Origin of the sequence: Pseudoalteromonas neustonica (assembly GCF_001653135.1) — a bacterium.
Taxonomy (GTDB): domain Bacteria; phylum Pseudomonadota; class Gammaproteobacteria; order Enterobacterales; family Alteromonadaceae; genus Pseudoalteromonas; species Pseudoalteromonas neustonica.
On record NZ_BDDS01000007.1, the window covers coordinates 115,343 to 173,013 of the forward strand.

General features: G+C 40.3%; 47 protein-coding genes, 1 tRNA gene and 1 pseudogene (2 of these 49 running past the window's edge). 41 read left to right on the forward strand and 8 right to left on the reverse strand.

The features are described from left to right. The 4 genes from A7967_RS12190 to A7967_RS12205 form a co-directional block, all read left to right on the forward strand. On the forward strand, positions 1–910 hold the 3' portion of the coding sequence (locus A7967_RS12190) for a TolC family protein (RefSeq protein WP_054204492.1). Its footprint begins 416 nt before the window's first position; only the last 910 of its 1,326 coding nucleotides appear in the window; the start codon falls outside the window, past its left edge; it ends in the stop codon at positions 908–910. Then, positions 900–2,645, forward strand: a complete 1,746-nt coding sequence (locus A7967_RS12195) for an efflux RND transporter periplasmic adaptor subunit (protein ID WP_054452836.1) — start codon at positions 900–902, stop codon at positions 2,643–2,645. Before A7967_RS12190 ends, A7967_RS12195 begins: the two co-directional genes overlap by 11 nt. Before the next feature lie 8 nt (positions 2,646–2,653). Then, complete coding sequence (locus tag A7967_RS12200; RefSeq protein ID WP_064435720.1) at positions 2,654–5,770, forward strand: efflux RND transporter permease subunit; 3,117 nt, start codon at positions 2,654–2,656, stop codon at positions 5,768–5,770. Positions 5,771–5,912: 142 nt separating this feature from the next. Next, positions 5,913–6,368 (forward strand): hypothetical protein, encoded by a 456-nt coding sequence (locus tag A7967_RS12205; RefSeq protein WP_054204489.1) that lies wholly within the window; start codon positions 5,913–5,915, stop codon positions 6,366–6,368. A gap of 66 nt (positions 6,369–6,434) precedes the next feature. Here the strand turns inward: A7967_RS12205 and A7967_RS12210 are convergent, their stop codons facing one another. The 3 genes from A7967_RS12210 to A7967_RS12220 all read right to left on the reverse strand — a co-directional run bounded on the left by A7967_RS12210 (position 6,435) and on the right by A7967_RS12220 (position 10,628). Beyond that, a complete protein-coding gene (locus A7967_RS12210; protein WP_054204488.1) occupies positions 6,435–7,922 on the reverse strand; it encodes a Ppx/GppA phosphatase family protein in 1,488 nt (495 codons plus the stop codon). Next, the gene (gene ppk1 / locus A7967_RS12215) at positions 7,915–10,002 is read right to left on the reverse strand and encodes a polyphosphate kinase 1 (protein WP_054204487.1); all 2,088 of its coding nucleotides are present in this window, start codon (positions 10,000–10,002) and stop codon (positions 7,915–7,917) included. Before ppk1 ends, A7967_RS12210 begins: the two co-directional genes overlap by 8 nt. Positions 10,003–10,121: 119 nt before the next feature. Further along, entirely contained in the window at positions 10,122–10,628 is a 507-nt protein-coding gene (locus tag A7967_RS12220) for a glycine cleavage system transcriptional repressor (RefSeq protein WP_054204486.1), read from the reverse strand. A 341-nt stretch (positions 10,629–10,969) separates the two neighbouring features. Here A7967_RS12220 and A7967_RS12225 point away from each other — a divergent pair, with 341 nt between their 5' ends. The 10 genes from A7967_RS12225 to A7967_RS12270 all read left to right on the forward strand — a co-directional run bounded on the left by A7967_RS12225 (position 10,970) and on the right by A7967_RS12270 (position 21,870). Further along, positions 10,970–13,204, forward strand: coding sequence for an ABC transporter permease subunit (locus A7967_RS12225; RefSeq protein WP_054204485.1), 2,235 nt, complete (start codon positions 10,970–10,972; stop codon positions 13,202–13,204). Between the two features lie 15 nt (positions 13,205–13,219). Then, entirely contained in the window at positions 13,220–14,869 is a 1,650-nt protein-coding gene (pstA, locus tag A7967_RS12230) for a phosphate ABC transporter permease PstA (RefSeq protein WP_054204484.1), read from the forward strand. A 26-nt stretch (positions 14,870–14,895) separates the two neighbouring features. Further along, complete coding sequence (gene pstB, locus A7967_RS12235; RefSeq protein ID WP_054204483.1) at positions 14,896–15,723, forward strand: phosphate ABC transporter ATP-binding protein PstB; 828 nt, start codon at positions 14,896–14,898, stop codon at positions 15,721–15,723. A 54-nt stretch (positions 15,724–15,777) separates the two neighbouring features. Beyond that, on the forward strand, positions 15,778–16,479 hold the full coding sequence (gene phoU / locus A7967_RS12240) for a phosphate signaling complex protein PhoU (RefSeq protein WP_054204482.1): 702 nt from the start codon (positions 15,778–15,780) through the stop codon (positions 16,477–16,479). A 171-nt stretch (positions 16,480–16,650) separates the two neighbouring features. Then, entirely contained in the window at positions 16,651–17,328 is a 678-nt protein-coding gene (locus tag A7967_RS12245; RefSeq protein ID WP_054204481.1) for a TIGR00153 family protein, read from the forward strand. A gap of 39 nt (positions 17,329–17,367) precedes the next feature. Then, positions 17,368–18,636, forward strand: a complete 1,269-nt coding sequence (locus A7967_RS12250) for an inorganic phosphate transporter (RefSeq protein WP_054204480.1) — start codon at positions 17,368–17,370, stop codon at positions 18,634–18,636. A gap of 91 nt (positions 18,637–18,727) precedes the next feature. Then, positions 18,728–19,657, forward strand: coding sequence for a hydrogen peroxide-inducible genes activator (locus A7967_RS12255; protein ID WP_054204479.1), 930 nt, complete (start codon positions 18,728–18,730; stop codon positions 19,655–19,657). 163 nt (positions 19,658–19,820) lie between these two features. After that, positions 19,821–20,363, forward strand: a complete 543-nt coding sequence (locus A7967_RS12260; RefSeq protein WP_054204478.1) for an RNA polymerase sigma factor — start codon at positions 19,821–19,823, stop codon at positions 20,361–20,363. Then, a complete protein-coding gene (locus tag A7967_RS12265) occupies positions 20,356–20,946 on the forward strand; it encodes a hypothetical protein (RefSeq protein WP_054204477.1) in 591 nt (196 codons plus the stop codon). The genes A7967_RS12260 and A7967_RS12265 overlap by 8 nt, the downstream gene beginning before the upstream one ends. A 12-nt stretch (positions 20,947–20,958) precedes the next feature. Continuing rightward, positions 20,959–21,870 carry a hypothetical protein gene (locus A7967_RS12270; RefSeq protein WP_054204476.1) on the forward strand — a complete coding sequence of 304 codons (912 nt, stop codon included), beginning with the start codon at positions 20,959–20,961 and terminating at the stop codon, positions 21,868–21,870. A gap of 40 nt (positions 21,871–21,910) precedes the next feature. Here A7967_RS12270 and A7967_RS12275 read toward each other — a convergent pair whose 3' ends face one another. Both A7967_RS12275 and A7967_RS12280 read right to left on the reverse strand, forming a co-directional pair. Further along, positions 21,911–22,135 (reverse strand): hypothetical protein, encoded by a 225-nt coding sequence (locus tag A7967_RS12275; RefSeq protein ID WP_054204475.1) that lies wholly within the window; start codon positions 22,133–22,135, stop codon positions 21,911–21,913. A gap of 204 nt (positions 22,136–22,339) precedes the next feature. Beyond that, positions 22,340–24,865, reverse strand: coding sequence for an EAL domain-containing protein (locus tag A7967_RS12280; protein WP_054204474.1), 2,526 nt, complete (start codon positions 24,863–24,865; stop codon positions 22,340–22,342). 170 nt (positions 24,866–25,035) lie between these two features. Between A7967_RS12280 and queA the strand changes: the two genes are divergently transcribed. The 8 genes from queA (at position 25,036) to A7967_RS12320 (ending at position 34,173) form a co-directional block, all read left to right on the forward strand. Further along, complete coding sequence (gene queA, locus A7967_RS12285; protein WP_064435721.1) at positions 25,036–26,067, forward strand: tRNA preQ1(34) S-adenosylmethionine ribosyltransferase-isomerase QueA; 1,032 nt, start codon at positions 25,036–25,038, stop codon at positions 26,065–26,067. 199 nt (positions 26,068–26,266) lie between these two features. Next, a complete protein-coding gene (gene tgt / locus A7967_RS12290; protein WP_054204472.1) occupies positions 26,267–27,394 on the forward strand; it encodes a tRNA guanosine(34) transglycosylase Tgt in 1,128 nt (375 codons plus the stop codon). A gap of 36 nt (positions 27,395–27,430) precedes the next feature. Further along, entirely contained in the window at positions 27,431–27,769 is a 339-nt protein-coding gene (yajC, locus tag A7967_RS12295; protein WP_054204471.1) for a preprotein translocase subunit YajC, read from the forward strand. A gap of 22 nt (positions 27,770–27,791) precedes the next feature. Then, positions 27,792–29,651: a protein translocase subunit SecD gene (gene secD, locus A7967_RS12300; RefSeq protein WP_054204470.1), complete on the forward strand. Its 1,860-nt coding sequence runs from the start codon at positions 27,792–27,794 to the stop codon at positions 29,649–29,651. Positions 29,652–29,660: 9 nt separating this feature from the next. Then, the gene (secF, locus tag A7967_RS12305; protein ID WP_054204469.1) at positions 29,661–30,608 is read left to right on the forward strand and encodes a protein translocase subunit SecF; all 948 of its coding nucleotides are present in this window, start codon (positions 29,661–29,663) and stop codon (positions 30,606–30,608) included. A 261-nt stretch (positions 30,609–30,869) separates the two neighbouring features. Continuing rightward, the gene (locus A7967_RS12310) at positions 30,870–31,394 is read left to right on the forward strand and encodes a hypothetical protein (protein WP_054204468.1); all 525 of its coding nucleotides are present in this window, start codon (positions 30,870–30,872) and stop codon (positions 31,392–31,394) included. Between the two features lie 30 nt (positions 31,395–31,424). Beyond that, positions 31,425–33,275, forward strand: a complete 1,851-nt coding sequence (locus A7967_RS12315) for a GGDEF domain-containing protein (RefSeq protein ID WP_082916330.1) — start codon at positions 31,425–31,427, stop codon at positions 33,273–33,275. Positions 33,276–33,357: 82 nt separating this feature from the next. Further along, entirely contained in the window at positions 33,358–34,173 is an 816-nt protein-coding gene (locus A7967_RS12320; protein ID WP_064435722.1) for a substrate-binding periplasmic protein, read from the forward strand. A 50-nt stretch (positions 34,174–34,223) separates the two neighbouring features. Here the strand turns inward: A7967_RS12320 and suhB are convergent, their stop codons facing one another. Next, positions 34,224–35,027 carry an inositol-1-monophosphatase gene (gene suhB / locus A7967_RS12325; protein ID WP_054452814.1) on the reverse strand — a complete coding sequence of 268 codons (804 nt, stop codon included), beginning with the start codon at positions 35,025–35,027 and terminating at the stop codon, positions 34,224–34,226. A 280-nt stretch (positions 35,028–35,307) separates the two neighbouring features. Between suhB and A7967_RS22380 the strand changes: the two are divergent. From A7967_RS22380 to nagP, 12 genes and pseudogenes are all read left to right on the forward strand, one after another. Further along, a pseudogene (locus A7967_RS22380) lies at positions 35,308–35,728 on the forward strand (four helix bundle protein). 120 nt (positions 35,729–35,848) lie between these two features. After that, complete coding sequence (gene trmJ / locus A7967_RS12340; RefSeq protein ID WP_054204461.1) at positions 35,849–36,571, forward strand: tRNA (cytosine(32)/uridine(32)-2'-O)-methyltransferase TrmJ; 723 nt, start codon at positions 35,849–35,851, stop codon at positions 36,569–36,571. Positions 36,572–36,775: 204 nt separating this feature from the next. Next, positions 36,776–37,267: a Fe-S cluster assembly transcriptional regulator IscR gene (gene iscR, locus A7967_RS12345; RefSeq protein ID WP_054204460.1), complete on the forward strand. Its 492-nt coding sequence runs from the start codon at positions 36,776–36,778 to the stop codon at positions 37,265–37,267. Between the two features lie 23 nt (positions 37,268–37,290). After that, positions 37,291–38,508 (forward strand): IscS subfamily cysteine desulfurase, encoded by a 1,218-nt coding sequence (locus A7967_RS12350; protein ID WP_054204459.1) that lies wholly within the window; start codon positions 37,291–37,293, stop codon positions 38,506–38,508. 40 nt (positions 38,509–38,548) lie between these two features. Beyond that, positions 38,549–38,932 (forward strand): Fe-S cluster assembly scaffold IscU, encoded by a 384-nt coding sequence (gene iscU, locus A7967_RS12355; protein WP_054204458.1) that lies wholly within the window; start codon positions 38,549–38,551, stop codon positions 38,930–38,932. A gap of 10 nt (positions 38,933–38,942) precedes the next feature. Next, the gene (gene iscA, locus A7967_RS12360) at positions 38,943–39,266 is read left to right on the forward strand and encodes an iron-sulfur cluster assembly protein IscA (RefSeq protein ID WP_054204457.1); all 324 of its coding nucleotides are present in this window, start codon (positions 38,943–38,945) and stop codon (positions 39,264–39,266) included. A gap of 94 nt (positions 39,267–39,360) precedes the next feature. After that, positions 39,361–39,888 carry a co-chaperone HscB gene (hscB, locus tag A7967_RS12365; RefSeq protein ID WP_054452812.1) on the forward strand — a complete coding sequence of 176 codons (528 nt, stop codon included), beginning with the start codon at positions 39,361–39,363 and terminating at the stop codon, positions 39,886–39,888. Between the two features lie 51 nt (positions 39,889–39,939). After that, positions 39,940–41,802 (forward strand): Fe-S protein assembly chaperone HscA, encoded by a 1,863-nt coding sequence (gene hscA / locus A7967_RS12370; protein WP_064435724.1) that lies wholly within the window; start codon positions 39,940–39,942, stop codon positions 41,800–41,802. Between the two features lie 11 nt (positions 41,803–41,813). Continuing rightward, the gene (gene fdx / locus A7967_RS12375) at positions 41,814–42,152 is read left to right on the forward strand and encodes an ISC system 2Fe-2S type ferredoxin (RefSeq protein ID WP_054204454.1); all 339 of its coding nucleotides are present in this window, start codon (positions 41,814–41,816) and stop codon (positions 42,150–42,152) included. Positions 42,153–42,356: 204 nt separating this feature from the next. Continuing rightward, positions 42,357–43,784, forward strand: coding sequence for an NAD-dependent succinate-semialdehyde dehydrogenase (locus A7967_RS12380; protein ID WP_064435725.1), 1,428 nt, complete (start codon positions 42,357–42,359; stop codon positions 43,782–43,784). 160 nt (positions 43,785–43,944) lie between these two features. After that, entirely contained in the window at positions 43,945–46,593 is a 2,649-nt protein-coding gene (locus A7967_RS12385; protein WP_064435726.1) for a family 20 glycosylhydrolase, read from the forward strand. A 234-nt stretch (positions 46,594–46,827) separates the two neighbouring features. Further along, positions 46,828–48,123: an N-acetylglucosamine MFS transporter NagP gene (gene nagP, locus A7967_RS12390; RefSeq protein ID WP_064435747.1), complete on the forward strand. Its 1,296-nt coding sequence runs from the start codon at positions 46,828–46,830 to the stop codon at positions 48,121–48,123. Between the two features lie 339 nt (positions 48,124–48,462). Here nagP and A7967_RS12395 read toward each other — a convergent pair whose 3' ends face one another. Together A7967_RS12395 and A7967_RS12400 are read right to left on the reverse strand one after the other, a co-directional pair. Next, positions 48,463–48,927 carry an REP-associated tyrosine transposase gene (locus A7967_RS12395; RefSeq protein WP_064435727.1) on the reverse strand — a complete coding sequence of 155 codons (465 nt, stop codon included), beginning with the start codon at positions 48,925–48,927 and terminating at the stop codon, positions 48,463–48,465. A 613-nt stretch (positions 48,928–49,540) separates the two neighbouring features. Continuing rightward, a tRNA-His gene (locus tag A7967_RS12400) sits at positions 49,541–49,616 on the reverse strand. Positions 49,617–49,899: 283 nt separating this feature from the next. On the opposite strand from A7967_RS12400, the gene A7967_RS12405 reads away from it, so the two are divergent. From A7967_RS12405 to A7967_RS12435, 7 genes are all read left to right on the forward strand, one after another. Next, on the forward strand, positions 49,900–50,718 hold the full coding sequence (locus tag A7967_RS12405; protein WP_054204450.1) for a mechanosensitive ion channel family protein: 819 nt from the start codon (positions 49,900–49,902) through the stop codon (positions 50,716–50,718). A 32-nt stretch (positions 50,719–50,750) separates the two neighbouring features. Further along, the gene (locus A7967_RS12410) at positions 50,751–51,527 is read left to right on the forward strand and encodes a DUF481 domain-containing protein (protein WP_054204449.1); all 777 of its coding nucleotides are present in this window, start codon (positions 50,751–50,753) and stop codon (positions 51,525–51,527) included. 260 nt (positions 51,528–51,787) lie between these two features. After that, a complete protein-coding gene (gene rfaH / locus A7967_RS12415; protein WP_054452800.1) occupies positions 51,788–52,276 on the forward strand; it encodes a transcription/translation regulatory transformer protein RfaH in 489 nt (162 codons plus the stop codon). A gap of 973 nt (positions 52,277–53,249) precedes the next feature. Continuing rightward, a complete protein-coding gene (locus tag A7967_RS12420; protein WP_054204447.1) occupies positions 53,250–54,368 on the forward strand; it encodes a polysaccharide export protein in 1,119 nt (372 codons plus the stop codon). Between the two features lie 10 nt (positions 54,369–54,378). Continuing rightward, positions 54,379–54,813, forward strand: coding sequence for a low molecular weight protein-tyrosine-phosphatase (locus A7967_RS12425; RefSeq protein WP_064435728.1), 435 nt, complete (start codon positions 54,379–54,381; stop codon positions 54,811–54,813). Between the two features lie 14 nt (positions 54,814–54,827). Next, positions 54,828–57,065, forward strand: a complete 2,238-nt coding sequence (locus A7967_RS12430) for a polysaccharide biosynthesis tyrosine autokinase (RefSeq protein ID WP_064435729.1) — start codon at positions 54,828–54,830, stop codon at positions 57,063–57,065. Positions 57,066–57,103: 38 nt separating this feature from the next. Then, a protein-coding gene (locus A7967_RS12435; RefSeq protein WP_064435730.1) for a lipopolysaccharide biosynthesis protein crosses the window boundary here: on the forward strand, positions 57,104–57,671 show its start. It continues 668 nt past the right edge of the window; only the first 568 of its 1,236 coding nucleotides appear in the window; it begins with the start codon at positions 57,104–57,106; its stop codon lies off the right edge, out of view.

Consider the following 57,671-nt stretch of genomic DNA (forward strand, 5'->3'; position numbering starts at 1 on the left):
TGCGTATCGTGCGCAGCAAAGCATTGCTTTAATTGAGCAAGATAAAGCATTATTCTCGCAGCTGATTGATATTACAGAATCAAGTTATGCCAGCTCGATAGGTAACACTCGCCAACAAGATATTATCCGCGCACAGTTAGAGTTAACCCGTCTTGAAGATAAATTAATGATGCTTGAACAGCAGTTTGAAAGTGCTAAAAAGCGTTTATCACAATGGTTGCCAATCAATATGTTAACTCAGCCTGTGAGTGCTAAGCGCAGTGACATAATACCACTAGTCGATTTTGCACAACTTGAGTTTACACAGTTAATGCAGCTGCTGATGGCGCATCCTGCAATTGTCGCAATTGACCAAACGGCAGCCGCTAAAAAAACTGAAATTGATATTGCCAAACAAGGTTATAAACCACAGTTTGGGGTAAACATGGGCTATGGGTATCGCGATGGTACGCCAATGGGAGACTCGCGGGCGGATCTGTTTTCGGTAGGATTGAGTGTTGATTTACCGCTATTTACTGATAACCGTCAAGATCAACAAGTAAATGCGGCTATCGCCATAGCGGAAGCCGTAAAAACACAAAAGCTGATCGCACTACAAAAGCTTAAAGGCATGTACTTTAAAGAGTTTAGCCAGTTAGCACGGTTAGCTAAGCGCGGTGGGCTTTATCAAACTAAACTGCTGCCACAAATGGCAGAACAAGCGCAAGCCACATTAAACGCCTACACCCGCGATGATGGTGACTTTTCAGAAGTAATGCGCGCGCGTATTAGTGAGCTCAATGCCAAAATAGATGCGTTAAATATCCAAATCGATCAACAAATTATTATTGCTCGCCTGAATTATTACGCCAGTAGCCAAGATGCTGCTGTGATGGCTGAGCAGTTCGCAGGAGATCAAAGTGAATACTAATATAAAGCTTCTTATCGCAGCACTATTAGGTGCGGGAGTCTCCGTTGGTGCATTGTCTTTGCTGGGGAGCAGTAATGAGCATGTTGCTAACAGTACAGAGAAAAAGCCACTATATTGGGTGGCCCCGATGGATAGCAACTATCGCCGTGATGAACCTGGACTCTCACCGATGGGGATGGATTTAGTGCCTGTTTATGATGAGGGCAGCAGTAATAACCAAGATGGTCCTGGCGCAGTGACGATATCTCCTGCGGTGATTAATAACTTGGGGGTTAGAACCGAGAAAGTACAGTTTAAGGCACTGCAAAGTGAAGTAAACACGGTGGGCTATGTGCAGTATAACCAAGACCAACAGGTGCATATTCACCCGCGGGTTGAAGGTTGGTTAGAAACGCTTTACGTTAAAGCGGCCGGTGCTCAAGTAAAGCAAGGCGAACCACTGTATACTTTATATTCACCACAGTTAGTTAATGCTCAAGAAGAATTTGTACTGGCAGTTAATCGTAAAAATACGGTGCTTATTCGCGCGGCCAAAGCGCGCTTAAAAGCATTGAATGTGTCGGACGGCTTTGTTGAGCGCTTACAAGCTAATAAAAAAGTGATGCAAAACATTACCTTTTACGCACGTCAAAGTGGGGTGGTTGATGAGCTCAATGTACGCGAAGGTTTTTATGTTAAGCCGGGTACTTCAATGATGAGCATAGCTCAGTTGGATGAAGTATGGGTTGAAGCCGAAGTATTTGAGCGCCAAGCACAGCTAATAGAAATAGGTTTACCCGTTACCATGACCTTAGATTACATTGCAGGACAAAGCTGGCGCGGTAACGTTGATTATATCTACCCAACACTGGATGCTAAAAATCGCACACTGCGGGTACGTTTACGCTTTAATAACCAAAATCACCAGTTAAAACCAAATATGTTTGCGCAGGTGAGTATTCACGCTAAAGCAAGTGACAAGCAGCTTATTGTGCCAAAAGAAGCGGTGATCCGTACCGGCAACCAAGACCGTGTTGTGCTGGCATTAGGTGAAGGGCGCTTTAAATCTGTGGCGGTAGAGCTTGGTCGTAGTGATAACAATGACGCAGTGATTTTATCGGGTCTCAAAGCCGATGATCACGTGGTGACTTCAGCCCAATTTTTATTGGATTCTGAATCAAGTAAAAGCTCCGACTTTAAACGTATGCAAGCGCTAGACACTATCACTCACGTGTGGGGTAAAGGCGTTATTAACAGCGTTATGGCGGATCACCGTATGGTGAATATTAGCCATGAACCAATGGACGAACTCGATTGGCCAAGCATGACTATGGATTTTATAGTTACAGAAGATGTTGATTTCAGTGCGTTACAAGTCGGGCAAACACTGCATTTTGAGCTAACTAAGCAAGTTGATGATAGCTACTTACTGAGCGGTATTCATATTATGGACTCAACACATGTGATGGTCGAGCCTGCGAATACGGCAACCGTAATCGGTACTATCAACCATATTGATAAAACAACGCGTACCGCCAATATTAGCCGTGGTGAGATTGTAAAATGGAACCGCGAAGCTGCCACATTAGATTTTATGTTAGCAGCAGATGTAGACCTCACTGACTTATCTGCACAGCAGCAAGTGGAGTTTACCTTTAGTTTGCAAGACGGTGAGTTTGTGATCAGTCGTATCAAGACTGCAGCAATCATGCAACCAAATAGCGATAGCACCCTGTCATCGCATAACGGACATTAGGAGGCCTTATGATAGCAGCCGTTATTCGTTGGTCTGTGACTAATCGCTTTTTTGTATTGTTACTAACTGCAATACTAATTGGTGGCGGTTTATTTGCCGTTAAAAATACCCCTATAGATGCCTTGCCGGACTTATCTGATGTGCAGGTGATAGTTAAAACGTCATATCCTGGGCAAGCGCCGCAAGTGGTGCAAGATCAAGTTACTTTTCCGCTTACCACCGCGATGCTCTCAGTGCCCGGGGCACAAACGGTCCGTGGTTTTTCATTTTTTGGTGACTCCTACGTGTATGTCATCTTTGATGAAAAAACGGATCTTTATTGGGCGCGTAGTCGAGTACAAGAGTATTTAAGCCAAGTCGCTAGCCGTTTGCCCGACACTGCAACCGCGGAGCTTGGCCCAGATGCCACCGGTGTAGGTTGGATCTATTTATATGCGCTGGTGGATAAAACCAATCAGCACGATATTAGCCAATTACGTAGCTTACAAGATTGGTTTTTAAAGTTTGAATTACAAACTGTGCCAGGAGTGTCAGAAGTCGCCTCCGTTGGCGGCATGGTGAAACAATATCAAGTCAATGTAGAGCCAGATAAACTGCGTGCTTACGGTATTCCACTGAGCTTAATTCAAACGGCCATTAAGCAAGGTAACCAAGAAATGGGCGCTTCGGTAGTGGAAATGGCCGAAGCCGAATACATGGTAACCAGCACCGGTTATATAAAAAGTGTGGCTGATTTAGAGGCCATTCCGCTGGGGGTGAACGCCAACGGCACACCGCTGCAATTACGCGATGTAGCCGATATTCGCCTTGGCCCACAAATGCGCCGCGGCATTGCTGAACTAAACGGAGAAGGTGAAGTTGCAGGTGGTGTCGTGGTGATGCGCTATGGCGAAAACGCACAAAAAACCATAGAGCTGGTTAAAGAAAAGCTCGAATCACTCAAAAAAGGTCTACCTGAAGGCGTTGAAATAGTGCCTGTGTATGACCGCTCTAATTTAATTAAAAGCGCAGTGGATAACCTAACCAGCAAACTACTTGAAGAGTTAGTGGTGGTCGCACTGATCTGCATCGTGTTTTTGTTTCATGTGCGCTCATCCTTGGTGGCTATTATTACTTTACCGCTGGGAATTTTAACGGCATTTATCATCATGTATTGGCAAGGCATTAACGCTAATATTATGTCGCTCGGCGGTATTGCCATTGCCATTGGCGCGATGACCGATGGTGCGATTGTCATGATCGAAAACATGCATAAACACATGGAAAAAACACCGCTGACTGATGAAAATCGCTGGCAAGTTGTCACCGATGCCGCCAGCGAAGTCGGCCCAGCGCTATTTTTTAGTTTAATGATTATTACTGTGAGCTTTATGCCAGTATTTATTTTAGAGGCGCAAGAAGGGCGTATGTTTGCCCCGCTTGCGTACACTAAAACGTATGCCATGGCGGCATCTGCAGGTTTAGCAATTACCTTAGTGCCAGTATTAATGGGCTATTTTATACGTGGCAAAGTGATTTCAGAGCAGAAAAACCCTGTTAATCGCTTATTAGTTAACGGATATAAGCCATTACTGAATCTCGTTTTACGTTTTCCTAAAATGACCTTGGTGTTGGCTGTAGTGGTCGCTATTGTTGGCTTTTATCCAGTGAACAAAATTGGCAGTGAGTTTATTCCGCCACTGGATGAAGGCGATCTAATGTATATGCCAACTACTTACCCTGGTTTGTCGATTGGTAAAGCGCGAGAGATTTTACAGCAAACAGATAAGCTCATAGCCACAGTGCCCGAGGTGTTAACCGTGTTTGGTAAAGTAGGACGCGCAGAAACCGCTACCGATCCTGCGCCACTGACTATGATTGAAACTTTTATTCAGCTCAAGCCAAAGGATCAATGGCGCGAAGGCATGACCTTAGAAAAATTGAAAAAAGAGCTTGATGGTTTAGTGAAATTTCCAGGTCTTACCAACGCATGGGTGATGCCGATAAAAACCCGTATTGATATGCTAGCAACAGGCATAAAAACCCCTGTAGGTATTAAAGTGGCGGGGCCTAATTTGAGTGAAATTCAAAAAATTGGCCAACAGATTGAGGTCTTGCTTAAAGATGTACCCGGCACTGCTTCCGTTTACTCTGAGCGTGTTGCTGGTGGGCGTTATATCAAGGTTGATATCAACCGTGAAAAAGCCGCTCGTTATAGCTTAAACATTGCCGATGTGCAGCAAGTGGTCGCGACCGCAATTGGTGGTATGAATGTCACCGAAACGGTTGAAGGGCAAGAGCGTTACCCAGTTAACCTACGCTACCCGCAAGATTACCGTGATTCACCCGAAGAGTTGATGCTATTGCCAATAGTTACCCCTACAGGGCAGCGTATTGCGCTTGCCGATGTGGCTGATGTATTTATTGAAGATGGCCCACCGGGTATTAAAAGTGAAAATGCCCGCTTAAATGGCTGGAGCTTTATTGATATTGATGGCATTGATATTGGCAGTTATGTCGATAATGCGCGCCAAGTGCTTGACGAAAAGCTAGTGCTACCTGCAGGTTATTCAATAACGTGGGCAGGGCAATATGAATACATGGAGCGTGCCAAAGAAAAGCTCGCCTATGTATTACCACTAACCTTAGCGATTATAATTGTGTTGTTGTATCTCAATTTTAGAAGCTTTGTTGAAGTGGCAATTATAATGGCCACGTTACCGCTGGTGATGATAGGCGGGATCTGGCTCATGTACTTAGAGGGGTTTAACTTCTCGGTCGCCGTGGGGGTTGGTTTTATTGCCCTTGCCGGTGTCGCGGTGGAAATAGGCGTCATTATGCTGGTGTACTTAAACCAAGCCTACAATGAAAAGTGCGCCCAAGCACAACAAGCAGGTACTACGCTTAATTTTGTAGAGCTTAAACAAGCCATTGTCGAAGGCGCTGGCCTGCGAGTACGCCCAGTGATGATGACAGTCGCGACTATTATAATTGGTTTACTGCCCGTGCTTTATGGCACCGGCACTGGTAGTGAAGTAATGAGCCGCATTGCAGCACCCATGGTCGGCGGCATGTTCAGCGCGATAGTTCTGACCTTATTAGTGTTACCCGCCGTGTATTTATTGTGGAGAAAGCGAGGCCTATAAACTTTACATTTTTTGTGTAACTTATACTAAAAAGAAAAGTATAAGTTGCACCATAATTACCTTTACTGTTGATCTTAATCACTTTTTTATGTGGCACGTTTTACGCATTCGTTAACTTAAATTAAATGAGTAAGGAATGCACATGCAAGTTAAAACAATACACGAAGTGTACGATTGGACTGTACTCTTTCACACGCAAATGGCTGCCAATTTTTTTAGTTTAAAAGATGATTTAGCAGAGCATAACCGTATGCTCGCAGACTATTTTGTAGAGTACGAAAAAAAGCTAGCTGAAGATTTAGTGGGTTTTAAGGCCATCACTGAAATCAATACACTAGACACGTATTGCTATGAGTACTTTGTTGAGAATCCTGAGCTGATTAATTTTACTGATTTAAACCGTAATACGCGTGTTGATGAGCAAGTGATGCAAGGTTATTTATCAGATCAACACCAAAAGGTAATTAACCTTTATGAGTACTTACTTAGTCGTGCAGAAACACCAGCTGGCAAAGAGAAGCTAGCACAATTGCTAGAGCTTGAGCAGCAAAGTTTAAAGCAGATGATACAAAGTTCTAATCGCCATATGGATATGTAACCATGTGACGAATTGTCGTTTAAATTTAGATAGCTAAGGCTATCCAAATTTAGCTACGTCTGTAAATCATACAAAGTCGATTAAAAAACCCACCTTTTTCAAGTACCTTTGCTCTTGTTGTAAATCGGCATGCAGCAGGGTTTGTTCATTGAGCCAACCTAGTGGAAACTGCAAAAGCATGCTGTTGCCTTTTACTGAAACCGCTAGGTCTTGATATTGATCATTAAGGCGCTTTTGGTTCAATAATATGGCCAATCTCAGTAATACAATTAATTGTAATATTTGAAAGTGCGGCACCGAAAGTAAAGTAGGAAATTCTTCTAAGCGAATTTTTTTACGGTAAAAACGTATCATGCAGCTTAATAGCGTTTGTTGCTGTTGAGTAAACCCCGGTAGTTGGCTGTTTTCAACTACATATGCGCTGTGTTTATGTAAACCTGATGAGTTAATACCTAAACCTATCTCATGTAATTGCGCTGCCCACAGGAGCAATTGATGATTATCTAATGAATCTAATTGCCACTCTTTTTGCACTTGCAAGAATAACCAATCAGCGGTATTAGCTACACGTTGTGCGTGTACTTTATCTATTGTATTTCTTTCGCTTAAATTAGTAATGGTATTGGTGCGTATATCTTTGAGTGCCAGCTTTTGTTGCATCTCATGAAGTAGGCCTTCGCGTAGCGAAAAGTCACTGTAGTTCATCTCAGTAATATTAAACAGCTCAAAGATTGCGATTAAAATGGCTAAACCACCACAGATACTCACTTGGCGCTCTGGGCTTAAACCTTCAATCAGTAGGTTATCAACAGTCTTTGCCGCAATGAACTGGGTTTTAAGTTCGAGCAACCGCTCTAAAGTGATATGTTTTTGCTCGGGATCATTTGTGCTGATCATCGCTAAAATTGACTTTATTGTGCCTGACGTGCCAACTACTGATTGCCAGCCAGCGCTAATATAAGTGGCAAAAATAACTTCAAGTTCTTGCTCTGCTTTTATTTGTGCTTTGCTAAAGCGTTTATCGTTAATAATACCATCGGCAAAAAATTGTTTTGTATAACTTACGCAGCCCATATTACGACTTGTTAGCAGCTTATGTTTAAAGTGTTTGCCAATAATGAGCTCTGTACTACCGCCACCAATATCAATCACTAAGCGGTTTTCATCGTGATGAATGTAATGGGCAACGCCTTGATAGATTAAACGTGCTTCTTCTTGCCCTGATATCACATCAATATGATAGGGAAAAACAGTACTTGCTTGAGTTAAAAACGAGTTAATGTTTTTAGCGCGTCTTAATGTGTAGGTTGCAGCAATTTTTACATTGCTGGCAGGGAAGTCTTGTAGCGTTGTTGCAAACTGCTTCAGTATCGCCAGTGCTCTATCAATCGCAGTTTGGCTTAATTGATTTTTGTCGTCTAAGCCATCAGCTAAATATACGCGTTGTTTTTCTTTATGCAAAATTTGTAGATTGCCATCCACTTCTCTTGCTACGACTAAATGAAAGCTGTTTGATCCTAAGTCAACCGCAGCAATTGAGGGATAATTATTCATTATTGTAATTGCCTTCCCATTTTTTTAAGTGATCATAAATAGCAATTTGTGAGCGTATTTTTTTACGATTGCCACGCCTCACATAATTATTTTTTTGCTCACTATCGATAATGCGCGCTTTGGTGCGATCTTTAAATTGTAGCTCAATAATATCTACAATAAGTCGTTTTAGTTGCTCATCGTAAATGGGAACGCCCACTTCAACACGATGGTCAAGGTTACGGGTCATCCAATCAGCAGATGAAATATAGACTTTTTCATCACCATTGTTACCAAAAATCATAACGCGTGGATGCTCTAAAAAGCGATCAACAATACTAATAATACGGATGTTATCGCTAAAGTTATTGAGCCCAGGAACTAATGAGCACATACCGCGGACAATAATACGGATTTTAACGCCTTTTCTGGCTGCTAAATAAAGGCTATCAACTAGCGCTTTATCCACTAGGTTGTTTATTTTTACTGTGATTTTACCACTGTGGCCATTTTCAACATGCGTGATCTCTTGCTGAATTAAATTTAAAAGTACGTCACGGGCGTTAACGGGTGAAATCATTAAGTGTTCAAAGGTGAACGGCTTGTAGCTGCTTTCTATAAATTTAAATACGCTATCACTTTCATCACAGATGCCTGTATGTTTAGTGAATAGGCTAAAGTCGGTATATATTTTTGCTGTTTTTTCGTGAAAATTACCAGTGCCTATATGTGCATACTTTACTATTTGGCCTTTCTCACGACGATGAATGATACACAGCTTACTGTGAACTTTGAGTGCAGGGATCCCAAATATAACTTTAATGCCTGCACTACTGAGTATTTTTGCCCACTCGATGTTGTTTTGCTCATCAAAGCGGGCTTTTAGCTCCACCATTACAGTGACTTTTTTACCATTTTTAGCGGCATTGATCAGTGATGAAATAAGCCGAGATTTACTCGCAACACGATAAATATTTACCTTAATTTGCGTTACTTTTGGATCAAAAGCAGCTTGGCGAACATATTCAAGTAAATGGTTAAAAGTATGATATGGATAATAAAGTAAAATATCTTGTTGGCTAATTGCATCAAATACACTGGCATGATTATTAAAAGCTGTGCATTGCAGCGCGGGGAGTGATTTGTTCTCTAAGTATTGACGACCAATATTAGGAAAGCCGATAAAATCTCTAAAGTTACGATAACGTCCGCCTGGGATAAGTGCATCATGGTGGGTGACCCCTAAGCGTTTTTTCATTACTTTTAGCATAGGTTCAGGCATCGCTTGATCGTAAACTAAGCGCACAGGTTCAGCGTAAATACGCTGTTTTAAACCTTTAGACATTTTATCTAAAATGCCTTCTTCAAGCTCATCATCTAAGTTGTATTCTGCGTCTCGTGTGAGCTTTATTGAGTGACCATGGATTTGAGTAAAGCTAAAGAAACTGCTAAATACATCACTTAAAAAAAACAAAATAATGTCATCTAGCATCACGATAGTCTTGTGACGACGGGTTTTTTCAGAAGGTAAAATAACGAAACGTGGCACTCTATCAGTAGGCACTTCGAGCATCGCGTAGTGGCGTTTGTCGTTAAGCATCTCTACAAATAAGTAAGTCATAGTATCGTTTATATGATCAGAGTAATCTTTGTTTTCATCCAACATAATGGGCGATATGTGCTGCAAAACATTGTCATTAAAAAAATTTTTAAGCCAATCAATGTGAAAATCACTAAGTTTTTCAGGACGCTGAACATGAATGTTATGGCTGTTTAAATCATGAAGAATTTGCTGGTGAATAAGATTAAATTTTTGACCTAACTGCAGTACTTTTTGTTGTATTTGGGTGAGTAGGATCTCATCTTCATCAAAATTTGTATCAGGTAGTTTATTTAGTAAAATACGACGCTTTACATCTGCAACTCTTACCCTGAAAAACTCATCAAGGTTATTCGAAAAAATACCTAAAAAACGCATCCGTTCAATAATTGGATTGCTTTTGTCTTTGGCTTCTTGCAATACACGTTCATTAAATGACAACCAACTTAATTCTGGAGCAAAATAACTAATTGTTTGAGGCAACTCAGTGCAGGCGTTCATGTTCTATTCCTTTGATAGCAGCAGAATAAAATATAGAACATAAAGATGACAGTATAATGACAAACATGTCATTTTTGTGACATGTTTGTCTGTGTTAATTACTGATTTTTAAAAATTATTTATACATCTTCAATATCAACAATTAAATCGGCGGTTATCGCTTCAAGCGCAGCTACAACTTCATCTTTGTTCATACCAGCAGGTAAAGAGACTGTTGCGACGGCACTAAAAATAGGCACTCCCCAGTTTGGGGCGCTTTGTTGTTTAGAGTTTAAGTGAGTGATGTTTGCGCCCTTGTGGCGAATAACACTAGCAAGCTCTTGCACAATACCAGGGCGATCATTACCAGTGATAACGAAATTAAGCTTGGCGGCACTGTTATCTGTTGTGTCATCATTCCCCGTTTCAATGCGTACTTCTAATTTAGGAAGTGCATGTAATGAATCTTGTAATTCTTGTAAATGTTCTTCAGGTACTGTCACTTCTAAAATGCCGGCAAAATGCCCTGCTAAATGACTTAAATTACTGCTTAACCAGTTACCGTGGTGGTTTAAAACAGTGGATGATATGTCTTCGACAAGTCCGGGACGATCTTGCCCTAAAATAGTTATAACTAATTGCTTCATAAAGTAAATCCCTTAAAATGCCGTAATTAAGTGATAAATGCTCAGGCATGAGAATAGTTGAATGATTATTATATTTAAAAATGAACCGAATTGAGTATTGACTCGGACCTAGAGTTTGTCCAATTTTTTTGCGCTTTCATTAATTAAAAAACAGTAATATAGTACTAGCGTTATTACCTTTATTGGGTAAATTGCTGTTTCTTAATGATAATTTATTAAGTTGAATTTTTTTCATACAGATAGCTTCCTTAAAACAAAATAACGCTATTATGACGTTTGTAACATTACTGTCATCTTGGTGAAATACACTATTCGCAACGTTAAGATTTAAAGGTGTTTTGATGACTTCCAATCCGAATAAACCGTCTTTTAATACGGATAGAAGCCGTCTATTTAAAGATCGGTTTGCCCAATTTAGTATTACAGCCGGTGGAATAATGGTGTTAATAGCGTTGCTATTGATCTTTTTCTATCTACTTTATGTAGTACAGCCTATTTTTGAATCTGCAAAAGTAGAAACGCGTAACAGCTTTACTTTAAGTAATGCTGAGCAAATTGTTGGCTTAGGTGTTGAAGAGCAAACCGAAGTTGCTTTTTTGCTTGGTAAGCAGGGCAATGTCGATTTTCATAGTGTAGAAAAAGCGACCTTTGGTAAAAAGTTGGCAAGCTTGCCCGTTACACTTGACGGTGGAGTAAGCAGTTTTGCAAAAAGCGCCCCTTTTCAAGGGCTTTATGCTTATGGACTAAAAAACGGTGCGGTGATGATCGTGGCACCAAAGTTTTTAGTTACTTTTCCAAATAATACTCGCAAGCTAACACCTCGCTTGGATTATCCTCTTGGTGAAACACCTTTAGTTGTAGATGATGAAGGCGCTGCATTAACGCAGTTTGCATTTAGCCATTACGAAGAAAAAACGGCAGTAGTTGCGCAAACAGCCGATAAGCGTGTTGTATTTAGTAGTTTTTTGGCTGAAGAAAACATGTTCAGCGGTGAAGTTGAGTGGGTCGTTGAGCGCACCGAACTCGATGTCGATGGTCGTGTTGATCAACTGCTTATGTCGCCTGACACTACGCGTACATTTGTACGTTCAGCTAATCAAATTTATGTTTATGATACGCGTGACCCCAGTGAAGTCGAACTGATTCAAATGCTGGCAGCCAATGAAGAAAATGCCAATCTTGTTTCAGCTCAGTTGCTCGCAGGTGCTAACTCGTTGATGCTAGCAAATGATAATGGTGAAGTATCTCAGTGGTTTGAAATTAATACAGATGAAGGTCGTGAATATCAAAAAATTCGTGCCTTTGAAACATCAAAACAAAGCAAGCTGGATATTTTTACTGAATTTTATCGTCGTACATTTTTTACTACCAGTTCAAATGGTGAGTTAGGTGTGTATTACACCACCAGTGAAGCAAAGTTATGGCAAGGTAAAGTAAGTGAAGGGCCGATTGAAAACTTTGCAATAGCGCCACGTTCAAATGCGGCACTTATTTTGGCAGATAACAAGCTAACCGTTGTTGAAATTCATAATGAGCATCCTGAAGTTACCTGGTCTGCATTATGGCAAGAAGTGTGGTATGAAGGTTACCCTGAGCCAGGTTATATTTGGCAATCAACATCTGCCAGTGATGACTTTGAATCTAAATTCTCGTTAGTACCAATTTCATTCGGAACATTAAAAGCAGCCATGTATGCAATGTTATTTGCTGTGCCGATTGCTTTATCAGCCGCAATCTACACAGCCTACTTTATGTCAGGTTCATTGCGTAAAGTGGTAAAGCCAACGGTAGAAATAATGGAAGCATTACCTACCGTAATCCTAGGTTTCTTAGCTGGTTTATGGCTTGCGCCATTAATTGAAGAGCACCTTCCTGCGATAGTCGGATTATTGATCATGTTACCACTGGGGATTTTGGCCACTGCATTTGGTTGGACGAAATTACCGACCAGTATACGTCATCGCATACCAGAAGGGTCGCATTCAATTTTACTTATCCCAGTTGTGTTATGCATTGGTTGGTTGGCATTTGCCATGAGTGGTGTGATTGAGCAGTGGATGTTTGATGGTAATGTACGCCAATATTTAACCAATGAATTAGGTATGACATTTGACCAACGTAACTCGCTTGTTGTGGGTATTGCAATGGGTTTTGCGGTTATTCCAACTATTTTCTCGATTGCTGAAGATGCGGTATTTAGTGTGCCAAAACACTTATCTAATGGTTCCTTGGCATTAGGTGCAACACAATGGCAAACATTGGTCAGCGTGGTATTGCTAACAGCAAGCCCAGGTATTTTCTCTGCAGTAATGATGGGGTTAGGGCGTGCGGTAGGTGAGACAATGATTGTACTTATGGCGACGGGTAATACACCAATAATGGATTGGAGCATTTTCCAAGGTATGCGTACGCTTGCGGCTAATATTGCAGTAGAAATGCCAGAATCTGAAGTGGGCAGTTCACACTATCGAATTCTTTTCTTAGCAGCCTTTGTATTGTTCATATTCACTTTTATTTTCAACACAATTGCTGAGTTTGTTCGTCAGCAGTTGCGTGATAAATACAGCTCGATGTAAGCGGAGAGACACGACATGGTAAAGCAGTGGTTTAAGTCTGGTTCTCCTTGGATATGGATGACAGGTGGTGCAGTTAGTATCAGCTTGATTTCCGTCTTAGGGTTATTAGCAATGATTGCCTGGAAAGGGTTAAGCTTTTTCTGGCCTTCACAAGTAGTGCAACTTGAGTTGCAAGGTTCAGTGGTAAAGCAAACCGTTATTGGTGAGATTTATGACCGAGAAATGGTACCAAAATCACGCCTAGAGGCAATGGGTGTAGATTTATCTGATTACGATAAAGAAGAGCTTGAGCGCTTATTAATTAAAACCGGTAACCGTGAATATGTTGATTTGGACTTTCGTTGGGTTTTAGAAACAGATATTAACTCTCATACCGCACCTGCAACATTGGCGGTGTTTGAACGAAGTAAAAACGGTAACTTTTACGGTTATGTTGACCAAGTGATTAAAGATGGGCAAGTCATCACTGACAACAAAGTAGAGGTGCTAGATGAGCTCGTTGAACGCGCGGTAGACTTAAATGATCAAGCGCTTGATTTACAAAATGGCGATATTGGGCATATTAACTTTGAGTTAGAGCGCTTACGTTTAAAAGAAAAATCTTATTTACTTGATGATGCATTAACGGATGAACGCGTTGCAGAGCTTGCGCAACAGCGTGCACAATTAAGGTCAGAATATGGCGTGCTTGAAAAACAATTGTTTGCACTTCGTAAAGAGGCCAAGCGTGACCAAGTAACGGTAAAAGATATGCGCGGCGAAATAGTCACATTGCCTTTGTATCAAGTTTTGGATTTTTGGTTTCCAAATGACATGGGATTCTTTACTAAGCTTGGCCATTATTTTGTGCAGCTTGGTAAGTTTGTTTCAGATGACCCGCGTGAAGCAAATACCGAAGGCGGTGTATTCCCGGCTATATTTGGTACTGTGTTTATGGTCATGCTAATGGCTGTAATTGTGACTCCTTTTGGCGTTATTGCTGCAATATATTTACATGAGTATGCAGCTAAAAATGCAGTGACAAAGATGATCCGTATCGCGGTAATTAATTTGGCTGGTGTTCCTTCGATTGTTTATGGGGTATTTGGCTTAGGTTTCTTTGTTTATGTGCTCGGGGGGAGTCTGGATCAATTATTTTATCCTGAAGCATCACCAAGCCCTGTATTTGGTACGCCAGGGGTTATGTGGTCAGCACTAACGCTTGCTATCTTAACCTTACCTGTTGTTATTGTATCAACTGAAGAAGGTTTATCTCGTATTCCTAGTACGGTACGTCATGGTTCACTTGCACTTGGTGCAACAAAAGCAGAAACTCTATGGCGTATAATAGTGCCAATGGCAAGTCCGGCAATTATGACAGGCCTAATACTGGCTGTTGCACGTGCTGCTGGTGAAGTTGCACCACTAATGTTAGTGGGTGTTGTAAAAATGGCACCGACTTTACCGCTTGATGGTAACTTTCCGTACTTTCACTTAGATAGAAAGTTCATGCATTTAGGTTTTCACATATATGATGTTGGCTTCCAAAGCCCGAATGTTGAAGCAGCACGACCGTTAGTCTATGCCACTGCATTTTTATTGGTATCAGTGATTATCGCACTGAATATCACTGCAATCGGTATACGTAACCACTTACGTGAAAAATTTAGATCGCTTGATCAATAATTAGTAAAGATTTTAAGGTAATAAACATGATTACAGTCGCTCCACAGGTAACCCAGTCAAACACGAGTTTGAAGTTGGACTTAGAAAATTTAAGCACTGAGCAAACGGCGCTTCAGATCAAAAACTTAGATCTTTACTATGGTGAAAAACAAGCGCTTAGTTCAGTAAGTATGAATATACCAAAAGGGCAAGTAACGGCTTTCATCGGGCCATCGGGCTGTGGTAAGTCAACGCTATTACGCTGTATTAATCGTATGAATGATTTAGTAGATAGTTGCCGTATTGAAGGTGAAATTTTACTTCATGGGCAAAACATCTACGATAAAAAAGTAGATGTTGCGGCGCTTCGTCGCAATGTAGGAATGGTATTCCAACGTCCAAATCCATTTCCAAAATCTATCTACGAAAACGTAGTTTATGGCCTACGCTTACAAGGTATTAAAGAAAAGCGTAAGTTAGATGAAGTAGTTGAACAGTCACTGCGAGGGGCTGCGTTGTGGGATGAAGTAAAAGACAGACTCCACGACAGTGCATTTGGTTTATCAGGTGGTCAGCAACAACGTTTAGTTATTGCTCGTTCAATTGCGATTGAACCAGAAGTATTATTGCTGGATGAGCCAACATCAGCACTTGATCCAATTTCTACATTGGTTATTGAAGAGCTAATCAATGATTTAAAAAATCAGTTTACCGTTGTTATTGTAACGCACAACATGCAACAAGCGGCGCGCGTTTCTGATCAAACCGCATTTATGTACATGGGTGAGTTAATCGAGTACTCAGATACAAATACGTTATTTACTACGCCGAACAAAAAGAAAACAGAAGACTACATTACCGGCCGATATGGTTAGTATAGTGGGCGTACTGTTTAGGTGATGTTAGCGATTCTGATAAGAAGGTAGACAATGGAACACAATATTAATAAGCATATCTCTGGCCGTTTTAATCAAGAGTTAGAGAACGTGCGTAATCATGTTTTAAGTATGGGCGGATTAGTTGAGCAGCAACTTAATAGCGCACTTGATGCTGTGAGTAATGGTGATGCTGAATTAGCGCGAAAAGTGCGTGAAAATGATTATAAAGTAAATGCCATGGAAGTGAATATTGACGAAGAATGCACTCGTATTATTGCTCGCCGTCAACCTGCAGCCAGCGATTTACGTTTAGTGGTTGCGATTGCTAAAACCATTGCTGATTTAGAGCGTATTGGTGATGAAGCTGAACGAATAGCTAAAGTTGCCCTCGATTCATTTACTAAAGATCAGCAAGATTTATTGGTAAACATTGAAAACATGGGGCGTCAAGTATCTAAGATGTTGCATGATGTTTTAGATGCTTTCGCACGTATGGATGTACAAAAAGCCTTTGAGGTACATAAGGAAGATGCCAAGGTCGATCGTGAATACGAAGCCATTACACGTCAAATAATGACCTATATGATGGAAGATCCACGTTCAATCCCAAAAATTATGGATTTAGTTTGGTCAGTGCGTTCTTTAGAACGAATCGGTGATCGCTGTCAAAATATTGCTGAATATATAATCTATTTCGTAAATGGCAAAGATATTCGTCATACATCTCAAGAAGATATAGAAAAATCATTGTGATTTTTTTTGGTAATTTTTTTTTTATTAAAGCGACCAATGGTCGCTTTTCATGTTCTCGTTATAATTAATATTATGTTCAGGCACCAGTGAAGTAATAAAAGCATTCACAATCGTGGTGAATGCTGTAAAATTCACGCCGCAAAGCATACTAATTTGATTTAAGGGTCAGCTATGCCTACAAACGCATTTTTAGGAGTATTCGCAAAATCTCCTATAAAGCCAATGGAAGATCACATCAAGAAGGTACATCAAGCTAGTAAAGCTTTGATCCCTTTTTTCAATCACGTATTTAAAGAAGAGTGGGTACAAGCAGAAGTGATTCGCTTGGAAATTCGTACTTTAGAGCGTGAAGCCGACGACATGAAAAGAGATATACGTTTACAACTGCCGCGTGGATTGTTCATGCCGGTAGAGCGTACAGATCTGCTCGAACTCGTCACCCAGCAAGACAAAATTGCTAATAAAGCAAAAGACATTGCTGGTCGTGTAATTGGTCGTGAGATGACCATTCCAAAAGAGATTCAAGTCAATTTCTTAGCCTATGTAACACGGTGTGTTGATGCGACTAAACAAGCGTCAAATGCAATTAACGAGTTAGATGAGTTATTAGAAACTGGTTTTAAAGGTCGCGAAGTGACCTTGGTAGAAAAAATGCTCGTTGAATTGGATGCAATTGAACAAGACACGGATGATATGCAAATCATTATACGCCGCCAATTGCGCGCCGTTGAGGATGGGCTTAACCCAGTTGATGTTATGTTTTTATATAAAATAATTGAATGGGTTGGCGAGCTTGCGGATATCGCAGAGCGCGTAGGTTCACGTCTTGAGCTGATGTTAGCTCGTTAATTTACACTCAGTTCAATAACGAAAGATTAAGGTTACACAATGGATATCATTGCATCTTATGGCACGGTATTAATTTTAATTGCCGCAGCAGTCGGTTTTTTTATGGCTTATGGTATTGGCGCAAATGACGTTGCCAATGCTATGGGTACTTCAGTAGGGTCTAAAGCGCTTACAATTAAACAAGCAATTTTTATTGCGATGATTTTTGAGTTTGCAGGTGCTTATTTAGCCGGTGGTGAAGTAACATCGACGATACGCAAAGGCATTATTGACTCTGCCCCATTTATGGATATACCTGAATTAATGGTGTTGGGTATGATCTCAGCGTTATTTGCAGCAGGTAGCTGGCTATTAATTGCTTCTTTTCTTGGTTGGCCAGTATCAACTACTCACTCAATTATTGGTGCTATCATCGGATTCGCGTTAGTTGCAGTTGGCAGCGAAGCAATCCAATGGAATAAAGTGGCTGGAATTGTTGGTAGCTGGATAGTAACACCATTAATTTCAGGTTTTATTGCGTACTTAATATTTATGAGTGCACAAAAACTTATATTTGATACCGAGTCACCACTTAAAAATGCTAAACGTTATGTACCTATATACATGGGTCTTGCGGGTTTTATCATGTCTTTGGTTACGATCAAAAAAGGCCTAAAGCACATTGGTATTGATTTAGGTGCAGTGGAAGGCTATGCATTAGCAATTGGTATTGCTGTTGTAGTTGGTATTATTGGTAAAATAGTTATTTCCCGCTTGAAGATAGATCCAAAAGCTGACAAGAACATGCAATTTAATAATGTTGAGAAAGTATTTGCTATCTTAATGGTATTAACAGCATGTTGTATGGCATTTGCACATGGTTCTAATGACGTAGCTAACGCGATTGGTCCTCTTGCTGCTGTTGTTAACATTGTAGAGAATAATGGTGAAATTGCTAAACAAGCTGCTATTGCATGGTGGATTTTACCGCTGGGTGGTTTTGGTATTGTTGCAGGTTTAGCTATTTTAGGTAAAAAAGTAATAAAAACCATTGGTGAAGGTATTACACATTTAACACCTAGCCGTGGTTTTGCTGCTGAATTAGCCGCTGCTTCTACTGTTGTTATCGCATCAGGAACTGGTTTACCTATCTCAACGACACAAACGTTAGTGGGCGCGGTTTTAGGTGTAGGTATGGCGCGTGGTATTGCTGCACTTAACATGGGCGTGATCAGAAACATTGCTGTTTCTTGGGTAATAACATTGCCAGTTGGCGCTGCCCTTGCTATTGTTATTTTCTACATACTAAGATTTGCCTTTGGAGTTTAATTCCTACGGCTTAAGTATTACAGACTTTTAGCTTGAAAAGATCTCAATGCCCATGGTGTTGGGGTCTTTTTATTTGTGGGTAAGAAAAGTTATGACTAATTTACCAAGTATAAAACAACTGCAATACTTATTAGCGGTTCATCAATATCAGCATTTTGGTCGAGCAGCAAGTGCCTGCTTTATTGGTCAATCCACATTAAGTAGTGCAATTCAAACGCTTGAAGAAACTTTGGGATGTCAGCTTATTGAGCGTGAAAATCGTAGCCTCATGTTTACCGCCATTGGTGAAGATGTCGTAGAGCGAGCGCGCAAAATTATAGATGATACTCTCAGTGTTAAAGAGCTTACAAAAAGCCATTTAAGCCCACTTAGCGGCAAGTTAACGCTTGGTGTAATTCCTACTATTGCTAGTTTCATAGCTGCGCCTTTATACGCACTATGCCAACAACAATATGTGGATTTAGAATTAGTACTGGTTGAGGATACAAGTGACAGCTTATTAAATAAGTTAGAGCACGGCCATATAGATATGGCATTACTCGCTTTACCCTATGAGACCGACAAGTTTCATACACAAGTACTTGCACAAGATCATTTTAGCTTAGTGCATCACAAAGATTATTTGCCAGCAACAGGGGTAGAAGACTTTAATCTGTTACCGGATGCAAGCGTATTCCTACTTGAACGAGAGCACTGCATGACAGGTCATGCATTGAGTGCTTGTCACTTAAACCGTTCAAGTTGTATTAACCCGTTTGAAGCGGCAAGCTTACACACACTATTGAGTATGGTTGAACATCAGCTCGGGGTGACCTTTTTGCCACAAATGGCAATTAATGCGGGGATTTTAGATAACAAAAACATGTTAGCCACGGCCTCTCAAGGTGATGCTTATCGTGACATTGGTATTTTATGGCGCAAAACCACAGGGCGAATTCGTGATTTTCGTTTATTTAGCCAAATGCTAGAAAATTTTTTAAAACAGCAATGCCGTTTAATACCAATCGACTTAAATATTTAACCATTCTAGCGAGCTAAATGGTCAGTAACTTAACACGATTGGTATGCAGGAATAGCTCATCAAGGTGAGCTATTTATTTTTTAATTTATTTTCATCTTTTCCAAACTATCCTCGCGCTCCTATCGACTAATCTTATAAGTAAAATAACTAAGCATCGAGAATCGTGTTTTTTCAATCAACAGAAACATTAATCGCCAAAGCACAGCAAGGTAATAAGCGAGCCTGGCTTAAGCTGGTTAAACAGCACGAGAGCCGAGTTTATAACCATTGCTTGCGGATGCTCAGTAACCCGGATGATGCCATGGATTTAATGCAAGAGGTGTTTATCTCTGTCTATAAGAGCTTGCCAAGTTTTCGTGGTGAGTCGAGCTTTAATACTTGGATCTTCCAAATTGTGCACCGGCGCAGTGTTGAATATTATCGTCGTCGCAAGTACTACCAAAGTCTTGATGAAGTGCCTGAGCAGGCATGTGAACACAGTGAGCTGGAAAGTAACCAGTTAGTGCAAGTTCAGCATCAGCAATTAAAGACGATGCTGAATAACTTACCGTGGGAGCAGCGCTTAGTGGTGGAACTGAAGTTTTTTCAGCATTGCACTTTTGAAGAAATATCAGAGCAACTAGATATCTCCACCAATACCGCCAAATCACGGTTATACAGTGCATTAGGTAAATTGAAAGTTCATTTGGAGGCCGTCGATGGCTAATTTAGAGACGCTTTTTGAGCAATGGTTAGATGGGAAGGTTTTGAGTGATGCACAGTTGCAGCTGCTTGAGAATGATCCTGAATATAAAGCTTTAATGAACCAAGCACAAATATGGCAACAGCATAGTCGAGATTACAAAGCTGAAGCCGTGCCAACATGGGATCGCCAATCAAGCATGTCTAAGATCAGCTCTGCTGGCGTGTTTAATATGGCTGGCGTATGGGCCGTTGCTGCATCAGTGATGATTTGTTCGCTCATTTTTTTAGTTATGCCAAAACAGCAGGCGCCAGAGCTGCTGGGGCAGGTAGCGCAACAAACACAGTTATTGGAGTCGCAACAAAAGCAAATTGATCAACTGCAAAAAATTATCACTGCACAAAATGAATTACAGCAGCAGCAGATGTACCAATTAGCTAAAGAGGCTATAGCAACTGGGCGGGTTGAACGCCAAGAAGACATAAATAGTTTAATTACCTATATCAAAACCCAGCGCGCCCAAGACCAAGCGTATTTGCGGATGCAATTAAATGATTTAGCCGAACAAGTACAAGAGCAGCCAATGGCCGCTATCGCCAAAAACTAGGAGTATAGAGCAATGAACAAAAAACTTATCAGCAGCGCCATTATTGCCATTATTGGTTGTGCAAGTGGCAATCTACAGGCGCAAACCCCATTAGAATTGGCTGCAATCCAGCGTGAAGTGAGCATTATGGAAAACATTTTAAGTACTGCTTTAAAGCAAGATACCAATAAAAAAATTCGTGCCATGCAAGCTAACTATTTTGTCAAACAAGGTGTGGTATTTGAATTAGATGTCAGAGGCACTAGCCGTTGGCAAACTATTTTTAGTAATGCGCCTAACGCGCCGTTACCACCTTTGGCTAATATTGACTTTTCCAATATGAATATTGAGTTCATCAGTGATAAGGTTGAAGTATTCAGTGAGCAGGCCGTTGAATCATCACGAGAAGCTTATCAACAAGCAATGGAAGTCATGCGAGAGGGCGCTGAGCAAGTACGCGAAATCGCTGAGCAAGAACGTGATGTGAGCCGTGATTTACGTGAGTTAGAACGTGAAAAACGTGACTTAGAGTTTGCTAATCGTCACGATAATAGCGCCGCAGCAAAAGAGCTTGAGCAACGTAAAAAAGCATTAGAAAAAGATATTGCGAAGCTTGAAAAGCAACAAACTACGCTTACTAAGCAGCAACAGCAATTACGCCAAGATATACAGGCAAAGCAGGTTGAACGTGAGAGGCAGCAAGCCGCGGAGCAGCAAAAATTACTCGCTCAAGTAAGTACGAGTATCAGCCTTACTCTGTGTGATTACGGCAGTGGGCTACGTAGTTTACCTAATGACGAACATGTTAGCTTTGTTCTGAAAGGGCTCGGTGATAAAAACACCAACTTAATTAAAGTGTTTGATAAATCAGATATTAAAAAATGTGTAGTAGGCGACATAAAAGCCAGCGATTTAGCACTTAAGGCAATTACCTATCAGTTTTAATTTGATAAAAACTTATCCCTGACCAACAAAGCAGTCGTTGTTACAAAGGCTGCTTTTCATTATGTCTTTCATATTCAAATTGTTTATTGAAAGGGGTAATGTCTGGCAAAAATAATAAATACACCCACACCACTAAATTGAAATAGGGTATTAAACCTAAGCACGTAAATGTGCTGATAGGATAACCTTTGATATTAGCATAACGGTGGCATTGGTAAGCTATCCCTAAGTTTACTGCCAACAATAATACAATTAATTGCACCATAACCTTCTCCATAAGTAGACAATAGCATAATAAATAACACATTTGTGTTTATTGGGTATGTTGTCGTAGATTGGTGATGTCTTGTTTATTTTTGTTTATCTTACAAAAATAGTGACATTTAAAATCTGTATGAGCAAAGTATAGATGAGATTTCAGCGGATGGAAGTAAAATTTTCATCGGTAAGCTTCAAAAATCAACCATGTTTACTTAGGTGCTTGTTCGTAAAAAGTTTTGTTCTGAGAAATTTTTTCTAGTTCGTAAGGGATTCTTTCAATTGGTACTGGGCGAGAAATAAAATACCCTTGGCCGTAATCAACACCAATTTCTTTTAGTGCTAAAAAGATCTCTTTATTTTCAACGTATTCAGCTACAGAGCGCTTATCGAGGGAGCGGCTAATATCATTAATAGCTTTAACGAGTGCTAAATCAATTGGATCATTGAGCATATCCCGAACAAATGAGCCATCTATTTTGACATGTTGAGCGGGAAGCTGTTTAAGGTAATTAAAGGTGCTAAAGCCGGTGCCAAAATCATCTATCGAAAAATGACAACCTAGACGGTTAAGCTTTTCAATCATTGCGCGAGTAGCTACTAGGTTGTTAATACTTGCAGATTCGGTTATTTCAAAGATTACTCTCGTTGGCGATACCTTATATTCTTCGAGGCTAGATTCTATGTGTGGTAATAAACGTTCATCTAAAAATGATTGTGCAGATAAGTTAATAGCGACTTGATTAAGCTCTGGGTATTGCGAAATTGCAGCTATAGCATTTCGGATCACGCATTGGTCCATTAAGTACGTATCGTTAAGCAGCTCAAGAGACGGAATAAACTGGTTAGGGTAAATTAAATCATCGTTGAGTTTTAATCGTAATAGCGCTTCAAAATAGGCAATGTTACCTCTCTTAAAGTCCCAGATTGGTTGATAGTGTAATTCAATTTGATCTTGTTGCAGTGCTTGACGAATGCTGTGCCCCCATTCAAGGCCTGCTTGCATAGTGTTGTTATCTGAATCGTCTTTTGAGTAGCAATGGACTAAGTTTCGGCCTAAATTTTTGGCAACATATAACGCAATATCAGCTTGTTTTAAACATTCACTCGGATCGTTATTTGCTGCTGTAATTTGGGTTAGGCCAATAGAGCAACTAATGGAATAGATTTGCTCTTCTGACTGGAACTGATGGCCTTCAATTGCCATACAAATACCCTCAGCAACTAAGTGTGCATCAAGCAAGTTAATATTTTTTAAAATGATCGAAAACTCATCGCCACCAATACGACATATCAAATGCTCATCGCTAATATTGGCAATAAATAATTGCGCCACTTCTTTTAAGACAATATCACCTTGTTGGTGACCTTTACTGTCATTAATAATTTTAAAGTGATCAAGATCGATATAAATAAGTGCATGCTCAATTTCGCCATGAGTGAGCTCTGTTTGGCATATATGATTGAGCTGCTGATCAAAATAATAGCGGTTATGTAAGCCCGTTAAAGTATCATGCAGTGCTAAATGACGAAGTTGTAACTCAGCTTGCTTACGTTCATGAATATTATCAATAGTTGCAGTAATGGTAGTTGCATTACTGCTGTTTTTTATCAATTGTAAGCGGCACTCTACCCAAATTGTTCTGCCATCTTTATGGCTTATTTGAATTTCAATTTGTTGCTGTTCAATACCTGCGTTCAAAATACTGCTAATTGTATCGAGTAATTTGGGCTTATCATCAACATGGCAGTAATCAGTTAATGATTTAGTTAGTGTTTCTTTAATACCGTAGCCTGTTAAGGCTTCCCAAGCTGGGTTGATAAAACGAATACGTCCTTGCTGATCAAATTCAAGTACGACAGTATTTAAATGCAGTAAAATTCGTTGATGTGCTGAAAATAGTTCTTTGTAGCGACTCTGACTTTGGCTTAATTGTTCTACTTTTTGCGCAAATTCAGCATAGCTGACCATAAAATCTTCACGACGAGCAGCATGATCACATACTTTGGTTAAAAAAGATTGCTCATAAGGCGCACGAATAAAGTCAGTCACGCCAGACAGTAGTAGCTGCTCAGCGTAATCAGCATCATGCGTATCTATTATTGTTACTATTGCTTGCTTAGGATTATGCTGCAGTATTTCTTTGACTAGTTGATTTGCAGATGCTGCTTGTGCTGCGGTGGCATCGAGCAACACGATAGAAAACTTTTGCTGCAAGTAAATAGACAGCGCTTGCTTATTATTAATGACATGTGTGCAAGCAAAATTAAGTTGTAAATGTTGCTCAATTTCAGCGGCTCTATTGTCATCAGTCTCTAGAAGTAATAGGTTTAATCGACTGCTTTTTTCAAGGTGAGTAGAGAGCACATTAGCCAATACTTGTGGCAACATATCTTGGCGCTCAAAAGGCAATACAGCATCAATACCATAACTACGGGCTGTTGTTTCTGCAATTCGCTCACAATAGATAGGAGGGGTAAGTAATATTGGGGTATTTTTAGGGGTGCTAAGCAGGCCCGAGCGTATCATTCTCGAGAACCGCCAGCCATCAATTTTACCTACATCAAGCCCTGTAATAATGATATCAACAGCTTGATTTTTTAAAATGTCGAGTGCTTGTTGACTGTCATTAACTTCAATGAAAGTAAATACATTGAGTCTATTGAGGGTGGACTTAATGGTTTGACGTTCAGACAAACTAGCGTTTAAGATCAGCAACTTTAGCTGCTTAGCCATAACGTCATACCTCTTTTTCAGTCATGATTAATTCAGTTGATTAGGATAATGCCATTTGCCATGAACCACAAGAGAACATTACAGGGTATTTTTATTCACCTCCTTAGTTGAGCAAATAGCGCGATACAGTTAAACTTGGCGCGACTTTTTTGATGTGGATGTTCCCTCTTATGCGCGTGGCCGATTTTAGCTTTGACCTTCCTGATGAATTAATTGCTCGTTTTCCTAAACAGGATCGAACCAGTAGTCGATTACTCACCTTAGATGGCCCCAGTGGCGACCTAAAACACAAGATATTTAGTGATGTACTTGATCTAGTTAATGAAAATGACTTGCTTGTATTTAATAACACAAAAGTAATCCCTGCGCGTATGTATGGCCAGAAATCCTCTGGTGGTAAAGTTGAAGTATTAGTTGAACGAGTACTCGACGAGCATCGTGTGTTGGCCCATGTGCGAGCCAGTAAATCACCAAAACCTGGGACCACCATCATCCTTGAAGGTAAAGCTGAGGCAACTATGGTGGGTCGTCATGGTGAGTTATTTGAATTGCAATTTACTGATAGCCAAAATGTACTAGAAATATTGAATGACATTGGCCACATGCCATTACCACCTTATATTGACCGCCCAGACACAGACGAAGACCGTAAGCGCTACCAGACTGTTTACGGTGAAAAGCCTGGTGCTGTTGCAGCGCCTACCGCAGGTCTGCATTTTGATGACGCTTTAATGGCGGCTTTAAAAGCAAAGGGTGTGAGTATGGCATTTGTTACATTACACGTAGGCGCAGGTACATTTCAGCCTGTACGTGTAGATTCGGTTGATGATCATATAATGCACTCAGAATACATTGAAGTGCCTGATGATGTTGTCGCTGCTGTAGCCGCAACAAAAGCCAAAGGTGGGCGAGTTATTGCAGTGGGTACAACGTCTGTACGCTCACTTGAATCAGCAGCAAAGATCCATGGTGGCCAATTAGCCACTTACTTTGGTGATACCGATATATTTATTTACCCAGGTTATGAGTTTAATGTAGTTGATGCCATGGTAACTAATTTTCATTTATCAGAATCAACACTGATTATGCTAGTGAGCGCATTTGCGGGGCAAGATAATATTATGGGTGCATATCAAACCGCTATTGAGCAAAAATATCGCTTTTTCAGTTATGGCGATGCAATGTTTTTAACTCGCAAATAGTTTTTATTGTTAAAGTAGATAAAACCCAACTCAGTGTTGGGTTTTTTAGTTTTAGTTTTACACTTTTAATCGCCGCTTTTAGCCCAATTAATGGTATTACAGTAGTAAGTAATGATAGAATCGAGCGGTTAAATTATAGCTTGTTGGTGTTCGTGACCAACATCAGTAGTTGGACTGTTTTTCCGACATTGAGGTAAATATGAAATTTGAATTAGACCGTACAGACGGTAAAGCCCGCCGCGGCCGCTTGATTTTTGATAGAGGCGTAGTAGAAACGCCTGCATTTATGCCTGTAGGGACTTACGGCACAGTCAAAGGCATGACGCCGGATGAAGTTAAAGATACTGGTGCGCACATTTGCCTTGGTAACACTTTTCACTTAATGCTTCGCCCTGGGACAGAAATCATCAAGCAACATGGTGGTTTACACGGTTTTATGAATTGGGATAAACCAATTTTAACCGATTCAGGTGGTTTCCAAGTATTTAGCTTAGGCGCAATGCGCAAGATCTCTGAAGAAGGTGTTTTATTTAGCTCGCCAGTTAACGGTGAAAAAATTATGTTATCACCTGAAAAAGCGATGCAAGTACAGCGTGATTTAGGTTCAGATATCGTGATGATTTTTGACGAATGTACGCCTTACCCAGCGACTGAAAAAGAAGCGAAAGACTCAATGGAGCTATCACTTCGTTGGGCTAAACGTTCTAAAGAAGGTCATAGTGATAACCCGTCAGCTTTGTTTGGTATTATCCAAGGTGGCATGTATCCAGAGCTACGTGCTCAATCACAAGCTGGTCTTGAAGAGATTGGTTTTGATGGTTATGCGCTAGGTGGTTTATCAGTAGGTGAGCCAAAGGCTGATATGATTAATATTCTTGATCATTGTGCTTATAAAATGCCAGAGAACAAACCTCGCTACCTAATGGGTGTGGGCAAGCCTGAAGATTTAGTCGAAGCGGTACGCCGTGGTATCGACATGTTTGATTGTGTGATGCCAACTCGAAATGCACGTAACGGCCATTTATTTATTACTGGTGGTATTGTCAAAATACGTAACGCAGTACATAAAACAGACACCGGCCCTTTAGATCCAGAATGCGATTGCCATACGTGTAAAAATTACTCTCGCGCTTACTTACATCACCTTGATAAATGTAATGAAATATTAGGTGCGCGACTAAATACTATTCATAACTTACGTTATTACCAGCGTGTTATGGAAGGTTTGCGTAATGCCATTAGTGAAGGCAAATTAGATGAATTCGTAAATGATTTTTATGCACGCCGCGGCCAAGAAGTGCCAGAGCTTGCTGATACAGAAAATTAAAAAATTAAATTTTATAAAAATTAAAGAGGAAGTGTTATGAGTTTATTTATTTCAAACGCCCACGCAAGTGCGGCAGGTGCAGCTCCAGCCGGTGGTGGTTATGAGATGTTGATTATGCTAGCTATTTTTGGCTTAGTATTTTACTTCTTGATTTACCGTCCACAAGCTAAGCGCGTAAAAGAGCATAAAAGCTTAATGAGCGCGATGGCTAAAGGTGACGAAGTACTTACACAAGGTGGTTTAGTCGGTAAAATTGCTAAGATCTCTGAAGATAAAGACTTCATCGTTATCTCATTGAATGACCAAGCAGAAGTCACTGTACAAAAATCAGCAGTGTCAGCTGTGCTGCCTAAAGGCACAATGAAGTCACTATAATAATAAAAATAAGGACGCCCACGTGTTAAACAAGTTTCCATTATGGAAGTATTTACTTGTTCTAGCTGTGATTGCGATTGGCCTTTTATATGCCTCTCCTAATTTGTATGGTCGTGATCCGGCCATACAAATTTCAGGCACTAAAGGCGCTGACGCTGATCTCAGTGTAGTAGATAAAGTAAATTCCATACTTAAAGATCAAAACGTTACTGTAAAATCAGCAAAACTGGAAGACGGCCAAGTATTGATCCGTTTCAAAAATGTTGAAGAGCAGCTTAAAGCGCAAGATTTATTGCGTGATGGATTGAGCGAAGATTACATCTCAGCCATTAATATGGCCCCGGCGCAACCTCATTGGTTAAAAGCCCTTGGCGGTAACCCAATGAAATTGGGCTTGGATTTAAGTGGCGGTGTTCACTTTACGATGGAAATCGACATGGTCACTGCGGTTGATAATGCGCTTGAGCAAATGAACCAAGATTACAAAAGTGACCTACGTGAAGAAAAGTTACGCTATCGCACGGTTCGCCGTGTAGCGGGTACTGAACGTATTCGTGTTGAAATGCGTAACGAAGAAGACAAAGACGCTGCTGAGCGTTTCTTACAATCACGTTACCCTCTACATAACTTCATCGATGATAGCTCTAACGATAATGCGTTTTACGCGAATATTAGTGATCAGAAACTAAAAGAAATTCGTGACTACGCTATCAAGCAAAACGAAACAATTATTCGTAACCGTATCAACCAAATTGGTGTTGCAGAGCCTAATGTACAACGCCAAGGTGCAGAGCGTATTATTGTTCAGCTACCAGGTGTACAAGATACAGCCCGCGCCAAAGAAATTTTAGGTGCAACGGCAACGCTTGAGTTTCGTGAAGTGGATGAAAATGCAGATCCGAGTGCCGCAGCACAAGGGCGCATTCCACCTGGCACCGAAATGATTATGAGCCGTGATGGTTACCCTGTGGTATTAAAAAAACGCATCATTCTTGAAGGTAGCCACATTACTGGCGCGCAATCAGGTGCTGATGAGTATCAACGTCCACAAGTAAGTATCAGCCTTGACAGCAAAGGCGGCGCAAAAATGAATGCCTTTACCAAGCGTGCTATTGGCAAGCGTATGGCAACTGTATTTATTGAATATAAGCCATCAGGTAAAACTGACGAAAACGGCAAAGCATTACCGCCAATTAAAGTGGAAGAAGTAATTAACGTAGCAACCATTCAAGCCCGCCTTGATCGTTCGTTCCGTATTACCGGCATTGATAACCCAGCAGAAGCGCATAACTTAAGTTTATTACTACGTGCGGGTGCACTTGTAGCACCAATTCAAATCGTTGAAGAACGTACAGTAGGACCAAGCTTAGGCCAAGAAAATATAGAAGCTGGTATGACTGCGGTTGCATTAGGCTTTCTTTTCGTACTGATATTCATGTTGGTTTACTACAAAGGCTTTGGTTTAGTCGCTAACCTTGCATTGGCAGCTAACTTAGTATTAATAGTGGGTGTAATGTCGCTGATCCCTGGTGCTGCATTAACACTGCCTGGTATTGCCGGTATCGTATTAACGGTTGGTATGGCGGTCGATGCGAACGTACTAATATTTGAGCGTATTCGTGAAGAATTGGCTGATGGACGTAGTCCTCAGCAAGCAGTTCATCATGGTTATGACAGTGCATTTAGTACAATTTTTGATGCTAATATTACAACCTTAATTGCAGCAGTTATCTTATTCGCTGTTGGTACAGGTCCGATCGCAGGTTTTGCAGTAACACTTGCCATTGGTATTCTTACTTCAATGTTTACAGCCATTGTTGGTACCCGTGCGGTGATCAACTTATTCATTGGCGGTAAGCGAATTGATAAGCTGTCAATCTAAGGAGCATATATGCAAATTTTAAAATTAGGTGGCAGAACGTTAGGTTTCATGTCACTTCGCAAAGTTGCAATGAGTATCTCAACGCTACTTATTTTAGCTTCGTTTGCTTCTTTCTTTGTGAAAGGTTTAAACTTTGGCTTAGATTTTACGGGTGGTACAGCCGTTGAAGTCGGTTTTGCACAGCCAGCGGATTTAAAGAAAGTACGCTCAGTATTAGCTGAAAATGGCTTCGCAGATGCATCAGTACAATTATTTGGTTCAAGCCAAGAAATTTTAGTACGTCTTGCCCCTCGTGGTGATGATGTAAAAGCTGAAGTTATTGGTAACCAAGTAATTGACGCGTTAAAAATAGCCGATAGTAGTGTAGTGATGCGCCGTATCGAGTTTGTTGGACCAAGCGTAGGTGAAGACTTAAAAGAGCAGGGTGGCCTTGCCATGCTTACTGCACTTATTTGTATCTTAATATACGTGGCGTTTCGTTTTGAATGGCGCTTTGCCGTTGGCGCTGTAGCTGCCCTCTTACACGATGTTATTCTTACTTTAGGTTTGTTCTCAGTATTAGGTTTAGAGTTTGACTTAACCATTTTGGCAGCAATACTAGCGGTAATAGGTTATTCACTTAATGATACGATCGTTGTATCTGACCGTATTCGTGAAAACTTCCGTAAAGTGCGTATAGATGACACTGTTGAGATCATTGATATTTCGTTAACGCAAACACTTAACCGTACCTTAGTAACATCAATCACCACTATTTTAGTATTGATTGCTTTGTTTTCTTGGGGCGGGCAAACAATTCACGGTTTTGCAACCGCGCTATTGTTTGGTGTGTTCATTGGTACTTACTCTTCTGTTTATGTTGCCAGCGCCGTTGCTATTGCAATGGGTGTAAGCAAAGAAGATTTAATACCAGAAGTAATCGAAAAAGAAGGCGCAGACTTAGACCCTATGCCGTAGGCTGGTTCTTAATAGAACAACTAAGTTTTCGTTTAAAAACCGCTCATTGAGCGGTTTTTTGTTTTTGGGTATTAAATTTTTAGGGCTGACCCTTACGCCGCGCAAATCAAGCTCAGATAACATATCAAACCTGCGCGAGGTAAACTCCCGCCTACGGGCGTGATTAACTCGGGCGTGTAAAATCTCTTAAATCTCCTATTTCTAAAATGCGATGTATTATATATAATGAGAATCATTATTAAATATGGATGTAATAAAAGTATGTTAAAGCAACTTGTGTTAGTAAGCAGTCTGTTCACACTCGCAGCATGTAATGATTCAGAACCAAAACAATCAGCGGCGACCGAAAAAGGTCCATTAACTTCGCTTGAGCAGTATGATTTACAAGCCAAGACTTTATTGGCTAACATACGAGCAAAAAAAGATGCAGCAAGTTTAGAGGTTGAATCAGCTGACTTAGTCACGGTTTCACAAGTACTGTTGAGTGAGTTTACGGTTAAGTACCCGCAATGTACTGAGTATTTAAATGCACTTAATGCTGCAGCTAAATTGATCCCAACGTTGCCGATAGAAGAAATTGAAACGGGTTATCATGCTGATGGCAAATTACCAAAATTTGATGACCCAGTTTGCTATCATGCGAAAGACTTACTTGTACACCCTGCAACAGTACAGGCAATTGCACGTTTAGGTTTTGTTGATGAACAAGCATTTCAAGATGCAGAGCTTGAAATTGTTGAAGTAATAGCTCATTTTGATCAGGTACAAAAAGCACTGAATAAATAACGGATAATACAAATGAGGGTGGGCTCTGACATGAAATTGTCATACACCCTTGATACTTTAGCCGCTTCCCTATTTAAGTATTGGTCGGTCAAGGTGAATTATCAGCTAGCGATACTCGAAGATATACTACAAAACAGTGCAATAACAACGCTTTTCCAACCCATTTTTGATATTTCAGGACAACAAATTTTAGGCTATGAGGCACTCAGTCGCGGGCCTAAATCGTGCGTGTTAGAGATGCCAAGTGCCTTATTTAGTACTGCTGTATATTTTGAAAAAATCTCCGAGCTAGAGTTACTATGTCGCTCTAAAGCAATTGAAAACTTTGTAAACTTAAAGCTGCAAGGTAAATTATTCTTAAATGTGAGTCCTAAAACACTTTTAGATCCTTGCCATCCAAAAGGGGAAACGTTACATCTTGTTGAACACTTTGGTTTAGCTGCAAATAGAGTTGTTATTGAAGTCACCGAACAAGAAAAGGTGGATGATGGTTTTTTACTCTTAAAAACCATCGGGCATTATCGAAAACTTGGTTTTTCAATTGCTATAGATGACCTAGGTGCGGGCTACTCTGGTTTAAAACAATGGTCAGAACTATGCCCTGATTACGTAAAAATTGATCGTTATTTTATAGATCATTGTGATGAGAGCGTTGTTAAAAAAGAATTTTTAAAATCGATTATTGAACTGGCAAAAGTAACAAATACCGCAGTAATAGCCGAAGGCATTGAACGTGTTGAAGAGCTCAGTTTACTTGAAGGGCTGGGCATTATGCATGCTCAAGGTTTTTTATTAGAAAGACCCAGTCAATCCCCCAGCACACAGTTTAATTCTAAACAATTACAAGGGTTAAGTTTTACGCCTCCTAGTAATCAATACGATCAATCATTAGTAATAGGCCGTCTAGCGGTAGAGCATGTACCAATTGATTGGCAAACACGCTGTAAAGATGCACATAATATTTTTGAAAAAAATAAATCCATCATAAGTTTAGCGGTAGTAAATGAAGAGAATGCCCCCATTGGTTTACTGCATAAAGACCAGCTTACTGAAGTATTTGCGGCACCTTATGGACATGCCCTCTATGATAAACGCCCTGTTACTGCGCTAATGCACAAGCAACCTTTAGTTGTTGATGAAAATCAACCACTTGATACCGTAAGCCAACAAATAACAGAAAATGACTTCGACATTCGCCGCCATATTATAATTACTCGTACAGGTCGGTATCTAGGATTAGCGCCGTTACGTGATATTCTAAAACACATTACAGCAGAGAAAATTCGCCATGCTCAGCATGCAAACCCCCTTACAATGTTACCTGGAAATGTGGCGATTAATGAGGCAATTGAGAGCCGTTTACGTGTGAAAAATGGGTTCTCACTTGCTTATATAGATTTAAACCATTTCAAGCAATTTAATGATCTATATGGTTATGCCAGCGGAGACAGCGTAATAAAATTACTGGCAGATGTAACCGTTCAAGCTTGTAAAGATGTTCCCAGTTTTGTGGGTCATATAGGTGGCGATGATTTTATGGTGGTGTTTGATAATGATCAGGCAGTTGCTGTTTGTAATACCATTATCAGCAACTTTGAGTTGCAATCACGTGCTTTTTTTACGCCGGAGCATATCGCCAGTGGAGGATATTGGGCCTCTAATCGAGAAGGTGAAAAACAGTTTGTACCGTTATTAACATTATCGATAGGTGTTGTAGAACCTGATTTGGATCAATGCATTAATAGTCATCAAGTTGCGGCCTTAGCAACAGATGCGAAAAAAGAAGCTAAGCGATATCGTCATAGCTATTTATTTGTGTGTAATCGACGAGGCCCTGCGCCTGCTGTTGTACGCTTAAGTTCAGATAAACAAGCAGTGTAAAGTTTACTTAATAGGTACGTATTTTACTTGAGTATTTACTCATCAAGGTGTAGCTTAAAAAAAACACTAGAATATAACTCTGATGACTAAATATTTTTTCTCGTTAGTTTCACTGTTCGTAATGCTGTATGTAAATAATACGCAGGCTCAACAAGCTATTAATATAGCTCAAGAGCAACGCCCACAATATAAGCGCGATGAATATTTAACAACATTGCTCACTCTCGCGCTCAATGCGGCTGAACAGCCAGCCAAACTCAATACGGTTAATGTGCATCCACACCAGCAGCGTACTCTTATTGCGTTAGATAGCGACGCAATTGACTTGTATTGGAGCATGACTAGTCCAGATCGTGAAACGCTAGCAATCCCTATTAAAGTTCCTTTATTTAAAGGATATATAGGAAAACGCGCCTTGGTTACACAACAGGCTTTTTTAAATAGATTTGAGAATATAACAACGCTCGATCAATTAGCATCGTTTACAGCAGTGCAAGGGCATGATTGGCCAGATACAAAAATTTTAGCAAGCAATGGCTTGTCAGTTCGCCCATTGGCTAACTATGAAGCCATGTTTGGTTTGGTCGCAAATGGCCGTGTCGACTATTTTCCACGTTCTTTTATTGAGGTCAGCTCTGAGCTCGTTCAAGTTAACAATAAAGCATTAGTGATAGTGCCCAATATATATATTAGTTACCCTAGTGCATTTTATTACTTTGTTACAAAGCGAAAACCAGAGCTTGCTGATGCATTATATAAAGGGCTTGAAATCATGCAAAAAAATGGTTCTTTTGATGCGCTATTTATGAAGTACTTCTCAGCTGATTTAAAAGCATTACCTTTTGAATCAGAGGGTGTCATCGAAATAAAGCTAGATAACCCTTATTTTAAGCCATAAAAAAGGAGCCAAAGCTCCTTTTTTAGTATTAACTAGGTTTTAATTCGCTATTAACGAAGTAAAGCTTCAGTTAATACAGGGCGAATCTCACGAATAATTGCTTGCGTAAGTTTAGGTGAGCCGCAGATAATGTTACCGCTGTGGTTATAGTTATTACCACCTGCAAAATCAACAACCATACCGCCAGCTTCTTTAACCATTAATTCACCCGCAGCGCTATGCCATGGTTTTAAACCAATTTCAAAGAAACCATCAACGCGCCCAGCTGCAACATAAGCCATATCTAATGCTGAGCTACCTGCACGGCGAATATCAGCAGTATGTACAAATAAGGCTTTGAATGCTTCAGTGTATGCATCAATGTGGTGTTTGTTTTTGTATGGGAAACCAGTGGCAAGTACAGTACCTGACAGTACAGTCGTTTTGCTTACACGAAGACGCTTGCTATTTAGCTGTGCGCCTTGACCACGAGAGGCAGTGAAAAGCTCACCACGAATAGGATCGTAGATAACAGCTTGGTCTAAACGACCTTTTACTTTAAGTGCGATAGAAATCGCATAATGAGGAAGACCTTTGATGAAGTTTGTTGTGCCATCAATAGGATCTACAATCCATTGGTAATCTGCATCCTTGCCTACATGTTCGCCTAACTCTTCACCAACAATAGAGTGAGCAGGGAAAGACTGTAAAATAGTGTCACGTATTACGGCTTCGGCTTCTTTATCAATATTAGTTACTAAATCGTTAGTGCCTTTTTGTTGCACTTCAACTTTTGATAAATCTTCACTTGCGCGAAGTAAAATTTTGCCTGCGTTGCGCGCAGCGCGAACCGCAATGTTTAACATTGGATGCATGGTATACCCTTGGGTTGTAAAAGAACGTTTATATATTTCAGCCGGCATATTCTAGCGATTTTTGACACAAAGTAAACAATAAAGCCTAAATAACTTTGTGTGTTTTTTATACGTTATTGTTTGCGATAAGGTTTGTTGGTATTGTTTTCCGTCAGCCGTCAGCCGTCAGCCGTCAGCCGTCAGCCGTCAGCCGTCAGCCGTCAGCCGTCAGCCCATAAATTTGCATTCTATGGTTTTTGTTCCTATATATTCAACTTATCGTCTATGGACTGGAAATATAATGAACTTTGAAAATTTAGCTGTATGGAAGCGCTCAGCAAGATTAAGAGCTGATATTTATAAATTTACGGTAGAGCTAACCGATTATGGTTTTAGGAATCAATTAACCAGATCGAGTTTGTCTGTACCTAGTAACATAGCCGACAAAATTGCAGGAGCAAATTTTGAACGCGCTTGCGCGGCCTCGAAGAGGTGAGATAAATGGACTTATCGAATAAGGAATGACTCGCGAAAGTAACAAAGAGCGAGTTAGATTCTTAGATATTTCTAGATCTTCGTTAGCGGAAGCGAGAACACAAATTTATATCGGGATAGACATTAATTATATAAATAAAAATATCGGCGTTCAGTGGATAAATGAAACAATAGAGCTATCAAAAATGTTGACAGCTCTAAAGGAAAAAATCAAAGCTGATAGCTGATAGCTGATAGCTGATAGCTGATAGCTGATAGCTGATAGCTGATAGCTGATAGCTGATAGCTGATAGCTTTTCTCTATGTTATAATCCGCGCAATTTTGGTATGAGTTAAGTGGCATAGTAATGATCTTAGATGACATCCGTATTGTTTTAGTAAACACCTCACATGCTGGTAATATCGGCTCAGCGGCACGCGCAATGAAAACCATGGGTTTATCAAAACTTTATTTAGTTGACCCAGCGTGTGAAGTCGATAGTCATGCCAGTGCATTGGCTGCAGGTGCAACAGATGTACTTGGTAACGCTGTGATTGTTGATACGGTTGCAGATGCAATTGCGGGTTGTGCACTAACGATTGGCACGAGTGCGCGTTCGCGTACATTATCTTGGCCGATGGTAGAGCCACGCGAGTGTGGAGAAAAGTTAGTTGCAGAAGCCGTAAATGGTCCTGTAGCACTTGTCTTTGGTCGTGAAAACAGTGGTCTAAGTAATGAAGAACTGCAAATGTGTAATTATCATGTATGCATTCCCGCTAACCCAGAATACAGTTCACTTAACCTTGCAATGGCCGTTCAAACGCTATGTTATGAAACACGCATGGCATTTTTAAATGAGCAGCCAAAAAAAGTCGAGCAAGATGACGCAGTATACCCAAGTTCAAAGCAAACAGAGTTGTTCTACGATCATTTAGAGTCAACATTGTTGGATACTGGTTTTATTATCAAGCAGCATCCTGGCATGGTGATGACGAAATTACGTCGTTTATTTAACCGTGCTCGCCCAGAGGATGCAGAACTAAATATTCTACGCGGTATTTTAACTTCAATAAATAAGTCTACTAAATAAGCGAAAGTTATAAGGCAATATACCCACTAATACTTGACTAAATTACTCAAGTAATTACAATGAGCACAATACCTGACTAAAATAGTCGGGTATTGAAGAATATTGAAGGCTCTAAGCTCACGGCTCTATAGCTGATTCGATATAATACTTGATTATTTTACTCTGGTAATTAAAATTTGCACTCTTTAGTAGTGCGGGGGCTCTATGAAGTTAACATCAAAAGGCAGATATGCCGTCACAGCGATGCTAGATGTTGCACTACATACAAGTGTAGGGCCAGTTCCCCTTGCCGATATTTCAGAACGACAAGAAATTTCGTTGTCGTATCTTGAACAATTATTTGCCCGATTACGTAAAAATGGTTTAGTAAGCTCAGTGCGCGGTCCAGGTGGAGGTTATCTACTTGGTCGAGATCCAAGTGCAATCTCGGTGGGCGATGTAATAAGCGCCGTCGACGAATCAGTTGATGTAACGCGCTGTCATGGCGCAACAGGCGGTTGTCAAAGCGGTATGCGTTGTTTGACACACACTTTGTGGTCAGATTTAAGTGCCCGCATAGAAGATTTTTTAAATGGTATTACCCTTGCTGAATTGGTGGAAAAGTCAGATGTGAAAGAAGTCGCATCTCGCCAAGATAACAGCGTTAATAATGCAATTAAGCAATTGGAAAATATTCAAGTAAGCTGTCAACTTTAGGTTGGCGTCCAGCGGAGAAAGAAATGAAGTTACCGATTTATTTAGATTACGCAGCAACCACGCCAGTTGACGAGCGTGTTGCAAAAGAAATGATGCAATGCCTAACAATGGACGGCAATTTTGGTAACCCTGCATCACGTTCACACCGTTTTGGTTGGCAAGCTGAAGAAGCGATCGATCAAGCACGTACTGATATCGCAGATTTAATTAACGCAGACCCACGTGAAATCGTTTTCACATCGGGTGCGACAGAATCAAACAACCTTGCAATCAAAGGTGCAGCACAGTTTTATAAAAAGAAAGGTAAGCATATTATTACCGCTAAAACTGAGCATAAAGCGGTTATAGATACATGTCGTGAATTAGAGCGTCAAGGTTTTGAAGTCACTTATATGGACGTTGAAGAAAACGGCCTACTTGATCTGCAAAAACTAGCTGACACAATGCGTGATGACACCGTATTAGTGAGCATTATGCACGTTAACAACGAGCTAGGCGTAATTCAAGATATCGCAACGATTGGCGAAATGTGCCGTGAACGTAAAATTATGTTTCATGTTGATGCAGCGCAAAGTGCAGGTAAAGTATTAATCGATATTCAACAGCTTAAAGTTGATTTCATGTCGTTCTCAGCACATAAAATGTATGGCCCTAAAGGTATTGGCGCATTATATGTACGTCGTAAACCACGTGCACGCCTTGAAGCGCAAATGCACGGTGGCGGCCATGAGCGCGGTATGCGCTCTGGAACTCTAGCGACTCACCAACTTGTTGGCATGGGTGCTGCGTTTAGAATCGCAAAACAAGATTTCGAAAAAGATTACGCCCATATCGCAGCGCTACGTAAGCGTTTGATTGATGGCATTATGGCTGATATGGAAGAAGTGTACTTCAACGGTACACCTGATCAATCAGTACCAGGAATTGTTAACATCAGCTTTAATTTTGTTGAAGGTGAATCGTTATTGATGGCTGTTAAAGATATTGCTGTATCATCAGGTTCTGCCTGTACATCAGCAAGCTTAGAGCCTTCTTATGTATTACGTGCGCTTGGTCGTAACGATGAATTAGCACACAGCTCAATTCGTTTTAGTATTGGCCGTTTTACCACCGAAGAAGAGATTGATTATACCGTCAATTTAATGAAAAACTCTATCGGTCGCTTACGTGAGATGTCGCCTCTTTGGGAAATGCATCAAGAAGGTGTTGATTTGGATTCAGTTGAATGGGCACATCATTAATTGATGTGCACATCCGCTAGCAGGTAGTGAGGATAGTATTATGGCGTATAGTAATAAAGTAATCGATCATGTTGAAAACCCACGTAACGTAGGTGTTTTAGACAAAAATGACCCATCAGTAGCAACGGGTATGGTTGGCGCACCAGCATGTGGTGACGTTATGAAGCTGCAAATTAAAGTATCAGCTGAGGGCGTAATTGAAGACGCTAAATTTAAAACATACGGTTGTGGTAGCGCAATAGCTTCATCATCACTTGTAACAGAGTGGGTTAAAGGTAAGACATTAGATGAAGCATCTATGATCAAAAACACTGATATCAGTGCTGAGCTTGAATTACCACCAGTGAAAATTCACTGTTCAATTTTAGCTGAAGATGCAATCCAAGCGGCAATTGCAGATTACAAAAGTAAACAAGCGAAGTAAGAGATAAATCATGGCAGTGACATTGACAGAAGCGGCAGTAAACCGCGTAGAATCATTTTTAGCAAATCGCGGAAAAGGCCTTGGCTTACGCGTAGGCATTAAAACGACGGGCTGTTCAGGTCTTGCATATGTTCTTGAGTTTGTAGACGAGTTATCTGATGGCGATGAAGTATTTGAATCCCAAGGGGTTAAAGTAATCGTTGATGCTAAAAGCTTAGTTTATATTGATGGTACTGAACTTGATTACACCAAAGAAGGTTTGAACGAAGGGTTTAAATTTATTAACCCAAATCAAGCTGACGAGTGTGGTTGTGGCGAAAGTTTCACAGTATAAACAATAAAGTGATTGTATTCTTAAGCCCTGCACCTGTAGGGCTTTGTTCTATCTGAATTTTAAGCCAATATGTTAATTTGGCATGGTTGGAATTATGCGCTATTTTGAGTTATTTGCGATACCGGTTGATTACAATGTGGATTTGGTAAAAGTCAGTAAAAATTACCTCGATCTTCAGCGTGCTGTTCACCCTGATCGTCATGCTAATGCCAGCAGCCGTGATAAGTTATTAGCTGTCCAAAATGCCGCAGAAATTAATGACGCACTACAAATTTTAAAGCATCCGGTAAAACGTGCCGAGTACATGCTCAGTGAATTAGGTGTTGATATTCGTGCTGAGCAGCAAACACTGCAAGATCCGCTGTTTTTAATGCAGCAAATGGAATTACGCGAAGAGCTTGAAGAGTTAAGCACAAGTCACGATCCTGATACCGCGATTGCCCATTTTGAACAACAAATAAAACAACTTGATAGCCAATATAGTGCGCAGCTTGCGGAGCAACTAGCAAGTAATGATGAACAGCAATGGCAGCTTGCCGCGGATAACATTCGTAAATTAAAGTTCGTGTATAAATTGCGTGATGAATTAGAACGTATTGAAGACAGTTTATTCGACGATTAATTATCTAACTTACTGAACCATTGGTAAGTCAAACAAGAGTTAAAGAGCATTATGGCATTATTGCAGATTGCTGAGCCGGGGCAGAGCGCGGCACCACATGAACATAAGTTAGCAATAGGTATTGACCTTGGTACGACCAACTCATTAGTTGCGACAGTACAAAGTGGCGAAGCCCGTACATTAACCGATGTTAATGGCGCAGCCATGTTACCGTCTGTTGTACGTTATACCGCTGATGGTATCACAGTGGGCGAACTTGCTGCTCAAGCTGCAACACAAGACCCTGTAAATACTTTAATTTCAGTTAAGCGTTTTTTAGGTAAAACTCAAGCTGAAATAGAGCAAAGCTACGGTCAATTGCCGTATGATTTTTGTCAGCACGATGGCGCATTAGCGATTACCACCGCAGCTGGCAACATCAGCCCAATTACAGCTTCAAGCGACATACTAAAAGCATTAAAGCAACGCGCCGAAGAAAGCTTTGCAGGGCAAGATATTTTAGGTGCGGTGATCACGGTGCCAGCTTATTTTGATGATGCACAGCGCCAAAGCACCAAGGATGCCGCAGAACTTGCTGGCATTAATGTACTGCGATTATTAAATGAACCAACAGCCGCCGCGGTTGCTTATGGTTTAGATTCTGGCCAAGAAGGCATTATCGCTGTTTATGATTTAGGCGGCGGTACGTTTGATATTTCAATCCTGCGTTTAAACCAAGGTGTGTTTGAAGTATTAGCAACGGGTGGAGATTCAAGCCTCGGTGGCGATGATTTTGACTCATTATTAGTCGATCACTTTAAGCGTGAAACCGGTGTGATGACATTATCTCCATCAGTGTTGCGCTTGTTCATTAATAAAGCAAAAGCCTGTAAAGAAGCGCTCAGTAAATATGCTAAGGTAAATGTTGGGCTAGAGTTTGACGATGAAAAACACATGGTTGAAGTCACTCGCGAAAAGTTTGAAGAACTCGCCATGGTACTGGTTAAAAAAACGCTTCGTTCGTGTCGCAGAGCAGTTAAAGATGCTGGCATTACAAATGATGAAGTACTGCAAGTCGTGATGGTGGGTGGTTCAACCCGTATGCCAATTGTACGCAGTCAAGTTGCCGAGTTTTTTAATAAAGAGCCACTGACTTCTATCGACCCTGATCGCGTAGTTGCACTGGGCGCGGCATTACAAGCTGATGTATTAGTAGGTAATAAGCCTGATTCAGACATGTTATTACTTGATGTATTACCATTGTCCCTAGGCTTAGAAACAATGGGTGGTTTAGTCGAAAAAATCATTCCACGTAATACCACAATACCGGTTGCTCGCGCACAAGAATTTACGACCTTTAAAGATGGTCAAACGGCGATGTCGTTACATGTACTGCAAGGTGAGCGTGAGCTGGTTGATGATTGTCGCTCATTGGCTAAATTTAGCTTAAAAGGTATTCCACCAATGGCAGCCGGTGCTGCGCATATTCGTGTTACCTTCAAAGTAGACGCCGATGGTTTACTTAGCGTATCAGCCATGGAAAAATCAACGGGCGTACAAGCTGAAATTCAAGTTAAACCATCGTTTGGCTTGTCAGATGAGCAAGTTGCTAACATGCTTAAAGAGTCAATGACCAATGCTAAAGGTGATATGCAAGCGCGTATGCTTAAAGAGCAGCAAGTTGAAGCATTACGTGTTATTGAAGCACTTTATGCATCATTGGCAACCGATAGCGCTTTACTTGATGAAAAAGAATTAACTAACTTGAATGCTGAAATTGCTAAACTGGTAACAGTTCGTGAGACAGCCATCGAGCCAAATGAAATAAAAGCAGCCATTGAGAAAGTTGATAACGCCAGTAGTAAATTTGCTGAGTTAAGAATGGATGCATCGATTAAAAAAGCACTGCAAGGGCAGTCAGTAGACAACGTTTAAAAGAGGTTAGAATGCCACAAATTATTTTTCTTCCCCATCCGGAATTATGTCCTGACGGCGCTGCAATTGATGCACCAAGTGGTGAAACAGTACTTAATGTTGCACTTAAAAACGGGATCAGTATTCCGCACGCGTGCGAAAAGTCATGTGCATGTACCACTTGCCATTTAGTTATCCGTGAAGGGTTTGACTCACTTGATGAAAGTGACGAGCTTGAAGACGACATGCTAGATAAAGCATGGGGCTTAGAGCCTGAATCACGCTTAGGTTGCCAAGCAATCATCCGTGATGAAGACTTAATAGTTGAAATACCAAAGTACAACCTCAATATTGTTAATGAAGATCATTGATTTTGAGCTCAGCTATAAGCTGTAAGCCTTAAGCTGTATAGAAAACACCGCGCTCAATTTGAACGCGGTGTTTTTGTTTCTAGATATGAAAAACCAGCGCGAGATAAATGCCCGCCCACGGGATAGCATTGGACGGGGTGTTTAACAACTTATAACTTACTACTTATAACTCAATTTTTATAGCTAATTACCGGAGAGATTTCTATGTCACATCTACTATTTAACGACTCTTTCATTAACGGTGAATTTTACTCCACCGATAAAAACTTCAGTGTTGATGACCCCGCCACACAGCAAAGCATCATCATGGTGAGTGACGTAGATGATATTGGGGTTCATAAAGCAATTAATACCGCTCACGATGCATTTATTAAACTCAAATTAACCAATGCAACAACGCGTAGCAATGTGCTAATGCGTTGGTATGATCTAGTAATGCAAAATAAACAAACGCTTGCTGAGTTAATGACTAAAGAGCAAGGCAAGCCTCTAAAAGAAGCACTTGGTGAAGTTGACTACGGGGCTGCGTTTATCAAATGGTACGCTGAACAAGCTAAGCGTAGTTATGGAGATGTCATACCAGCAACAGATAATAACCACCGTTTAACCAGCTTTAAGCAACCAGTTGGTGTAGTTGCAGGAATAACACCATGGAACTTCCCGATTGCAATGGTGACACGTAAAGTAGCACCAGCCTACGCAGCTGGTTGTAGCTTTGTTCTAAAACCTTCAGAACACACGCCTTTATGTGCACTCGCATTAGCATATTTAGCTGATCAAGCTGGTTTTGAAAAAGGTGCATTTAATGTATTACTAAGCGAAGATGCGCCGCGTGTTGGTAAAATTCTGACTGAATCAAACATCGTGCGTAAGTTCACTTTTACCGGCTCAACCGGTGTTGGTAAGCAGTTGCTTACTCAGTGCGCCTCTACAGTCAAACGCACATCAATGGAGTTAGGCGGTAATGCACCCTTTATTATTTTTGATAATGCCGATTTAGATGAAGCTGTAACAGGTTTGATGGGCGCTAAATTTAGAAATGGCGGGCAAACCTGCGTCGCCGCTAATCGTATTTTTGTACAGCGCAGCATACTAGATCAAGTTGTCGATAAATTAGCTAAAAAAGTTGCAACATTAAAAGTGGGCAACGGCTGTGACGAAAATACCGACATTGGCCCACTTATTTACCCTAAAGCCAAACAAAAAGTGCAAGAGTTAGTGGCTGATGCAAAAGCAAAAGGCGCAATTCAAATAAGTGATGATGTGCAGCTAGTGGGTAGTTTTCAAGCGCCACTTATTTTAACTGGCGTTAATCCAAAGATGGATATTTATCACCAAGAAGTATTTGGCCCCGTAGTTAGTATTATTGTATTTGATGAAGAGGCTGAAGTGCTCGCACTTGCCAATGATGTACCTTATGGTCTTGCCGCGTATTTTTATAGTCAAAACATCAAGCAAATTTATCGTGTAAGTGAAGCGCTGGAATACGGAATGGTCGGTATTAACGAAGGGCTAATTTCAAACCCTGTGGCTCCATTCGGTGGTGTGAAACAGTCAGGCCTTGGGCGTGAAGGGGGGTATCAAGGGTTAGACGAATACCTCGAAGAAAAATATGTGTGCATCAAGCTCTAAGCTGCAATTTACGCTATATTTTTCTGAAGAAAACCTGATTAAGTTAATTATTGATAGCGCTGTCATTGCGGTTTTTATATGATGGTGTTGAATAAATAACAAAAAGAAGGGCTACGCTGGGGACAATACGTAGCCTTAAGGTTTAAACGAGGAGAGAGCAATGGATTTCAAAAAGCGCGCTTTAGCCAGTCTAATCGCTGCACTGCCACTTATGGCCCAGGCCCAGTTTTCACAAAACGACGTTAATAGTTTTGCAAAAGAAACCACACTGACATTTGCAGTGGTTGATAACTTTCACAATAAAGATGCGGGCTTTTTAGGTAAAATCATACTTAATAACCAATCTGATGTTGCACTTGCTGCAGGTGAAAGCGATTGGCAGCTTTATATTCACTCCGTACGTAAAATAAATACTGAGCATGTTGCAGGTTTAAACATTGAACATGTGAATGGTGATTTACACCGCATAGTACCAACCAAAGACTTTAAAGGTTTGCCTGCAGGTAAAAGTTTAGAGATAGAATTTGATGCTCAAGTATGGGTTGTTGCTTATACCGACTTTATGCCGCGTGCCTTTTTTGTGTCAGGTGATCACAAACCGGCTATTTTTGCTAACACAGATAGCGAAGACATGAGCCAGTTTGTAGCTCCGTTTGAGCGTGAAAACCAACTTCGCCGTTATAACGAGCCAAAAGACCGTACAGTACTAATCACGCCAGAAGTGCGTTTTGAACGAAACCAACAAACAACTACAAAAGTATCTCAAGAAGATGCGCTAAAACGCATCATTCCAAAGCCACAAAAAGTTGAGTTTAACCGTGGTGTTGCCAAGCTGGATAATAGCTGGCAAATACGTTTTCAAGGTCAGTTAAAAAATGAAACCATGGTTTTCATGCAAGACCTACAAAATGATTATGGCTTAACCTTAAAAGCAGAGCCTGATCACATAAAAGCAAATAAAGAAAAGCTGATCAGCCTAAAGGTAAACCCACAATTAGCTAACGGTAAAAGCGAAAGCTATACCTTAGAAATTGATGACGACCGTATTGATATTGTTGGTAGTGACAATGCCGGTGTGTTTTATGCAATGCAAAGCCTGCTTAATTTATTACCAGCAAACAGCCAAGGTGCGATTGAAGTTCCGCAGCTAGAGCTTGAAGATAGTCCGCGTTATGGCTGGCGTGGTATGCATTACGATAATGGTCGTAACTACCATGGTAAAGACGCAATGTTCAAACTTGTTGAACAAATGGCGCGTTATAAAATGAATAAACTACACTGGCATTTTTCTGAAGATGAAGGCTGGCGTTTAGAAATTCCAGGCCTACCAGAGCTAACAGATATTGGTGGTTATCGCTGTTTTGATCTTGAAGAAAAAGAATGTCTATTAACTCAGCTAGGTACCGGGCCATTTAAATCAGGCTCAGGTAACGGCTACCTTACACGCAGCGAGTTTGTTGAACTGCTCACATTTGCCAGAGACCGTCATATTCAAATCATTCCTGAAATTGAAGGTCCAGGCCATGCGCGTGCATCGATAAAGGCAATGGAAGCGCGTTACCATAAGCTTGCCGATGAAGCTCAAAAAGTAGCTAAAAATAATCTTATTAATAAAAAGAATACTAAAAAAGAAGCGCAGCAAGTTGATATTAGCGCCGCAACACAGTATTTGCTAAGCGATCCAAACGACACGTCAGTTTATATGACGGTGCAAAACTACAAAGATAACTCAATGAATGTGTGTATGGATTCAACTTACGCATTTTTAGATAAAGTAACCTACGAGCTACAACAAATGTACCGTGAAGCGGGGGTTCAACTTACTAACCTTCACTTTGGTGGTGATGAAGTAGGTGCGGGGTCTTGGGTAGATTCACCAATATGCCAAGCGATGTTTGCCGACCCTAACAACGGTGTTGCAGGCGCAGGTGATTTAAAGCCTTACTTTACCCAGCGCGTTGCCAAACTACTTGAAAAGCGCGGTATTTCACCAGGCGCATGGGAAGATGGGTTAATGTATGATCGCACAAACCCATTTAAGCGTGATGAATTTCCAAATAAAACCTTTACAGCAAATGTATGGGATAATATTTGGGAGTGGGGCGTAGCTGATAGAGCTTATCGCCTAGCAAATGCAGGTTACCAAGTGATTTTATCGCACGGTACACACCTATACTTTGATCACCCTTATGAGGCTCATCCAGAAGAGCGTGGTTACTACTGGGCAACGCGTTATACCGATACCAAAAAAGCATTTAACTATATGCCTGATGATGTGTATGCGAATGCCGATTACACACGCACGCGTGAGCCAATTGAAAATCTAGAAGCCTTAGTTGGTCGCCCGTTACCACAACTTGAAAAACCTGAGAATATTTTAGGTATGCAAGGGCAGGTATGGTCAGAAACCATTCGTACTGAAGATCAAGTATTAGCGATGATCTTCCCACGTATATTGTCTGTGGCAGAACGTGCATGGCATAAAGCACCATGGGAAGGCGAAAAGGTTGATACAAAAACCCAAGAAAAAGATTGGGCGCAGTTTTCTGCCGCTGTTGGTTTGAAAGAGTTAACAAAACTCGTAAATGCGGGTGTTAATGTGAATCTGCCAGTACCCGGTGGGATAGTGAATAACGGTAAGTTACAAGTTAATACCCCGTTTGCTTATTTACAAACAGAATATAGTTTAGATAATGGGGCAACGTGGCTTGCGTATACAGCTCCGATCAGTGTTTCTAAAGAGCAATCTATTGCACTTAGAAGTAGCTTAAACGATAAAAGTAAAAGTAGAATTACGTATATAAATTAATGTTTTAGTAATAAATATGTATTTGAAAGGGCCGCAAGGCCCTTTTTTTGTATGCTTGTAAAGTAAATAGTTACTAGTAATATGGCTACAATTGACGTAATGTTTTATGGCAGCGCTGTCATTTTTGTTGCGATAATGTTATTTTTATCTCGCAAAAGTGTTATACAATACAGCAACGCTAATCGTCGAATTAAGTTAATAATTATAACGATAGATCGCAACAAGAAGATGTTAATGGAAGCCACTGTGTCAAAATCAAATAATCAAAGTAATTTTATACCCATGGCCATTGTCGCCACTCTATTTTTTATATTAGGGTTTGCAACGTGGTTAAATGGCTCTCTTATGCCTTACTTAAAGCAGGTATTGCAGCTAAGCCCATTTCAAGCTTCTCTTATTTTATTCTCATTTTATATAGCGGTCACATTTACAGCTGTACCCTCGGCGATGATCATACGTAAAGTGGGCTACAAAAACGGCATGGCGCTAGGTATGGCGACTATGATGGTTGCAGGTTTATTGTTTATTCCTGCCGCAAAAACACAAGTGTTTGCACTGTTTTTATTTGCACAATTAGTGATGGGTGCTGGCCAAACATTATTACAAACAGCAGTTAATCCATATGTTGTGCGTATAGGGCCTGAAGAATCAGCCGCGGCACGCGTAAGTGTAATGGGTATATTGAATAAAGGTGCAGGCGTTATTGCACCAATCGTATTTACAGCATTAATCCTAAGTGACTTTACTGGTTTAGTAGGTAAAGAGTTAACGCAATTAGAAATTGATGCAATGGCAAATAGCTTAATTTACCCTTATTTAGGTATGGCTTTATTTATAGGTGCATTAGCATTTGCAGTAACAAAAATGCCATTACCTGAGTTACAAGATGATGAAGACCAAGGTGCCAAAGGGCAAGTAAAAGAAGCGCTTTCTCATCCAAGTCTTGCATTAGGTGTATTAGCATTATTTGTGTATGTTGCGGTAGAAGTGATAGCAGGTGACACAATTGGCACCTTTGCATTATCACTAGGTATTGAACAATATAGCATAATGACTTCTTACACTATGGGCTGTATGGTACTAGGCTATATTTTAGGTATTGCACTCATTCCACGATTTATTTCACAACAAGTCGCATTAAGTGTATCAGCGATTTTAGGCTGTATATTAACGCTGGCAGTTGTATTTAGCGATACTAGTTCTGTAGTTGTTGCAACAGCACTTGGTTTAGAAGTACAGTTACCTGATACCTTACTAATGATTGCAGTGTTAGGTTTTGCCAATGCAATAGTTTGGCCTGCAGTTTGGCCGCTAGCCTTGTCAGGTTTAGGTAAGTTAACAAGTGTTGGCTCTGGTTTATTGGTAATGGGTATTGCCGGTGGTGCATTTGGCCCATTATTCTGGGGTTTAGCAAGTGGTGGTGTTGATTCGGCAGAGGCACAACAAGGTGCTTATATTGTAATGCTTCCTTGTTATTTATTTATTCTTTTCTATGCTGTTAAAGGGCATAAAATGAAGAGCTGGAAATAAATGACTTCCTAGGCACTATGAAAGTGTGCAATGGATATTTAGCTTTACAGAATTGAAGAACCTAGAACCTAATTTTTGAAAAGAATTTCTATAATGTAGAAATAATCCCGTGTGTAATGCCACCGAAAGGTGGCATTTTTTTGCCTGAAATAAAATGGTAAAGCCATAAGTTTAAGTGTAGGAACAGGCTTTAGCCGTGATTGGCTTCATTGAATCACAGCAAGGCTCGGGTTATGTGCAAAAACCATCGGCGCTAAAGCGCTTTCCTACAACGGCTTTAAACACCAAACCATCACGTAGGAACAGGCTTTAGCCGTGATGTTTTACGCCCTGGTAGTGTTAGTTATTCAGAGGGGGCAAATAAATACAATCCCAATGGGGGTAATCACCAAGTTGCTCAACCATTCCCGCTCTAATTGGGTTGGCAGCTATGTACCTTGATTGATGCAATAAATGTTTTTCATGTCTAATTAATGAATCATAGAAACCAGATTGCCAAATTTTCTCACTTTTATTTTTGTGCATTGAAAATGATGTACGTCCTTTTACTTTGGCTACTACTGAAGAGAGTGGAGTGTGCGTTTTAAGTTGAAATAACCAATGCACATGATCGGGCATTACTACAAAGCATATTGTTTTTGTTAAACCATTTAAGTCTGATTTTTTTAGTGAATTTATTAGAGCTCGTGCATTGTTAAATTCTGCAAAATATTTAATCCGTTGATTTGTGCACGTCGTCACAGAGTAATAGTGGTTAATAGTTGAGTAGCGATGTTGGCGTAATTTGTATGAATGAGGTTTCATTTTAATCCTTTAAATATAAAACTATTTAATAAAGTATAGATTAAATTATGCATTCGGCGCTAAAGCGCACTCCTACGTGTGGTGTATAGGTAAATTATTCTGTAGGAACAGGCTTTAGCCGTGATTGGTTTCATTGAATCACAACAAGGCTCGGGTTATGTGCAAAAACAATCGGCGCTAAAGCGCTTTCCTACGGGTGGGGTATGTGTTTTTTGTAGGAATCGGCTTTAGCCGTGATTGGTTTCATTGAATCACAACAAGGCTCGGGTTATGTGCAAAAACCATTCGGCGCTAAAGCGCACTCCTACGTGTGGTGTGTAGGTGGCTTGTTTTGTAGGAACAGGCTTTAGCCGTGAATGGTTTCATTGAATCACAACAAGGCTCGGGTTATGTGTAAAAGCCATTCGGCGCTAAAGCGCTCTCCTACGGGTGGGGTATGTGTTTTTTTGTAGGAACAGGCTTTAGCCGTGATGTTTTATGGCTCGGGCAATGTACAACAGCCAATCGATGTTAAACATAAAAATGTTCAGCCAAGGAAATTAAAAGATTAAATTGAATCTAAAAGGGTTTTATAAAAAATGAAGGATATACTTTGAAATAAGAAAGGAAAAGATGGGGCGATTGACGGGGCTTGAACCCGCGACAACCGGAATCACAATCCGGGGCTCTACCAACTGAGCTACAACCGCCACAACACACCTTGTTTGGTGTGGCGCGGATAATACATAAAATTATAATAGTTGTGAAGGCCTAGCAGTAAAAAAAATTAAAATAATTACAAAAATCGCTGCATTAGCTTAAAAAACGATCTCAACTGCTGTTTTTATATAGTTAATTCAGGTTATATCGCCAAAGAGCTTTAATCATTAAGGCTCTGTTTTATTTATTACGCTATAAATTAATAAAACAATAATGTTAAATAAGATATAATTTATGCAGCATAGTGCTCAACAATGAATATCAGGAGTGAATATGGATACAGTAATTAACTGGCTAAACGAAAACTCAGGGCTAATTTTGCATTACGGCATTCAAGCGGTAATAGCATTAGTAATATTTTTACTGGGTGGTCGTGTAGCTAAATTTTGTTCAAACTTAACAGAAAAAGCATTCGACAAGAAAAAAGTAGATAAAGCGGTTGGTTCGTTTGTATCAAGCATTGTATACGCTATCGTATTCATGGCGACGATCTTAATGGCACTTTCGCAAATTGGTATCGAAACTACGTCATTTATCGCTATTTTAGGTGCTGCAGGCTTAGCGGTAGGTTTAGCGCTTCAAGGCTCACTGTCTAACTTTGCATCTGGCGTACTAATTATTTTACTTCGCCCATTTAAATCAGGTGATTATGTTGAAGCTGGCGGTAAAGCAGGAACAGTTAAAAAAATTGAAATTTTCTCTACTGAATTTCGCACACCAGACAACAAAGTAATCATCATGCCTAACTCAGCAATCATGTCAGGCCCAATTGTTAACTTCTCTCGTGAGAGCACGCGTCGTATTGATTTAGTGATTGGTGTTGGTTATGACGCAGACTTACGTAAAGCAAAAGAAGTGCTTAAATCAGTGCTAGATAAAGAGCCTCGGTTACTAAAAGATCCAGCGTATACAGTTGCAGTATCTGAGCTTGCCGATTCAAGTGTTAACTTTGTAGTGCGTCCTTGGGTTAACTCTGGCGATTACTGGCCAACGTATTTCGATTTAATGGAAAATATCAAAATCTCATTAGATGAAGCTGATATTACAATACCATTCCCGCAAATGGATGTTCACTTTCACAAGCAAGATTAATCAACGAAACAAGTAGCAAAGGTTATTTTTTAATGAAATTAAAGCTTTTATCAATTTTAGTTGCAGCATCTGCTGCAACTAACGCATTCGCTGAAGAAACTAAAACATGGGATGTTACCAGTGAGTTAGGCGCTATTATTACGAGCGGTAACACTGAAACAACCACTTTAAAAGGTGGGATCAAGGCACTCCATAACCTTGAAAGCTGGAACAACGAATATAGAATTGACGGTCTTTATAAAGAAGATGAAGTTGAGAACAGTGCAGGCGTAAAAGAAACACAGCGCACAAACGAAAAATATTCGTTATCAGCACAAGGTAACTATAAATTAAATGAAGATCACGCTCATCTATTTATTTATGGCTCACATGTGTCAGATTACTTTGGTGCGTTTCGCAACGAATCTGTAATTTCAGCAGGTTATGGCCAACGTTTGTTAGATCGTTCAGACATGTGGTTAAACGCAGAGATAGGTCCTGGTTATAAGTATTTTAAATACCCAGCAACAAGTACCGCAGTTGATAGTGATGGCGTATCACTTGCGGGTGAATACGAAGGTGAAGTAATTGCCCTAGGTAAACTTGATTACACCTGGAAAATATCAGACAACGCAAAGTTCACTCAGCTAGTGGGTATGGAATACGGCGATACAAATACCAAAACGCGCTCAGAGACAGCGCTATTAGCTAAAATTAACGGCTCGTTACAAATGAAGGTTGCGTACAACATTACGCACAACTCAGATGTGGCTAATGATAAAGAAAATACAGATACCGAAACCTCATTAACGCTAGTTTACAGCTTTTAATATTGTTTTAGTTAAAGTGTTTTGCATAAAGGGACTTAGGTCCCTTTTTATAAGCATTAAAAAGAACTTTTGTAATAATTTGTAGATGAATTCTTTTGTAACTAATTAAAAGCTATAAAGTAACTAAAAGCGAATGCTTATATGAAAAGTTTTAATGGGGTTTTATATAGACAGCCCCCCGAATCAACGCGTATAATCCCCGAGCTTAAATAGAAGTTGGCAGTTTTTTAAGTTAGTAAGCTAGTGTTTTAGGGATTGATATGGATAGTTGGTACTTATTATTTTGTAAGCCTCGCCAAGAAGCGCGTGCGCAGGTTAACTTACAAAACCAGGGAATGGAAGCGTTCTTCCCCCTATTAAAAACAGAAAAGCTGGTTAAAGGTCGTCGTACTTTTAAAGAATCAGCATTATTTCCTAATTACCTCTTTGTACGCTTAAACTCACAGCAATGCAATTTTTCTGCGGTAAAAAATACCCGCGGCATCAGTGGCTTTGTATCGTACGGATCGTCATACCAGATAGTCCCCGATTTGCTCATCAGCGAACTGCAAAAATTTCAACCTAATATTGATTCTCAAAACCTGCCTAGCTCAGGTGATTTAGTCTATTTAAGTAATGGATCATTTAATGGTGTTCAAGCAATTTACCAAGAACCTGATGGCGATATGCGCAGCATATTACTGGTTAATCTACTCAATCAAAAAATAAAAATGAGCGTAGATAACCGCGATATCAAAAAAGCAGGATAAATTTACGTATGTGGGGCTTTACGCCACGCAAATGTAAGGTTGGATAAATGTTAAACCTGCGCGAGGTAAACTCCCGCCTACGGGTTGGCATTGGTGTTTAATTTGCGTAGGCGGGGCTTTACGCCGCGCAAATGTGAGGTTGGATAAATGCTAAACCTGCGCGAGGTAAACTCCCGCCTACGGATTAGCATTGGTGTTTAATTTGCGTAGGCGGGGCTTTACACCGCGCAAATGTAAGGTTGGATAAATGCTAAACCTGCGCGAGGTAAACTCCCGCCTACGGGTTGGTATTGGTGTTTAATTTGCGTAGGCGGGGCTTTACACCGCGCAAATGTAAGGTTGGATAAATGCTAAACCTGCGCGAGGTAAACTCTCGCCTACAGGTTGGCATTGGTGTTTAATTTGCGTAGGCGGGGCTTTACGCCGCGCAAATGTGAGGTTGGATAAATGCTAAACCTGCGCGAGGTAAACTCCCGCCTACGGGTTGGTATTGGTGTTTAATTTACGTAGGCGGGGCTTTACGCCGCGCAAATATGGTTTAAGGCAATGGTTAAGATGAAGCGAAGCCTACGTAGGCGCCCGCTTTAGCTGCGATTTATTATCTCAGCGCTAAACAATTTAAAATGTATTTATCAGTACGTAGGAACTGCAACCTAGGGGCGGAAGCGTGTCCGAAGTACCATTAAGCATTAAAAGTTAGGTTAACCGTACTATAAGTACCTATTTTAAGTATCGAGTCAGCTTGTTTTCAGGTTTAAGCGTTTATATTAAGTAAGCTATTTTGCGTGATAAAATACCGAATGGGCACTCTTTGTTAATCAAATTACAAAAAAGTTAATTGCACGCGCGATAACTGTACGGCCGACCTTGCGAAGCGGGTAGAGCCATGGTTTAATTAGCCTGCGAAAAATAGCAGCAATTACCTTAAAATACGCTGAAAGTTTTAGAATTTAATAATATTTGGGAATTAATAATGGCGCTAAGCTGTAAAACACTTGTGGCATCGTTCACTTTGCTCACAATGACAGGTTGTACAATCATCCCCGGTAGCCATTTCGAAGGAATCGAATCGGGTGAGAAAACACGAAACCTAGAGCAAGATCTTGAAAAAGTAAATATTCAAATTATTGACTCATCATTAATTTATCAGCAAAAGCAGGCGAGTAAAAAAATCAAGCCACCATCAAATCTCGATGGTATAGATACGCATGATTATGAATATAAACTTGGTGTTGGTGATGTATTAACTATAGGTGTATGGGATCACCCAGAATTAACAATACCAGCAGCGGTACAACGTACAGCAGAATTTGATGGTTTTAGGGTGCAAGCTGATGGCACCATTACCTACGCGTACGCACCAAATATTCCTGCTGCAGGTAAAACAGTTGGCCAAATCCACAAAGAATTAGTAAAACGATTAAGCCGCGTAATAGAAGACCCACAAGTTGATATTAAAGTGGTTGGTTTTAGAAGCCAAAAAACCTACATAACAGGGGAGGTTACTAAACCAGGCGTATACCCAGTAACAGAAATACCACTCACATTAATTGATGCACTTAATCAAGCTGGCGGCTTAACCGAAGCGGCAGACTGGCGCACAGTTACTTTTACCCGTGGCGAAAAAACAGAAGTTATTAAACTTGATGACTTTTATGCGCATGGCGATATTTCACAAAATCGCTTATTACAACATGGCGATATAGTGCATGTTAATCGCAACGACCTACAAAGTGTATTTGTACTTGGTGATGTTAAAAAAGCAGGCTCGGTAGACGTAAACCGTTATGGTTTAAATTTAGCTGAAGCACTCAGTGAGTCTGGTGGTTTAAACGAAAACACAGCAAACGCAAACGGTGTTTTTGTATTACGTAAACGCGATTTAGAAAAAGACGGCATTATTGCTGATGTATACCAATTACATGCCAAAAATGTTGCCGCACTAGTATTAGCTGAGCAGTTTGAATTGCAACCGCACGATATTGTATATGTAACCTCTGCGCCGTTAGCTCGCTGGAACCGCGTAATTAGCTTATTACTACCATCTATCGCGACAGTTGACTCGATTGATGATTTAGCTACAAGACAATAAAAGGAATACGATGTTTGATTCTATCTTAGTGGTATGTGCAGGGAATATATGCCGCAGCCCAACTGCTGAATACGTATTAAAAAGTAAGCTAGCAGGTAAGAATATACATGTTTCGTCGGCAGGGTTAACAGCCCTTGAAGGTAAACCTGCTGATGCAACAGCAAAGCAAATTGCTGTAAGTCATGGTATTAACATGGATGAACATCAAGGCCGTCAGTTATCATCAAGCTTAGTGGCACAAAATAGTGTGATTTTAGTGATGGAGCAGCGGCATTTAACCGATTTGTGTAATCGCTATCCAGAAGCGCGCGGTAAGGCTTTTTTATTGGGTAAGTGGTTAGGCGATAAAGAAATCCCCGACCCTTACAGGCAAAGTCTAGAAGCGTTTGAACACGTATACGAATTAATCGACAGCGCCTGTAGCGCTTGGCAAAAGTATTTATAAGGATAGGCTAGTACATGAATGCTCAGCCCACTGCATTAGCAGCAAACAAACAAAACACAGTACAACAAGCAAGCCAAGAAATAGACCTAATGGCACTATTAGGTGCATTAATTGATCGTAAATATTTTATAATTGCGTTAACAGCCGCCTTTATGTTTATTGGTGTAGTTTATGCTGTACTTTCGACCCCAGTATACCAAGCAACCGCGATGATCCAAGTTGAAGACGGCGGCGGCTCAGTCCCTGGTTTTGACGATATGGCCGGCATGTTTGAAAGCACATCAGCCGCAGTAACTGAGATTGAGCTATTAAAATCGCGTTCAATCATTGGTGAAGCCGTTGATAGCTTAAAACTCGATATTATCGTTGAGCCAAAACTCTTCCCATTTATTGGCGGCCGTTCATTTCGTAAATTTACACCAATAACTGAGGGTGACTTAGCTGAAGCTAGCTTTGGCGCAAGCTCGTATGCGTGGGGCGGCGAGAGCGTTGATGTATTTAGGTTTGATGTACCACGCTCAGCAATAGGTTTTGAGTTTATTTTAGTTGCACAAGCTAATAATAGTGTTGCTTTATTAAATGAAGACGGTGAGCAAGTTTTAGCTGGGAAAGTAGGGCAAGAGCTTACTAATGGTCAATTTAATTTAACTATTCGCAGTTTAAATGCTCGTGCAGGTACTGAGTTTACAATTTTACGTAAAGACCGATTAAATACCATTTTAGACTTGCAAGCCGCAATAGGTGCAAGCGAAAAAGGCAAAGATTCAGGTATTATTAACTTAAGCTTACAAAGTATTAAACCAACTAATGCTGAAAAAGTACTAGAAAAAGTAGCAGGTATATATGTACGCCGCAATGTTGAACGTAACAGCGCTGAGGCTAAAAAATCGCTCGATTTTTTAGAGGTACAACTCCCTGAAATTAAAAAGCAACTTGAGTTCGCTGAGCAGCGCTTTAACGATTACCAAATAAAACGTCAATCAATTAATATTACTTTAGAGACTCAAGGCGTATTAGAGCAAGTAGTAAAGCTTGAAACTAAATTACAAGAGCTAGAACTTAAGCGGTTAGAAATGAGCCGTAAGTTTAAAAGGGACCACCCAACGTACCAAGGTTTAATTGAGCAAATTAGTGCTGTTAATGAGCAGAAAAAAGAATTAGTTGGTGAGGTAGGTAACCTACCAGAAACTCAACAAGAGTTATTACGTCTAAAACGCGATGTTGAAGTAAGTAACCAAATTTACACATTGCTATTAGGTAAAACACAAGAGCTGGATATTATACGTGCAGGTACTGTAGGTAACGTGCGCATTATTGATTCAGCCGAAGTAAATACATCAAAGCCTGTTAAGCCTAAAAAAGCCTTAATTGTAGTTATGGCAACTATGCTAGGTGGCATGCTTGCAGTAGCTATTGTATTAGTGCAAAAAGCCATGCACAAAGGGGTAGAAGACGCTAATGAAATTGAGGCAATTGGCCTGCCAGTATACGCCAGCGTACCGTACTCAGATTATCAAGATAAGCTAACTGGCTTTAGTAAAGCACTCAAAAACAAAACGAGTAAGCCAAAATCAATATTAGCGCTTGATAACCCAGCAGATTTATCAATAGAGGCACTGCGTAGTTTACGTACCAGCCTGCACTTTGCGATGATGGAAGCAAAAAATAATATTATAGCAATATCAGGGCCAAGCCCAGGTGTAGGTAAATCATTTATATCAGTTAATTTAGCGGCAGTGCTTGCACAAAGTGGTAAAAAAGTACTGATAATAGATGCCGATATGCGTAAAGGTTATTTACAAACTCAGTTTGGATTAAAGTGGAATGATGGATTAAGCGATTACCTATCAGGTCGCTTAAACTTAAGCCAAGTAACTAAACCTACAACAGTTGCAGGGCTAAGTGTAATTACGCGCGGCCAAATACCGCCAAACCCATCAGAGCTATTAATGCATAGCAATTTTAGCAAGTTGGTTGCAGAGGTAAGTGCTGAGTACGATATTGTTATTATAGATACCCCGCCAATTTTAGCGGTAACTGATCCTGCCATTGTAAGTGCGCACACGGGCACTACATTATTGGTAACACGCTTTGGTCAAAACCACATTAAAGAAATAGAGCTAACCCGTAATCGTTTTGAACAAAACGGCATAGACGTAAAAGGTGTAGTATTTAACGGCGTACTTAAAAAGGCTAGCAATGCTTACGGTTATTACGGTTACTATAACTACGAGTATAAATCGGATAAGTAAATATTTAAATCAATAATATATAATGGATATCTGTACGAATGAGCCAAAAGAAAGAAGTACTTAGAAATTTACTTAGTTTTGGTTCCATTGATGTTTTAGGCCTATTAATACCTATTATCACAATGCCTATTTTAACAAGGGCGTTAGGGCCCACTCAGTATGGTCAGTTGATACTATTTTTAATGATCATGGTCTTTGGGCATACAATAATTGATTATGGATCGCAGTTCATTGGAGTTAGGGCTTTATCAAAACGAAGAAAGAGTCATAAGTGTGTTAATGCTATTTATATGCGAGTTCAAGGTCTTAGAATCGCTCTGTCAGTAGTGTATTATTTTTTTGCATCTTTATATTGTTTTGTATTTGACCTTGGAAGTTTATCCATTTTTATTTATACATTTGGAGCTGTATATTTATTAGGTTATGCACTCACTCCGATATGGTTTTATCAAGGAATGGGTGATACATTCCCGTTACTAAATGTATCATTGCTTGTAAAAATGATACATTTTTTAGCTATTGTATTTTTAGTAGAAAATTCAGAAGATCTAATTATTCCGATTATGTCTATGACAATTCCATTAATGATTGGTGGATTGTTCCTGA

What these genes read in the sequence shown, in the direction of transcription:
- A7967_RS12200 (WP_064435720.1), top strand. Translation starts at nt 2,654, where the DNA reads ATGATAGCAGCCGTTATTCGTTGGTCTGTGACTAATCGCTTTTTTGTA.
- A7967_RS12205 (WP_054204489.1), top strand. Translation starts at nt 5,913, where the DNA reads ATGCAAGTTAAAACAATACACGAAGTGTACGATTGGACTGTACTCTTT.
- A7967_RS12210 (WP_054204488.1), bottom strand. Translation starts at nt 7,922, where the DNA reads ATGAATAATTATCCCTCAATTGCTGCGGTTGACTTAGGATCAAACAGC.
- ppk1 (WP_054204487.1), bottom strand. Translation starts at nt 10,002, where the DNA reads ATGAACGCCTGCACTGAGTTGCCTCAAACAATTAGTTATTTTGCTCCA.
- A7967_RS12220 (WP_054204486.1), bottom strand. Translation starts at nt 10,628, where the DNA reads ATGAAGCAATTAGTTATAACTATTTTAGGGCAAGATCGTCCCGGACTT.
- A7967_RS12225 (WP_054204485.1), top strand. Translation starts at nt 10,970, where the DNA reads ATGACTTCCAATCCGAATAAACCGTCTTTTAATACGGATAGAAGCCGT.
- pstA (WP_054204484.1), top strand. Translation starts at nt 13,220, where the DNA reads ATGGTAAAGCAGTGGTTTAAGTCTGGTTCTCCTTGGATATGGATGACA.
- pstB (WP_054204483.1), top strand. Translation starts at nt 14,896, where the DNA reads ATGATTACAGTCGCTCCACAGGTAACCCAGTCAAACACGAGTTTGAAG.
- phoU (WP_054204482.1), top strand. Translation starts at nt 15,778, where the DNA reads ATGGAACACAATATTAATAAGCATATCTCTGGCCGTTTTAATCAAGAG.
- A7967_RS12245 (WP_054204481.1), top strand. Translation starts at nt 16,651, where the DNA reads ATGCCTACAAACGCATTTTTAGGAGTATTCGCAAAATCTCCTATAAAG.
- A7967_RS12250 (WP_054204480.1), top strand. Translation starts at nt 17,368, where the DNA reads ATGGATATCATTGCATCTTATGGCACGGTATTAATTTTAATTGCCGCA.
- A7967_RS12255 (WP_054204479.1), top strand. Translation starts at nt 18,728, where the DNA reads ATGACTAATTTACCAAGTATAAAACAACTGCAATACTTATTAGCGGTT.
- A7967_RS12265 (WP_054204477.1), top strand. Translation starts at nt 20,356, where the DNA reads ATGGCTAATTTAGAGACGCTTTTTGAGCAATGGTTAGATGGGAAGGTT.
- A7967_RS12270 (WP_054204476.1), top strand. Translation starts at nt 20,959, where the DNA reads ATGAACAAAAAACTTATCAGCAGCGCCATTATTGCCATTATTGGTTGT.
- A7967_RS12275 (WP_054204475.1), bottom strand. Translation starts at nt 22,135, where the DNA reads ATGGTGCAATTAATTGTATTATTGTTGGCAGTAAACTTAGGGATAGCT.
- A7967_RS12280 (WP_054204474.1), bottom strand. Translation starts at nt 24,865, where the DNA reads ATGGCTAAGCAGCTAAAGTTGCTGATCTTAAACGCTAGTTTGTCTGAA.
- queA (WP_064435721.1), top strand. Translation starts at nt 25,036, where the DNA reads ATGCGCGTGGCCGATTTTAGCTTTGACCTTCCTGATGAATTAATTGCT.
- tgt (WP_054204472.1), top strand. Translation starts at nt 26,267, where the DNA reads ATGAAATTTGAATTAGACCGTACAGACGGTAAAGCCCGCCGCGGCCGC.
- yajC (WP_054204471.1), top strand. Translation starts at nt 27,431, where the DNA reads ATGAGTTTATTTATTTCAAACGCCCACGCAAGTGCGGCAGGTGCAGCT.
- secF (WP_054204469.1), top strand. Translation starts at nt 29,661, where the DNA reads ATGCAAATTTTAAAATTAGGTGGCAGAACGTTAGGTTTCATGTCACTT.
- A7967_RS12310 (WP_054204468.1), top strand. Translation starts at nt 30,870, where the DNA reads ATGTTAAAGCAACTTGTGTTAGTAAGCAGTCTGTTCACACTCGCAGCA.
- A7967_RS12315 (WP_082916330.1), top strand. Translation starts at nt 31,425, where the DNA reads ATGAAATTGTCATACACCCTTGATACTTTAGCCGCTTCCCTATTTAAG.
- A7967_RS12320 (WP_064435722.1), top strand. Translation starts at nt 33,358, where the DNA reads ATGACTAAATATTTTTTCTCGTTAGTTTCACTGTTCGTAATGCTGTAT.
- suhB (WP_054452814.1), bottom strand. Translation starts at nt 35,027, where the DNA reads ATGCATCCAATGTTAAACATTGCGGTTCGCGCTGCGCGCAACGCAGGC.
- trmJ (WP_054204461.1), top strand. Translation starts at nt 35,849, where the DNA reads ATGATCTTAGATGACATCCGTATTGTTTTAGTAAACACCTCACATGCT.
- iscR (WP_054204460.1), top strand. Translation starts at nt 36,776, where the DNA reads ATGAAGTTAACATCAAAAGGCAGATATGCCGTCACAGCGATGCTAGAT.
- A7967_RS12350 (WP_054204459.1), top strand. Translation starts at nt 37,291, where the DNA reads ATGAAGTTACCGATTTATTTAGATTACGCAGCAACCACGCCAGTTGAC.
- iscU (WP_054204458.1), top strand. Translation starts at nt 38,549, where the DNA reads ATGGCGTATAGTAATAAAGTAATCGATCATGTTGAAAACCCACGTAAC.
- iscA (WP_054204457.1), top strand. Translation starts at nt 38,943, where the DNA reads ATGGCAGTGACATTGACAGAAGCGGCAGTAAACCGCGTAGAATCATTT.
- hscB (WP_054452812.1), top strand. Translation starts at nt 39,361, where the DNA reads ATGCGCTATTTTGAGTTATTTGCGATACCGGTTGATTACAATGTGGAT.
- hscA (WP_064435724.1), top strand. Translation starts at nt 39,940, where the DNA reads ATGGCATTATTGCAGATTGCTGAGCCGGGGCAGAGCGCGGCACCACAT.
- fdx (WP_054204454.1), top strand. Translation starts at nt 41,814, where the DNA reads ATGCCACAAATTATTTTTCTTCCCCATCCGGAATTATGTCCTGACGGC.
- A7967_RS12380 (WP_064435725.1), top strand. Translation starts at nt 42,357, where the DNA reads ATGTCACATCTACTATTTAACGACTCTTTCATTAACGGTGAATTTTAC.
- A7967_RS12385 (WP_064435726.1), top strand. Translation starts at nt 43,945, where the DNA reads ATGGATTTCAAAAAGCGCGCTTTAGCCAGTCTAATCGCTGCACTGCCA.
- nagP (WP_064435747.1), top strand. Translation starts at nt 46,828, where the DNA reads ATGGAAGCCACTGTGTCAAAATCAAATAATCAAAGTAATTTTATACCC.
- A7967_RS12395 (WP_064435727.1), bottom strand. Translation starts at nt 48,927, where the DNA reads ATGAAACCTCATTCATACAAATTACGCCAACATCGCTACTCAACTATT.
- A7967_RS12405 (WP_054204450.1), top strand. Translation starts at nt 49,900, where the DNA reads ATGGATACAGTAATTAACTGGCTAAACGAAAACTCAGGGCTAATTTTG.
- A7967_RS12410 (WP_054204449.1), top strand. Translation starts at nt 50,751, where the DNA reads ATGAAATTAAAGCTTTTATCAATTTTAGTTGCAGCATCTGCTGCAACT.
- rfaH (WP_054452800.1), top strand. Translation starts at nt 51,788, where the DNA reads ATGGATAGTTGGTACTTATTATTTTGTAAGCCTCGCCAAGAAGCGCGT.
- A7967_RS12420 (WP_054204447.1), top strand. Translation starts at nt 53,250, where the DNA reads ATGGCGCTAAGCTGTAAAACACTTGTGGCATCGTTCACTTTGCTCACA.
- A7967_RS12425 (WP_064435728.1), top strand. Translation starts at nt 54,379, where the DNA reads ATGTTTGATTCTATCTTAGTGGTATGTGCAGGGAATATATGCCGCAGC.
- A7967_RS12430 (WP_064435729.1), top strand. Translation starts at nt 54,828, where the DNA reads ATGAATGCTCAGCCCACTGCATTAGCAGCAAACAAACAAAACACAGTA.